This window comes from Bacillus sp. EA-CB0995, assembly GCF_055814245.1.
Genome location: NZ_CP169269.1, coordinates 1978338 through 2036008 on the forward strand (window position 1 = coordinate 1978338; position 57671 = coordinate 2036008).

Below are 57671 nucleotides of genomic sequence, written 5' to 3' on the forward strand. Positions count from 1 at the left end.
TATAAAATTTCATTGGCTGTTCTAATTGTAGTTTTTATTTTTTTATCTGTGACGTTGTTTCATGCCGAATCAGAGCAATTATTGTTAATCATTCTTATTTTCTCTAGGCTATGGCCGCGATTTACAAGCATTCAGTCCAATTTAGAACAACTTGCTGCGAGTATTCCAGCTTTTAAATCCTTAATAGAATTGCAGGAGGAATGCAAGGAAGCAGCGGAATTGCAAGATATAGAACAACGTTATAAACATGTAAAACCAATGTCTATAGAAAAAGGGATTGAATGCCGGAACGTATATTTCCGTTACAATCAAAAAGAATCCTTATATGCTCTTCAAAATGTTAACTTACAAATTCCATCTAAATGTATGACAGCTATTGTCGGACGTTCGGGTGCTGGAAAAAGTACATTGATTGATATTTTAATGGGACTCATGCAGCCGGAAAAAGGACAAGTATTAATAGATAGTACTCCTCTCACAAGTGATAATTTATTGTCATTAAGAAGGTCCATTAGTTATGTACCACAGGATCCATTTCTATTTAATGCAAGTATAAGAGAAAATTTGTTAATGATTGAACCGGATGCAAGCGAAGAACAAATTTGGGAGGCGCTGGAATTTTCAGCAGCAGCTGAATTTGTAAGGAGGCTTCCGCAAGGGCTTGATACATTCATTGGAGACCGCGGAGTCCGACTTTCTGGAGGGGAACGACAGCGACTCGTACTAGCTAGGGCTATTTTACGAAAACCTTCAATTCTCGTTTTGGATGAGGCAACGAGTGCGTTAGATACGGAAAATGAAGCGAAAATTCAAGCTGCACTAGAAAGGTTAAAGGGAACAATGACCATTATCGTTATTGCTCACCGTTTATCAACGATTCGAAATGCCGATCAGGTGATTGTATTAGATGGGGGAGAAATCGTTCAAAAAGGAGCCTTTATCCAATTGGCAAAAGAAAAAAGAGGTATGTTTAGTAAACTGTTAGGAACTCAGACAGAAATTAGTGTCTAAAGATAGGAAGAAGTGAAGGTGATTTATTAGCAGCAGGTCTTGACGGAATTAAAAATAAACTAGCGGTACCACCTGCAGTAGATCGTGACACTTATGTGATGACACTAAAAGAACGTAAAAAAGCAGGCATCATTGACTTACTGGCTACATTAGCACAAGCACAAAATGAATTAAAATCAAATGAAATCATTTGCGGTGCGTTAGGTAATCATTTACTTGAGCATTTCATCGAAGCAAAAGAAATTGAGTGGGATATGTTCAGAACACAAGTTCACCAATGGGAACGCGATCAATATATGACTCTTTATTAAGAGTTTCAACCCCTTGATACATAAGGTATTAGGGGTTTTTGGTTGCAAAAAATGGTGTGCTGAAGGCTGAAAAAATTTCTTGGTGAATTGATGTTTTATCATATCTGGCGAGAAGACCCCCACCTCAAGCGCGAAGCGGTAGGTGGGGGTAGTTCAATTACTATTGGTGCATTTCTAGGTATTTGGACAGATTATAAGACAAGCCTTGTATATGATGCGAGAAGAGTGGATGATCCTTTTTTTATGTTCTTTATTATAGTAGAAGAAAAGATAGTTTCATTTCTGTATATAGCAGAAATTAGTATTATAGAGTTAGTAAGTATAATGATAGGGGAATGAACTAACAAATATTTTACAAGCTTGTTAGTTTTATGAAAGTAAATAGAGTTTAATCATTTAAATTTTACTTTTATCATTTACTTCAATAGATATCAATTTTCTCGTAATGGGGGGTACCTGTTTTCATTAGGTTGATGAACATGTGGCGAAACTCCTAAAAGCGATTCGCGATAACTTACGATAAATTATATTTTTTAGACACCTGAAAGAGTGTTTTTCTACGTGAGTTTATACTGTATTATAAGAATGAAAAGATTTAGTTAGGATCCTCATTTGCCGTTGATACTTCCTCATAACTTTAACAAGTTTCACATAATGTACACAAATTGACTATATGCACTATGATAATATAGAAATTGTAAGCAGTTGGTAAATAATGTGTTATTATGCCCTATTTTTATATGTCTATCGGCTGATCCAAAATATGAGTTATGTAATAATATTATTTTAGAATGTAACGGAGATGATACAATATGACGACCTGGTTTATAATTTCGTTGATTCTTTTTTTGCTATTAAATTAATAGTGACGAGTCTTCCAACCTCTGTTGTGGAATCGTTTGTCAGCAAATTTGAATTGCATCCAAAACTTAATGAAGCTGCTGTCACCGTAACCATCGACGGAAAACGCTTAGAAGGTGAAGATAAAATTCAAGTTATTAATCATTTTAACGAAGCGTTATTTTTAGAGAAATATTATTTTCCTCCACAGAGCAGCGGGACTCCATTGGTCATTGATGCTAAGAGGGGCAAAAAAGACGTTAGGTTTTCTATATACAGTTACAACGATCACGTTGATGTGTTCAAACAGAACAAGAAGAAAGTAGTTGCGTATAGCCTTCGTTCCGATAGCCTTCAAAAAAGTCCTATGTTAGTAACGGGAGATGTAGTTTAAAAGGATCGTCAAAGACGGTCCTTTTTAAATAGAAATTTTATTTTCTTTGTTTTGAAGTATTAAACATTTTTGGAAGAGTTACAAAGCGTGCGCCTTTAGATGTAAGGTCAGGAATAAATCGGTCAAGGGCATTTACAGAACCTTGTAGTTTCCCACCTGGTGCAGAGTGTTGCAAGAGAATACTTCCAGGGAAAGTATTCCCTAATACTTTGTTGGTAATTTCCTCAGCGTCTAACCCTTTCCAATCTAATGTATCGACACTCCATTGAATAATCATAAAGTTTTGTTCAGTAGCCCACTTAACTTGATCTTCATTTATAATGCCATAAGGCGGACGGATTAGTTTCGGAGAATATCCTATTAGTTTTTGTAATATGTTTTCTGTTTTTAAAATTTGTTCATGATATTGCTCATCACTTATTTTTGCCAAGTTAGGGTGGTTATAAGTATGATTCCCCACGATGTGTCCCTCGTTAACGATTCGTTTTACAACTTCAGGATATCTTTCGGCATTTTCACCTAGCAAAAAAAATGTAGCTTTTACACTATGTTTTTTTAATTTGTCTAACACTTGTGGAGTATATAAGAGATCGGGACCGTCATCAAACGTGAGAGCCACTTCGGATTTATTATAAGGTCCTGAAAAAGCGTATGCATATTTTTCAACCCAAGGAAAAGGAGTCCATGATCCTCTCGTTGCTTCTTCCTTGGATTGAATCTGAAAAGGAAACGGGGCTTGTGATGAAACAGGAACTGATTTCATATAATCTAAAGGATAAAATGGGTTATGAATTGATGAATATGAAACCATTGAAGGAAGAACACAAGGCGAAATATGATTGTAGGGAGTGCCCTGAAAGGGAAATACCACTTTGGGGGGATAAAAAGAATACATGATTGAAATACCTCCTTAGAAAAGATAGAAATCTCTCTAAAACTTTTATATGCCAATGATTACAGTTTGGTTAGGGAAGAAAAAAGTGTGAGTAGTTTGTTTTTCACCCGTATTAATGGGTGATAAGATTTATATCCCAATGGGGCGGGAGAGATACAGAACCCCTCATCTACCTAATTTTTACTTTATTTTATAAAAATTGGAATAGTACCTTGTAATATTCAGTACTGAATGGTATATTATGGTTAATCAAGTACCTTGTATTGAATAGTACTGAATTGGGAAGGAGGATTGCCTTTGAACGTTCAATTTAAAAAAGGTGTATTGGAGCTTTGCGTTCTTGCGCTTGTAAGGAAACGAGATTGCTATGGCTATGAATTAGTTCAGCAAATTTCAAATAAGTTTTTAATATCAGAAGGATCAGTGTATCCATTGTTACGTCGTCTAACGAAAGAAGGGTACTTTCAGACATATTTAAAAGAATCATCGGAAGGGCCTCCGCGGAAATATTATCAGTTAACAAATCAAGGTGCAGAGCAACTCTATGCGCTTGTGACAGAATGGCGTGAGTTTGCAAGGGGAGTACAAGAAATTATTGAAGAGGTGTAGCAAATGACTAAAGACCAATTTCTTCATGAATTATCAGAACACCTTAGAAAGCTGCCAGAAGAAGAACGGAACGATATTTTATATGATTACGAGGAACATTTTCAATTTGGAATAGAAGAAGGGAAAACAGAAGCGGAAATTATAAAAGCTCTTGGTTCGCCTAAAACAATTGCTAAGGAAACGTTAGCGTCTCATCGCTTAGAGCAGGTGAAGCATAATCCAACTTTTTCTAATGTAGCAAGAGCGATTGTGGCAATCATTGGACTCAGTTTTTTAAATTTAGTTGTTGTATTAGCCCCGTTATTAACAATCGGAAGTCTTATTTTAACACTTTGGACAGTTAGTGCTGTATTTGTTTTATCACCTTTACTTGTGTTAACAAAAATTATTTTTGCTCAAATTTTTATTTTATCTGATGTATTCATTTCTATTTTACTCTTAGGTATTGGTTTACTTTTAGGGATTGGTGCTTATTATTGTACAGTTTGGTTTAAAACGCTTTTTGTCAAATACGCCAATTGGAATTTAAAAGTAATTAAAGGGGAGTAGATAAAATGAGGAAAATTGTATTCATAGCACTTGTTTGTATTGTGATTGGAGGAATTGGTTTATTTTTTGCAGGATCAGCTTTTTTTATGAAATCTGTGAATGGGTCAGTGGAAACAAAGAAATTGGAACAGAAACAATTTAAAAATGATCAAATTAAAAATATCAACGTTGACACAGATGTAGGAGATGTTGTGATTGAAAAAGGAAAGACTGATTCATTTGAAGTTCGGTATAATGGTGATCAGGAAAAACGAAAGTTAGACGTAAATGAGAAGGGCGAAACGCTACAAGTGGAAGTGAAAACAAAAAAGAAACATATATTTGATTTTTCTTTTTTTCATTTGGTTTCAAAGGTGAAAGTTTAATAGTCGTTGTACCTGAACGCGTATACAATCAAATTGAAATAGAGACAGAGGCGGGAAATATTCAAGTGCGAGACATTCAAAGTGAAAATGTATCCGCACATACAGCAGCAGGTGAAGTAGAAATGAAGCAAATAAAATCGAATAACGTGAATACTTCATCTAGCGCGGGGGATATTGTTTTGCATAAAGTAGAAGGGAAAGTACTTGCAGAAGCAACAGCAGGAAATATAGAGGTAACGCAGCATAACCCGCAATATAGTATTGAAGCGGAGTCAGCAGCAGGAGATGTCAATATTCAGCTACAGGAAGTACCGAAAGATGCCGTTGTAAAGGGCTCTTCTCATGCAGGAGATGTAAAGATTTTCGGGAAAGAAAATAAAGAAATTACATTAGGGAACGGAAAGGTACAGATTAGCGGGGAAACAGCAGCAGGAGATGTGAAAATCAAGACGAACTAAAAAACAGACCAGCTCAGCTGGTCTGTTTTTAGTGTAAATGACGATATACACCAATTACTTTTCCGATAACAGAAACGTTATCTAAAATAATAGGTTCTAAAGAAGAGTTTTCTGGCTGCAAACGGAAATGATCTTTTTCTTTGTAAAAACGTTTTACCGTAGCTTCATTGTCCTCTGTTAAAGCGACAACGATCTCACCATTGTAAGCAGATTGTTGTTGGCGAACAACAACTAAGTCTCCGTCAAAAATACCGGCTTCAATCATACTATCTCCGGAAATGCGTAACATAAATACTTGATCTGAGCCTGAAACGAGGTTTGCCGGAAGTGGGAAATGTTCTTCTACACTTTCAACTGCTGTAATTGGTGAACCAGCTGTAACTTTCCCGACAATCGGTACGTGAACGACTGGTTGTGTATCCGTTTCGATGTTATCGTTTCCTAAAATTTCAATGGCTCTCGGTTTTGTTGGATCGCGGCGAATGTATCCTTTTTCCTCTAAGCGAGATAAATGTCCGTGCACAGTAGAGCTAGAAGCAAGACCGACTGCTTGACCGATTTCACGTACGGAAGGCGGATAACCTTTTTCTTGTACTTTTTGTTTAATGAAGTCGAGAATGTCTTGCTGTCGTTTCGTTAACTTCTCCATGTTTTTTACACCTCGTTTTCTTTAAATTTTCTTACTTGTATTATAACATGTGAAAAAATATTCTACAAACATAAGTTCGAACAAATACTTAGTTTGTGATACACTATGATGTGAAAAGTGAGATAGAGAAGAGGGTATGAAATGAATGCGATTATTTATGCACGTGTGAGCACGACGAAAGAAGCGCAGGAAACATCATTAACACGCCAAAAGGATGAATTATTGCATTTAGCTAAACAGTATCAAATGAATATTGTAAGAGTAGTAGAAGAGAAAGCGAGTGGATATAACATAGAACGAGATGGTATTTTAGAAGTGTTAGATACCATTCGTGATGAACATGTTGACGTGCTTCTCATTCAAGATGAAACACGTCTGGGGAGAGGGAATGCGAAAATCGCCTTAATGCATTGTTTACACAAAGAAGGAGTAAAAGTATATACACATGCACATAATGGCGAATTACAGCTTTCTGACGCAGATTCAATGGTACTTGATATTATTGGTATAGTAGAAGAATACCAGAGAAAGATTCATAATTTAAAGATTAAACGTGGAATGAAGCGAGCTGTAGAAAATGGATTTCGTCCAGAGAAAAATTTAAAGAATCGTCATTTAAGCACAGGTCGGGAGAAAAAGAAGTGCCTATCGAAGAGATTGTTCGTCTGCGCCGCAACGAATTAACATTTGAAGAAATTGCAGCAACGCTTCGTGGTTTTGGTCATGAAGTATCAAAAGCGACTGTACATCGCCGGTATGTAGAGTATACGAAGCAATTGCTTGATAAACAAGAGTAACTATTGTATGATAATAATCAGTTTTTAGTAGAAAGGGGATTCGAGATGCTAAGTCACGAACTCATTGAACGCATTAATTTCTTAGCGAAAAAAGCAAAAGCAGAAGGTTTAACGGAAGAAGAGCAACGTGAGCGTCAATCGCTCCGTGAACAATATTTAAAAGGTTTTCGTCAAAACATGTTAAACGAATTGAAATCAATCAAAGTTGTTAACGAAGACGGTAAAGACGTTACGCCGAAAAAGTTAAAAGAATTAAAAAAACAAAATAAAGCAAAGTTAAATTAAAAGATGGGCGCAGTCCATCTTTTTTAAGTTTGATAGGAAAATTCATTATTTAACAACTTTCCAATTATGATTAGTCATCGCTTCGATTGTTTTTCGTTCTAATATGTAATTTGCAATGAGCTCAGACATATCAATTGGTATATCTTTTATAATGGGCTTATTTTGATACATTACGTAATTTCCGCCACCACTTGCACGATAATTGTTCATGACAACGTCATACTCTTGATGCAAGTGAAGAGGAGACCCTTCATATTGTAGGGAAACGACTCTTTCCCCAACTGGTTTTGAAATGTTTAATATGTATGAAATTCCTTCCCACATATCGTAATTATAATGCTGCGGTTTTGGTTTGATATATGAAGGGTTTACAATGATATTTCCATCTGTATCTAACGAGAAATATTTGGCAGATAGCTCAAGGGCCTCTTTTATATCTTTTCCTGTAACACGAATGACCTTTAGAGTATTGGGATAAATATAATTCGAAACAATATCTCTCATTGTAATGCGGTTTGGAAAGCCGGAAGATTCATTATGAAACAAGCTTGTACAAGAAATATTCACTCCAGCTACATCCATCTGTACTTTATTTATAAATTCGATGAAGGGATGATCTTGCAAACGAGTTTGCATCGCATCGCGAATCAGCATATCACCAATAATAGTACCAATGGGTTGATCTAACCAACGCTGAGTTTGGTTTTCGTATGCAGATGCCAGTGAAAGTACCATTTCGTCTGCTGGAACATTTTCCGCAGATAACAATTCAGAATAACATTCCTTAACAATCCACTCGGTATTATCCTTTTTTAAGGAGACGTGTACTTTTCCTAATGATTTCCCATTGCTGCCCGCCTGTAAGACGGTTACTCCATTTATTTTTGTATGAGCAATATAGCGATGTTGGTGTCCTGTTAACAATACATCGATTCCTTCTACTTCTTGACATATTGCATATCCTTGATTTTCCCCAGTTAAAACTTCTGTTGGCTCTCCAGTTTGCAAATCTCGTTCAAACCCTCCGTGATATGACACAATAAGTAGATGAGGTTGTTCCTGTTTACGAATATAAGAAATCCACTTTTTTGTTGATTTTAATGCATCTTCAAAAGTTAAATTTTCAATATGTTGTGGTTGTTCCCAGTTTGGGATGTAGTGAGTTGTAACCCCTAGTATCGCAACTTTTATATCAGGATGTATATGTTTAATGATATAGGGTTTTCCAAAGTAGGGCTCCATTGTTTTTTTATCTAAAATATTAGCGGCTAGGTAGGGCATCTTTGCATTTGTAATTGCTTTGTTTAATATGTCCATTCCATAGTTGAATTCATGATTGCCAATAATCGCTGCATCATAGCCGATATGATTGGCGATGATGGACATGGGGTGTTTTTCATGTTGCATATATTTGGCGTAGTAATAAGTAAACGGAGTTCCTTGTATGAAATCACCGTTTTCAATCAAGATTACATGTTCATTTTGAGTACGTTCTTGCGCAATACGTGTTGCAAGTTTTGCTAATCCGAATTCTGCTTTTTCGTTATTTTGATAGTGAATAGGGTAAACCGTACCATGTACATCACTTGTTAGTAAGATAGTTATATTTACTACATGATTCAGATTCAACAGTATCAACCTTCTTTATTGTTAACTTATGATAAATCATAACAAATAATTTTAATAAAATATTTATGGTTATTATTATTGATTTCATTCTTCATTCAATTCGCAAATAGATTGTATAAATAATTTGTATCCTACTTGAAAAACGTCTTCTATTTTGGGGTTCTAACAATAGAAGGTGTTTTTTATATTTTTTATCTTTTTGTGTTGACTCTAACGTTACGTCATACTTTATTGTATGTACTAAGGGAGGGCAAAATGATGACAATGAAAGTGAAAGAAGTATCGAATTTAGTTGGTATTAGTGTGCGCACACTGCATCATTATGATGAAATTGGGTTATTAACCCCGAAGGAGACGACCGAATCTGGTTATCGCCTTTATTCCAACGATAATTTGGAGACATTGCAACAAATCCTGTTTTTTAAAGAACTTGGCTTCCCTTTAAAGAAAATTAAAGAAATTATCAATGATCCTTCATTTAATCGAGAAGAGGCACTCGTTTTGCATCGTAAAATGCTGCTTGAGAAGCGCTTTAGACTCGATAAAGTGATTGCAACGATTGATAAGACGATTCAACATACGAGAGGAGAAATTCAAATGACGAACAAAGAAAAATTTGAGGGCTTTGATTTTAGTCAAAACCCATATGAGCAAGAAGCACGTGAACGCTGGGGGAATGAAGCGGTTGACAAGGCAAATAAAACAGCGGCAAACATGACGAGAGAAAAACAAGAAGAATATAATGCAATCTATAGGAAACTTGCGGCACTTCGTAATGACTCACCTGAATCAGAGCAGGCCCAAAAAGCAATTAAAGAATGGTATGATTATTTGCAGAACTTTGGTCATTATTCATTGGAGGCATTTAAAGGTCTAGGGCAAATGTATGTAGATGATGAACGTTTTACAAAAAATATTGACCAATTCGGTGAAGGTTTGGCTGAGTTTATGCGTGATGCGATGGCAGTGTATGCAGATCGTAATAAGAAGTAAAATGTATGTATACAATTTTAAAGGTCCTATTCTCCATTTGGGAGAATAGGACCTTTTGTTTATGAGATAAGAAAAAGTTGGTTTTTATATTAGGAAATGTAGTGTGGTTATCAATTGTAATCAAAATACGATATTTTAAATCGTAAATAAAAAATGCGGGGGAAAATATGTGTATCATTTTGGATGCAATGTTTAAAGATAATGAGGGGTTGTATGTAATTATTGATTAGTGGCAAGCAATAAAGAATCCAAGGGTTTAAGAAAGGTCTGGACATAAGAGTATAGCAAATATGCATTGTGAATTTTAGTACGTTTTTTGAACAAATCCGAAAAAACATCAACATATTTGTCCGTACATGTTGTATCAAAAATGCAAAGCCAAAAACCTTGTAAATAAAGGGTTTGGCTTTGCGTTTTTGAATATTTGCTCATATTTTGCCCACATTGAGTCTAATTTGTTTTTCGAAATGCTTTTTCGAATCGATCAGATGATTCCTTTTGCATGTCTAAAGTAACGTGGGAGTATGTATTCATGGTCATCTCAATCGAAGAATGCCCCAATCGTTCAGAAACAATTTTTGGATGTTCCCCAAGATGTAACATAAGTGTTGCATGAGTATGTCGTAGATCGTGGAAGCGAATCTTTTTCAAGCCAACCTTTTCAATTGCTCTTGTAAAATGAATATATATACCATTTGGATTTAAAGGTTGGCCAGTTTCTTTTGTTACAACATAGCTATCATCCGAAAAAATTATGCCAAGTTGCAGTCCAGATTCTTTTTGAGAAATGCGATATTTTTTTAGTTCTTCAATTACAAAATTTGAAATAGAAATGGCTCGGGAAGATTGCTCATTTTTTGTTGATTGCACATAGATACCTTCATTTGGAGTGTAATACAATGTTCGCTTAATATTAATCTTTTCTGTCTCGAAGTTGATATCTCCCCAACGAAGACCTAAAATTTCACCGCGGCGCATACCAGTATATATAGCTAGCATGTATAAAATATAATAATATTGTTTATCTTTCTTCATGTAATCAAGAAACTTTCGTGCTTCCTCAAAGGACCATGTTTGCATTTCCTTTTTTTGTTTTCTAGGCTTGGTCACTTTTGTAAGTATATTAGAGTGCACATATTCCCATTTAACCGCAGTATTTAGAGATGTTTTTAAAATGGAATGAAGAAGTCCTACATAGTCTTCTGTTACACCTTCATTAAGGAACTTATTATACATTGCTGTTATCATTGGAGCTTTTAGCTCATGTATATTTCTATGTCCTATTACTGTGACAATTTTTTTAACAGCTGTTTTGTATGCAGCGAAAGTAGAGGGTTTTACATTATGTTTTGCCACAGTTTCAAGCCAAAGTGTCATAAATTCTTGTACAGTAACTTTTTCTCTTCAAAATAGTCACCGCACTCTACTTGTGTAATAAGTGCCGCAGCAGCTTTTTGAGCTTCTTTTTTTGTTTTGAAACCAGATTTGCTTTTTTGTTTTCGTTTCCCTGTTTCTGGATCGATACCAATATCAACTGTAAAAGACCACTTGTCACCGCGTTTTCTAAAATATCCTTTCATTGGACTAAGACCTCCTAATAATTATTTAAACAGCATAATATACTCGTAAAACGTCTTGTATGCGACTTGCAAGCATTTGCTCTTCGTAATGTATTAAACGCCTGTTAGCGAGCTCTACGGTGACGTTAAACGTATTAAGTCGATTTAGTAAGAATCAAAGAGAAATAATTGTAAAGCGCTATTTAGAAGATGAAGATGTCTTTGATTATATGGTTTATAACGAGATTGGTATGAGTGAACGCACATATAGACGCAATAAAGCGAATGCTTTCTATAAGCTTGCATTTGCACTTAGACTAGAAGTTTATGAACAGAAAGATGGTGAACAAGAATGAATTTTGTTCAACCTATTCGTGATCCAGAGCAGATACAGCAAATAAAAGAGTATTTAAAAGAAAAGAGCGAACGTAATTATATCTTGTTTGTAATGGGAATTAACACAGGCTTACGTATAAGTGATATTTTAAAGTTGAAAGTTAGAGATTTAAAAGGTAGTCACATTTCCATGAGAGAGAAGAAAACAGGAAAACAGAAGCGTATTCAACTGACTCCAGCGTTAAAGAGAGAGTTACGATGGTATATTGAAGAAAGAGATGATCATGATTATTTGATTAAGAGTCGAGAAGGAACGAATAAACCGATTGGACGCAGCATGGCATATAAAATACTTAGAAATACAGCAGCAGAGTTTGGATTAGATGAAATAGGAACTCATACACTACGTAAGACATTTGGATATCACATGTACATGCAGACAAAGAACATAGCGTTGCTTATGGAGATATTTAATCATTCATCAGAAAGAGTAACACTTAGATATATAGGGGTAAACCAAGATGCAATGGATAGAGCGATGACTAAGTTTAAGATTTAGTAATTCGCTTTTTATTTATGTAGATGGGCAGGTACAACATAAAAAATATCGAATAAATACATTCAATAGTATTGTTTGCTTTGGATATGAATATTAGTTAAAGGTACGTTAATTACATTCCAGTCAGTAACCAAAAAGACGATTAAATAACAGAGGGAGCAAATTACATGGAAAATATATTAAAAGTATCATCAAAATCAAATCCCAATTCAGTTGCAGGCGCAATTGCAGGCGTATTAAGAGAAAGCGGTAAAGCAGAAATTCAGGCGATTGGAGCTGGCGCTATAAATCAAGCAATTAAAGCCATTGCTATTGCAAGAGGATTCGTAGCTCCTAGTGGTATTGACTTGGTCCTTATTCCAGCGTTTCAAGAGATTTCAATCGATAATCAAGAAAGAACAGCAATCAAATTAATTGTAGGTCCTAGAAAATCTAGGTCTTAGAAGAGACCAACAATATAAGAATATTTGAAAAGACCGATAGAAGTCGGTCTTTTTCTTTTTTACTTATAGTTAACCATTTTTATTGTGTTGTGTAACTCAAAAAAGAAAGTGTTATAAAGTTAATAATAGCAATGGGTTCAGCGTTCGGGACAGTTACACAAAATATAAGATATGGAATACCCAATTGAACTTTTAGCAGAATTTCAGAATTCTGAGATACGACAGGCAATTAAATATTCAGAGGAAAATAACATTAAGTTATTTATTTACGATGAAACTGTGCCTTTCTCAGACTTAATAAATTTCATTACTAGGTAAAGTTTCATATTAGAGGTGACTAACGCTATGCTACATAATTTGAAAATAAACAAAGAATTTTTTTCACCTGTTTTAGAACAAATTAAGACTTTTGAAATTAGAAAAAATGACCGAGATTTTCATATAGGTGATAAAGTTGTTCTCAATGAATGGGATGATGAAAAGAAGCAACATACAGGGCGAAAGGTTAATGTAGAAATCACCTACATTACAGATTACGAACAAAAAGATAATTATGTAGTTTTTAGTTTTAAATTAATACAGTAATCTTTTTAGAATAAATTGTTATGACAACTCATAGGGGTTGTCTTTTTTTAGACGTTTTTGTTTGAATAAATATATCATGTGTAATCTTCACACATAAAATCATCATCAAAATAAAACTTGTCCATTAAGTTATTTACAATACCGTTGAAATATGCAAACTTACCTTTAGATATTTTCGTATGTAAAAAGATTTATGTGTATATCATAGGGAGTTAAATCAGTTTAATTCTCTATCCTGTCTGTATATAATAGTAGAAATTAAAAAAACAAATATCTTTGTTATTACCATGTTGGTGTAAACTTGATGAGTCTTATGTAAATTGGCTTAGATAACTAACAAAAAGCCCTGATGCCCAATTTAATAGAGCGTCAGGGCTTTTTTGTTGTGTGACAAGATGACAGTTTCGTAATTAAACATTTTAATTCTAGGGTTATGACATTACAAATACAAAAGTTTGTTAGAAACTTTTGTATTTGATTATATCAGTATATTGTGATTATAAATATGTATTTTTGCATAACTTCAGTTATTTTTGCATATTTTTCACTTGCTAGTCATTTTGGTATAGGAGATGGCGATAAAAAGCTACTCCTATTTTTTTATACACATATATACTTATTAATAGAAGAAAACAAAGTAGCATAGGATAAAGTCTAGTAGGGAATGAGATTTTATCTGCAATTTGTAAGTTAAAGTTTGCGACGCGAAGGCACTTAATGCTTGTACATGATATGGGTGGCATTAGAAATGCAAATCGAATACTAAAAGAATTAGAACGATACGTAGATGTAACGGTTGTATTGTAATTGTCCAGATATTTGGTATATTGAAAAGCCTATAGAATTTCGGTGTGATGGAGAAAAAATTTGTATTATTCCAGGTGTAATGTTTAAAGATAATAATGGCTTACATGTAAGGATTATTTGCAGTAAAACATGATTTGTTTGTTAGAGTTTTTGTTATGCAGGACATATTTTAATTTGACCACATTTTTGACCACATTCTTTTTGAAAAAGTGTGAAAACCTAAAAAAGTATAGCAGATTGAAATCCTATACATTGTGAATTTTAGTACGTTTTTTGAACAAATCCGAAAAAACATCAACTTATTTGTCCGTACATGTTGTATAATCTTGCAAGGAAAGATATCATATAGATGTGTAAAACGAAAACGTTTACTACTATAAACGAAGGGAAGAATAGCATGTCACATTCAATCGAACAACTTTCTATCAACACGATTCGCACATTATCCATTGATGCGATTGAAAAAGCAAACTCTGGTCACCCAGGAATGCCAATGGGTGCAGCACCAATGGCTTATACAGTATGGACGCAATTTATGAAACATAATCCAAATAACCCAACGTGGTTTAACCGTGATCGTTTCGTATTATCTGCAGGTCATGGTTCAATGTTATTATACAGCTTACTTCATCTATCTGGTTATGATGTAACAATGGATGATTTAAAAAATTTCCGCCAATGGGGAAGTAAAACACCAGGTCATCCTGAGTTCGGTCACACACCAGGTGTAGATGCAACAACAGGTCCACTTGGACAAGGTATCGCAACAGCTGTTGGTATGGCAATGGCTGAAAGACATTTAGCAGCGAAGTACAATCGTGATGAGTATAACGTTGTTGACCATAATACATACGCAATTTGCGGTGATGGAGACTTAATGGAAGGCGTTTCTGCTGAAGCATCTTCATTAGCGGCTCATTTAGGATTAGGCCGTCTTGTTGTGTTATATGATTCTAACGATATTTCATTAGATGGCGATTTAAATCGTTCTTTCTCTGAAAGCGTAGAGGATCGCTATAAAGCATACGGCTGGCAAGTAATCCGTGTTGAAGATGGGAACGATATCGGAGCAATTGCGAAAGCGCTTGAAGAAGCAAAAGCTGACGAAAAACGTCCAACATTAATCGAAGTAAGAACAACAATCGGATTCGGTTCACCAAACAAAGCTGGAAAATCAGCTTCACACGGTTCTCCACTAGGCGTAGAAGAAACGAAATTAACAAAAGAAGCATATACTTGGGCATTTGAACAAGGCTTCCATGTACCAGAAGAAGTGTATGAAAACTTCCGTAAAACAGTACAAGATGCTGGCCAAACAGCAGAAGCTGAGTGGAACGCAATGCTTGATGGTTATGCAAAAGCATATCCAGAATTAGCAGCTGAACTGCAAACAGCAATGAAAGGTCTTCTTCCAGAAGGTTGGGATAAGAACTTACCAACATACGAACTTGGTTCAAAAACGGCAACTCGTTCATCTTCAGGACAAATTATTAATGCAATTGCTGAATCTGTACCATCATTCTTTGGTGGATCTGCAGACCTTGCTGGTTCTAACAAAACATACATGAACAAAGAAAAAGACTTCACAAGAGAAGACTACAGCGGTAAAAATATTTGGTACGGTGTACGTGAATTTGCAATGGGTGCAGCAATGAACGGTATTGCACTTCATGGCGGTTTAAAAACTTACGGTGGTACGTTCTTCGTATTCTCTGACTACTTACGTCCAGCAATTCGTCTTGCTGCGTTAATGCAACTGCCAGTAACATATGTGTTCACACATGATAGTATCGCAGTTGGAGAAGATGGACCAACGCATGAGCCAGTTGAACAGCTTGCAGCTCTTCGTGCAATGCCAAACGTATCTGTTATTCGTCCTGCTGATGGTAACGAATCTGTTGCAGCTTGGAAGTTAGCGTTAGAATCTACAAAAACACCAACAGCATTAATCTTAACTCGTCAAGATCTTCCAACATTAGAAGGTGCTAAAGACGATACGTATGAAAAAGTTGCGAAAGGTGCATACGTAGTTTCTGCAAGCAAGAAAGAAACTGCTGATGTAATCTTACTTGCAACTGGATCTGAAGTAAGCTTAGCAATTGAAGCGCAAACAGCATTAGCACAAGACGGTGTTGACGCAGCTGTTGTCAGCATGCCGTCTATGGACCGCTTTGATGCACAATCTGCTGAATATAAAGAATCTGTATTACCAAAAGCAGTAACAAAACGTTTTGCAATTGAAATGGGTGCTACATTCGGATGGCATCGTTACGTTGGTCTTGAAGGAGATGTACTAGGTATCGATACATTCGGTGCTTCTGCTCCTGGTGAAAAGATTATGGAAGAATACGGATTCACTGTAGAAAACGTTGTTCGCAAAGTAAAAGAAATGCTTTAATGATTTTGGAAAAATCTCTCCGGCATGGAGGGATTTTTCTATGTAAAAAGATTTATACCGCTACTTTGGGGGCAGTAAGACCTTGATTAGGGAGAGTTTTCCATAAGTAGGGGATGAAGAAAATCTCTTACTGATCGACGTTTCAATTTATTCGACAGAAAAAGTTTTTTCTTTCTCCGCAGTCAGACAATCATTGCATATTTGTTTCTATATAATGAAGAGAAATAAAGTTGTCCAATGCGGGAGGGAAAACATGAGAACGTATGAACTGTACTTAATTCAAGAAGATGTTACGAAGTCGTATTTCGGTCGTGAGTTTTTATTGTTTGATTTGTTTGCTCGTTTTGCACAGTCTCGTTCCCTTTCAGAAAAGAAAGTGTTGTATAAACAAATGAAGTATATTACATTGCCCTTACAAGTAATGAAATTACATCATAAAATGGAACAGGCACTGCGAACATACGGGAAATATGAAAGAAATGAGCATACGCATATTATATCTAATGGAAATGTATATGGGGAAGTGAGTATTAAGCCGCAGTATATTCGAATGCATACTTCTGAAAATGTTGAAATGGAAACAGCTATTTTTGAAGTGCTTAGAAAATGTGAATTAACATTTCTTGCGATGGATTATGAGAGTAAACAATACGGATGGTTAAATCCTCTCAAACAAGTGCGTACTTATATATAAAAAATGTCGAATACAATCTTGTCTTATTGAAAAGGTTTTAGTACACTGTAAGGTAGACAACATGAAGGAGGAAAATATATGTCAATTTGGGTAGTTGTTCTAGTGGGCGTATTAGCACTAGTAGCAGGCGTTGCGTTAGGATTTTTCATCGCACGCAAATATATGATGAACTATTTACAAAAAAATCCACCAATTAATGAACAAATGTTAAAAATGATGATGATGCAAATGGGACAAAAACCATCCCAAAAGAAAATCAATCAAATGATGAGCGCAATGAATAAACAACAACTGAAATAAGCGCTATAAAAGGCACTCGAATAGGAGTGCCTTTTTATTTTGTTTTTTAAAGTTGTTTTAAACTTTAAAAAATTCAGTAATTTTGATAAACTGAAAACATCGCTCATTTGGGATAGGAGGTATATAATGAAAGTTTTTTTAGACTTGGCATGGTTTTTTAAACAAGAGAAACGAGCGTACATAACTGGTATTTTTTTATTGTTTGGCGTTGCTCTTCTTGAGCTTGTGCCACCAAAAGTGATCGGCATCGTTGTTGATGAAATTAGCAATCATTCATTAACAGCTGAGAAGCTATTACAATGGGCAGGAATTTTAATTGGTGCTGGGGTGACGATGTATATTTTGCGTTATGTGTGGCGCATAATGATTTTCGGTTCTTCTTTAAAGTTAGCCCGTCAATTACGTCAAAAACTGTATAAGCACTTTACTAATATGAGCCCATCATTCTACCAAAAGCATCGTACTGGTGATTTAATGGCACACGCAACAAATGATATTCAAGCAGTTCAGCAAACAGCTGGTTCGGGGGTGTTAACGTTTGTAGACTCATTAGCGGTGGGTGGATGTGTTCTTGCTGCGATGGGGTTTACGATTAGTTGGAAGTTAACATTACTCAGTTTAATTCCAATGCCAATCGTAGCGATTGCGACAAACTATTATGGAACGTTGTTACATCGTCGTTTTCATAAAGCGCAGCAGGCTTTTTCAGAGATTAATGATAAAGTTCAGGAAAGCATGAGTGGAATGAAGGTAATTCGTTCACTTGGTCAAGAAAAAGAAGATTTACAAGCATTTCGCGATAAATCGGAAGATGTAGTACAGAAAAATATTCTTGTTGCCCGTATTGATTCATTATTTGACCCAACAATTTCTTTAATTGTAGGTTTTTCTTTCTTAATTGCAGTGTGTTATGGCTCTGTATTGGTTGTTCGCGGTGAGCTTACGATAGGAGAACTTATTACGTTTACTTCTTATTTAGGAACGCTCGTGTGGCCAATGTTAGCGTTTGGTTGGCTATTTAATATTATGGAGCGTGGGCGTGCTTCTTATGATCGTATTCAAAAATTATTCATGCAAGTATCAGATGTTGTGAATAGAGAAGAGGCAAGCGAAGAAGTAGCAAGTGGTAATATCGAGTTTGATATTGATGCATTCTCGTACAAGAAAAATGAAGTGATAAATCTACAAGGGATTCATTTTTCTTTACAAAAAGGAGAAACTTTAGGGATTGTAGGACGTACTGGAGCAGGAAAAACAACATTATTAAAGTGTTTAATTCGAGAATATGATCATTTTGATGGAGCGGTACGAGTTGGAGAAACCGATATTCGAGATATGACGTTACATGCTATTCGTTCCGCTATTTCGTATGTACCACAAGATCATTTCTTATTTTCTGCAAATATAGGAGAAAATATCGCATTTGGAAAACCGGATGCTACCTATAAAGATATTGCACATGCAGCTACTATTGCATGTATTCATGAGGATATTACGAAATTTCCAGAAGGGTATGAAACAGTGGTTGGTGAACGCGGCGTTTCTTTATCAGGTGGCCAAAAACAGCGTATTTCGATTGCGCGTGCATTATTAACAAATGCTGAAATTTTAATTTTAGATGACTGTTTATCAGCAGTAGATGCAAAAACAGAAGAAACGATTTTAGCGGCGTTAAAGCGTGAACGTGAAAATAAAACGACTATTATTACAGCGCACCGCCTAAGTGCTATTCAGCATGCAAATTTAATTCTCGTTATTGACGATGGGAAGATTGTACAGCGTGGAACGCACGAAAGTTTGATGCAACAAGACGGCTGGTATAAAGACATGTATGAAAGTCAACAATTAGAAGCACTAGTTGAGAAAGGAGGGGTATAATGAACGAGAAAAAACGAAGCGATCTATGGCGTCTATTATCCTATATGAAGCCATATAAAAAACTGCTGACACTAGCGTTTTTATTTTTAGTTGGTGCAACTGTAGCGGAAATGATGGGCCCTTTTTTAATTAAGGAATTTATTGATGAACATTTAGTTCCGAGGAATTTTGAGCAAAATGTATTAGTGACGTTATTTGTTGTGTATATAGTTTTTCATTTATTAAAAGTACTCTTTACGTATTTGAATTTATTATATTTCCAAAACATTGCCTTCAAAATTGTGCAAGATATGCGTGTAGAAGTATATGAACATGTTCAAAGTTTATCGCTTAGCTTCTTTGATCGTACACCAATTGGAACGCTCGTTTCTCGAATAACGAACGACACAGAAGCGATTAAAGATTTCTTTGTAAGTGTATTATCTACTTTTGTAAAAAATATTGTATTTTTAATCGGTATTTTAATATCTATGTTTCTACTTAACGTGAAGCTTGCCTTATTTTCATTACTTCTTATTCCAACTATGATTACGATTATGGCTTTTTATCGTCGCAAGAGTTCAGTCTTTTATTTAGAACTTCGCAATCAATTAAGTGTATTAAATGCAAAATTGAATGAATCTATTCAAGGTATGAACATTATTCAAGTATTCCGCCAAGAAAAACGGATGCGTAAAGAATTTGAAGAAGTAAATGAAAAACACTACGGAGCAGGCCGTCGCAATTTGAAATTAGATGCACTGCTTTTACGTCCGGCGACCGATCTTGTTCATATTTTGGCAATTGTATTGGTGTTGACGTTGTTTGGAATTGATGCAATGCATAGTCCTGTTGAAGTTGGTGTATTATATGCTTTTGTTAACTACATTCATCGTTTCTTTGATCCAATAAACGAAATGATGATGAAATTGTCTTTCTTTCAGCAAGCAGTTGTGTCATCGTCGCGTGTGTTTCATTTAATGGATGAAAAAGATTTAGCACCAGTACAACAAGGTAATGGAACTCCTTTCATGACGGAAGGGGAAATTGAGTTTAAAAATGTTACTTTCTCTTATGATGGAAAACGTGACGTACTGAAGAATGTATCTTTTCATGTAAAACCTGGGCAAACTGTTGCTTTTGTTGGGCATACAGGTAGTGGGAAAAGCACAATTATGAACTTATTGATGCGTTTTTATCATGTTAATCAAGGAGAAATTGTAATTGATGGGGTTCGGTTAGAGAACTTTCAAGAGATGGAAATACGAAAACGTATCGGTCTTGTATTACAAGATGCTTTCTTGTTTGCTGGAACAGTTAAACAAAACATTCGCATGTACGATGAAAATATTACAGATGAAGAAGTGGAAGAAGCTGCAAAATTTGTGCAAGCAAATACATTTATTGAACAGCTATCAGATCAATATGATACAGAGGTAGTTGAAAGAGGAGCGGCGTTTTCAAGCGGTCAAAGACAGCTTGTAGCATTTGCGAGAACTGTTGCTACAAATCCGAAAGTATTAGTGCTAGATGAGGCAACAGCAAACATCGATACAGAAACAGAAGAAGCAATTCAAACAGCATTGCAGCGTATGCGAAAAGGGAGAACAACCATTGCGATTGCACATCGTTTATCGACAATTCAAGATGCTGACCAAATCTTTGTGATGCATGATGGCCAAATTGTTGAGAGAGGAACACATCAAGAACTGTTGACGCAACAAGGGCTATACTACAATATGTATTTGTTGCAGAATAAAGGAAGCCTTCAGAAAGCCTTGTAAGAACAAGGTTTTGAAGGCTTTATTTTTGTTAAAATGAGCATATTGAATTTAATAAGGGGTTTCTAGAGAGTTTTCATCTTATGTTTAATAGAGTTCATTCATTACTTAACAAAAAAAGGATTGCATGAAATGAGGTAATTTGTATTTTAATCGAACGCATATTCTTTGGATGGGTTGAAATATGGTATAAGTAACTTAATTATAGGAGGAGGAGAACTTGACGATACATCGTTCACATATGCTATTATTTATTAGTTTTTGGATCGCTTTATTTATCTCAGGAATACAGCCGAAAGATTTGTTTACATGGCGGCTAGAAGTATTACCAGCTATTATTCTTGTATTGATTTTAGCAGCGACATATCATCGTTTTCAATTTACGACGTTTACATATGTTTGGATTTGGTTCCATATGCTTATATTACTTATTGGCGGACATTATACATACGCCGAAGTACCTCTCTTTAATTGGCTACGCGATACGTTTCATTTAGAAAGAAATTATTATGACCGCATAGGCCATTTTGCGCAAGGTTTCGTTCCTGCTCTTTTAACACGTGAAGTTCTCATCAGGGTGGTAGAAATTCAAAAAAGAGGATGGTTATCAATCCTTGTAATTGCTGTGTGCTTAGCATTTAGCGCGCTATATGAATTGCTGGAATTTTTAGTTGCAAAATTAACAGGAACGGCAGCAAATGCCTTTTTAGGTACGCAAGGAGATTCGTGGGATACACAGTGGGATATGACCTTCGCGCTAATAGGTGCAATTTTAGCTTTATTGTTGTTTAGGAATGTACAAGATAGAAAGATGGAATAAGAGATATTAATATGTATTACATATTAATTATATATGTAATACATATTTCCCATATAAAGAAGATTACTATACTATATTAGATGTAACATTCGAATGTTTGATGTATTACCGGTAATATCCCTATCCCTTTTCTAAAAATGCGAACTAGATTTACCCTTTTTCCGCATAATTTTTCATAGATTGTACGGAAATATTGTTCGATAACCATTATGGAACGTACATAATGGAAAAATCCCGATTTCTTAGAAGATGCCCCTAATCTTCATGTGATAATATGTACGGAAAAAACATGAATGTTTTCTCCGTTTACGATCGGAAAAAGGAAAGCTGGCCATTTTGGTCAGCTTTCTTTTTTCCTGCAATGATGTCCTCTTTTATAATCTCTGTTTTCAATAATAACGCTTTTCCAAAACGACGCTGACATTCTTCAGTTATTTTTTGAACTGCCAATGTGTTAGAAGAAGCAGCAACAGTTACTAATGTTTGTCGTGTTCCTCGATTTTCCTCACAAAACACACAATCCACAACATACTTAGAAACTTTCACAGAACCCTTCCTTCCTTTCTGTTTTTTAGGAATGCGCTGTCTTTGAAGTTGCTGAAAGTATTCGATAGATTACAAGTTTTTTCCTCTTTTTTCGAGGAGAAATTAGGTAAAAGACAGAATAATATGTATGGGAGGAATAGAGGATGAAGCGTTGGATTGGAGCGGCAGCAATTTGTATCAATGACAATAAAGAAGTATTAATGGTATTACAAGGAAAACGAAAAGAAGAAAAACGTTGGTCTGTACCCTCAGGTGGATTAGAAAAAGGAGAAACATTAGAAGAGTGTTGTATACGTGAAGTATGGGAGGAAACAGGGTATCATATTGAAGTTATTGAGAAAGTACATGAAAAAACAGGTGTTACATTCGATATTCCTGTACACGTACATTATTATGTTGTGAAAGTAGTAGGGGGAGAAAGAAAAATTCAAGATCCGGATGGATTGATTTATAAGATTGAGTGGAAAGCATTTCAAGAACTTAAAAATATTCCCCTTTCATTTCCGGAAGATTATGAGTTACTACAGAGGTATGTGAATATTTAGTGTATATGCTAGGAAATGATTGAGGCGAGAAGTACGAAAATGTATATGGAGAGATAATTGAATATTGAAGGGAATAAAAGAAAACGTATATTAGGATTCTCTTGTATGCGTTTTCTTTTATTTTTACGCATTTCGAAACGCGATAAGAGAACTGAACTTGTTTCTAATGTTAATAACATTGATAAGCTTACGATTTATTGGTAAAGGCTTGGAGATTTTACCGTGGGATTTTTTAAAAATATTTGTCTAATATATAATTCTTATGTTATTAATTTATTATATATATTAATAAAGAAGGGTGTTCTATATGGAATTACGGCATTTACAATACTTTATTGTTGTAGCAGAAGAGCTTCATTTTGGAAGAGCGGCAGCTCGCTTACAGATGACGCAGCCACCGCTTAGTCAACAAATTCAACAATTAGAACAAGAAATGGGAGTTACACTATTTTCAAGAACGAAACGAAGAGTAGAGTTAACAGAAGCAGGGGAATTGTTTTTAAAAGAAGTGAAAAAAGTTTTTATACAAATTGATAAGGCAGTCGAAGTTGCCCAACGAGCACAAAGAGGAGAAATTGGATCGCTGTCTATTGGGTTTGTTGGGTCAGCAATGTATGATATTTTGCCGCCAATCGTTCGAGAATATCGAAAAAAATTTCCGAATGTATCTGTTGTCCTGCATGAATTATCTACACCAGAACAAGTAGATGCACTTCATGATAATCGAATTGATGTCGGACTATTACGGCCACCTATTACAAGTCAGTTATTACAATTGGAGACAATTCAGCATCTTCCTTGTACACTTTGTTTACCGAAGGCGCATCCGCTTGCGAATAAACAAGCAATATATATTGAAGATTTGCAAAAAGAACCTTTTGTTTTTATTACACGAAATGTTTGGCCAACATTATATGATAATATTCTCTCTTTATGCCGTGATGCAGGGTTTAGTCCGCAAATTGTACAAGAGGCGACAGAGTATCAAACAGTGGTCGGACTTGTTGCTGCTGGAATTGGGATAACGGTAATACCAGTGTCTGCAAATAATTTATATCAATCAGAAGTTGTATACAAAGAAATATGTGATTCTAATTTTGTTGCGGAACTAGCAGTCGCGTATCGAAAAGCAAATATAAATCCAGAATTACAAGAGTTTTTGAAAATAGCGAAAGCAAGAGAAACGAACGAATTTACAAAATGACGAGAAAAATGACAAAACTGTAAGACTGTACTAAAGCATGTAAGGAAGTTCGATGTTTTCCTCATTCTTTTTTTATTATAGTAAAAGAGAAGAAAGAATAAGGAGATGTCATATTCATGATGATACATATGTTTATAAAAATAAAAAAACGTGGGAGGGAATGTAGATGACGTTTTCTCAACTCGCGTTTAAAAATGTTAGTCGAAATATGCGTGCATATGCTGCTTATTTTTTAGTAGTGCATTTTCCGTTATGATTTTCTTTTTATATGCTTTTTTTATTTATCATCCTAACATTGATGGAAGTGAAGGGATTCCAGGAGCGGTTCGGCAAGGAATGTTTGTTGCAGAATACATTATTTATTTTTTTCTTTTTTCTTTATTTTTTACTCTGTTAGTTCATTTTTAAAAGTTAGGAATAAAGAGTTTGGGATTTTTGTTATTCATGGTATTACAAAGCAGCAATTAATTCGGATGATTTTCTTTGAAAATATGATTGTTGGTATAAGTGCTCTCATAAGTGGTATTGCTTTAGGTCTTTTATTTGGGAAGTTATTTTTTATGTTAGCAAGTACTATGATGAACTTAAAAAGTTTGCCGTTTTATATGCCGTGGCAAGCAATGAAAATTACAGCTGTTGTATTTTTTTCATTGTTTTTCATTGTTGCTTTTGTGACAAGTTTATTTGTGCAAAGCAAAAAAGTGATTACGTTATTAAAAGGGAATAAGAAGCCAAAGCCTGAACCGAAAGCTTCTATTTTATTATCTATAGTAGCAGCAAGTTTGATCGCAATTGGATATATTTTATCTATGACAGCAACTCCTGGTACTATCATGTTTTTATTGTTACCTGTTACAATACTTGTCATCACTGGTACTTATTTTTTATATGGCCAGCTTAGTATATTTATCATAAGACTTTTAAAGAAATGGAAGAATATATATTGGAAGAAAACGAATTTATTATCATTTTCTATGCTAGCATACCGTATGAAAGATAATGCACGTATGTTCTTTATGGTGACGATTGTGTCGACCGTTGCTTTTTGTGCCATTGGAACGTTTGCTGCTTTTGTAACAACACAAAAGAATGAAACGATGAATAACATACCATTTGCTTTTAGTTTAATGACTTATAATGAACATCAAGCACAGAAAGAACAATACGAAAAAGAAATTGAAGTTACTTTTCAAAAGGAAAAGATTATCTATAAAAAGGTCAGTGCACAGTTGAGTTTTCAAGCAATTTCTAATCAGACGCAACCAGCCGTTATTATGAATCAGGATGATTATAATAAATTTGCAAAGCAGCTTGGTTATGAAACGGTGGCATTAACAGGGAATGAAATAGCTCGTGTTCCTTCTTTTGGGCAAAGTAATTTTATTGATACTTCTAAAGAATCAAATGTAACTTTGCAAGAAAGCGGAATACAACTTCATGTTTCTTATGTAGTGCAACATAATATTTTTTCAGGCGGTGTATTTCCAGGTCAAATCTTAGTTGTTTCTAACGAAATGAAACAATTGATTACAGAGGGAAAGAAAACAGTAAGTTATACAGCGTATGAAGTGAAGAACTGGGAAGGAACGACGCAAGTAGCAGCGCAATTAGAGAAACAAATAAACCAAAAAGGACAATATGAATTTTCATCACGCATTACAACTTATAATGAGATTAAACAAATGACAAGTATTATTTTATTTATCGGTTTGTTTGTCGGGGTGATATTTTATTTATCTGCTGTCAGCTTTTTATACTTTCGTTTATTTACTGATTTAGAAACGGATAAACAATATTATCAATCGCTTATGAAACTAGGGATGGGTGAAGATGAAATGAAACGAATTATGACCGTACAAATGGGAGCATTATTCTTTATTCCGATTCTCATAGCGGTTTTGCATACGAGTGTTGCTTTAATGACGTTGCAAAAATTATTCGTAACAGAGATTCTTCGTTCTTCACTTATTGTTATTGGGTTATTTTTATTTGTGCACACATGTTACTTTTTACTATTAAGAAGACGCTATTTTTTACAATTGAAAAAGCAAATTATGCGATGAAAGCAGCGATGTTACTTTGTAACATCGCTGCTTTTAATTTCAATACAATATGTATAAACGTGTTCATTTTCTTTGATGAGGCTTTGTATCGAACGATTATCTTCAATAGAAGTTGCAGATCCTTCTATTTTATTTGTGTTAAAAATCCATGCACCAAGGATAACCTTTTCGTTATACTTCATTGTTTTTCCTTCACGAATCGATGTGAAAGTAGATACATTTCTTTCTGGAAATATGTCCTCAAAGAATTTATACGAGCCTCCAGAAATATTCATAAACCACTGCTGAACTTCACGTGTTCCGTTCTCATATTGAAATATTTGCTGCCCGAAAGAGAGTTTTATTTTTTCTTTTTCAAAATGGGATGAAGAAAGTCCGCCGATTTCTTTTACTTTTGCTCCGTCTTTATAATACTCAATGGTTGTACGAATTTCGTCTTGTTTGTTTGGAAGGGTGGCTTCATAGATATATATGTTTCCTTGTTGAATGGGAGTTAAGTGTAATATTTGCGCTTCTTGTTTTGTTAATTTGTACGGCTTAACAAATGGATGCGTATGATTTGTACAACCGCCAAGGAGTATCAGCAGTATGGAAAGAAGAAAGAGCCCTTTTTTCATGTCATCACCTCAGCTTAATATATTATACGTACTGTGAAATATTTCCTTTAAATAGATAATAGAGGTGTTGCGATTATTAATACATATATCGAATAAATGTATGTATTTTTCAATCTAAGTCTTAAGGCTTAGATATAATTCCTATTGGAGGTCGATGCGAAGGCATATATCATTTTATATACTAATTTGTGGTATAGGAAGTTGTACGGAGGAGTTGTTATGTCGTTATTTCAATTAGTAAGGAAAAATATACAGGCACATGCGGCAGAACGGTTACAACATTTTGTTTTTATAGCCTGTAGTGTGATTATATATTTTCTCTTATTATCCATTCAATATAATGAAGCAGTTGTAGGGGCAATAAAGCATAAATTATTTTTATATTATGGATCAACAATAGCCTTCAGTTTTTCATGTCTTTTCATACGGTATGTACATGCTCGTTTTATGAAAAAGCGTCAAAAAGAATTACAATCGTATCGATTAACAGGCATGAGTCGAAAACGAATAGTACTTATATTATGTTATGAGCAACTTATAATTGGGGGAGGAGCACTTGTTTTTGGGCTTCTTCACGGTATGTTATTTTTAAAGTTATTTACTGTTATTATTATGAGATTAACGGGTAGTCATGGAATAAGTAGTGCACCGATTACAATATATGGCCTTTTGTATACAGCTATTTTATTTATTATTATGATTTCACTGACGGCGGGGCAATGTTATCGATGTGTGTATCAGTTGACTGTTGTAGATTCATATAATGTGAATGACAAAGTATGAATGTTTTATATGTAAAACATGACATAAAGTGAAACTTCCATCAGTGGTTTTTTTCATCCCTACTGATGGTTAGTTGAACCAATTGCTCTTACTGTCCGTTAATGCGGGATAAAATGAAAACCGGGCTTCCTAGAGAAGTCCGGTTTTTTATGCTGCCACTTTTTTATGTGTATGCTGCCTTGTGGATCGTCCACGTATTTTATATGCAATTTGAGGAATTGTAATTCCTACAAGGATAAGTGCAACACCAAGCCATTGTGAAGTCATTACAGCTTCTTTTAAGAAAAGCACCGACATAATGGTTGTAACTGGTAGTTCAGCGGCGCCTAAAATTGTCGCTAAACCAGAGCCGATTTTTGGAATTCCAATTGTAAATGTAATGGTGGGAATCACGATACTAAATGTCCCTAATGCTAACCCGTATTTCCATAATCCGTTTGTAAGTGCACCATTGTATATAAACGTTGGTGGGAAAGCAATCATTACTAATGTTAATGCGCCGGCCATAAGCAATACACCGCGAGGTAATGATGGAACTTCTACTGCCACTCTTCCGCTCACGAAAATATAAAAAGCAAATGCAATTGCTGATAATAATCCAAAGAAGATACCCTTCATATCAAAGCTTCCTGCTGATTGCTCGAGTAATCCGCTTGAAAGAAACGTTCCGGTTAGTAAGAAAAGTACAGAAATCAATTTCTCTCTAGAAGGAAATGTTTTTGTTGCAACTGCTTCAATGATAATCCCGATCCAAACGAATTGAAATAGTAAAACAATAGCGATAGAAGCTGGTACAGTTTGTAATGAACCGTAATAAAAAATACCTGTTAAGCTAGCTGATGTGCCTGCGATAAATAAAATAATCATTTGCTTTAATGGTACACGATGCCTAGAGATTAACAATGTAATCGCAAGTAAAATGAGCCATCCGAACAAATATTGACTTCCGATTACTTCTCCTAGTGTAAATCCTTCACTGTACGCAAATTTAACAAAGATTGCTAAAATACCGTAACTGCATGCTCCTAATAAAACGAGTAATGAATAACGAAGCACCCTATATTCCTCCAATCTATTTTATTAGTAACTATGTTCCAGAACGAACAAATATAGCTAGATGGAAGTATACAAAATTAAAAATGTAGGGTCAACTGAAAGAAAAGTGTGACATTTTATAGAATAATAATAAAAGTATGATATTTATGCATAATGATGAAAAAAGAGGGATATATTGCTTGAGAATATAAGAGGAATATGAATATAACTTTCATTACAAAAAAATATTTTATAATAATAAATGAAGTGAAATATATAAATCAAAATTAAGAAACGACATAAAAACCTCTTTCTTTTTAGGTGGGCAAGAGCATCTAATACATAGCAGCGACTTATATGTTGAAAAATCAAAATGGATTTATCCCGCATTAACGGGCAGTAAGCCCCCCACTGATGGAAGTTTCAATTTATATAAACAAAGTAAATATCAATATTACGAATAGAATTTTATGATATTAATAGTGATAATAGTAAGTTCATGAATTTTTCATGGTATTCGCTGTGAATTTTGCTACAATAAATGAGAAGAGAGGAGGCGTAATATGCAAGACATTAATATCTTTTTAGCGTTTGGGGCAGGTTTTTTATCATTTATTTCTCCATGTTGTTTACCGCTCTATCCAGCATTTTTATCGTACATAACAGGGATGTCTATTTCTGATTTAAAAGAGGAAAATGCCATGCTTCGTAAACGGAGTATGTTGCATACAGCATTTTTCTTAATTGGGTTTTCGATTATTTTTATTGCAATCGGTTTTGGAACAAGCTTTTTAGGGACATTTTTTGTAGATTATCAAAATCTAATTCGCCAATTAGGAGCTATTTTTATTGTTGTTTTCGGTCTTATTATAACAGGAGTGTTTAAACCAACATTCTTAATGCAAGATAAAAAAATTACATTTAAAAGTAGACCGAGTGGTTACTTTGGCTCTACTTTAATTGGAATCGCATTTGCTGCGGGATGGACACCTTGTACAGGACCGATTTTAGTGTCAGTTATTGCACTTGCAGCGACAAATCCACAATCAGCGATGTTATATATGATTGCTTACATACTTGGTTTTGCAATTCCATTCTTTATTTTGTCGTTCTTTATTACAAAAATGACTTGGATTAAAAAACATAGTGCATCGTTCGTTAAAATTGGCGGTTATATTATGATTGCAATGGGTGTATTACTTTATTTTAATGGCCTTACAAAAATCACTATATTCTTTTCGAATTTATTTGGTGGATTTAAAGGATTTTAGTTTTTTTATAGAAATGTTGGAAATACTAAAAGTAGAGCATATACTGAGACTATATTTTCGATATTTCCAAAACAAAGGGTGAGTACGAATGAATTTAGCTCTTTTATCAAGTATTATGGCGATTTGTATGGCTGTCGGAGTCATGTTTATTCGCTTAAAAGCAGCAAAAAAACCAGCAACATTGAAAAAATTGTACTTCCACCAATCTTTATGAGCACGGGAGCAATTATGTATCTTCTCCCAGAATTTCGCCTAACAGCGCAAGAAATATTAGAAGCAATTATTGTAGGGTTAATTTTTTCTATTTTTCTTATTAAAACGTCAAAATTTGAAATACGAGGACAAGAGATTTATTTAAAACGCTCTAAAGCGTTTATCTTTATTTTAATCGGTTTACTTGTTGTTCGCATTGCGTTTAAATCGTATTTAAGTGCGACGATCGATGTAGGACAATTAAGTGGAATGTTTTTCTTACTTGCGTTTGCAATGATTGTATCTTGGCGCATTGCAATGTATCGTTCGTTTACGAAACTGCAAAAGGAAATGGAAAAACAATCTGAGTTTTATAATGAAAAAGATATAAAATTAACATAAAAACCTCAAGAATTCTTGAGGTTTTTTATTTTGCTAATAACGATTGATAACGTGAGTAGTCAATTTGCTTTTCTTTTAATTTTTTTATTAAAAACTTATGATCCCGTTTTGGTGTTGCTAAAATATATCCTTTAATGATTAAATCTTCTGTTATTTGTGATGCTTGTTCTTCTAAAGCGAGTGCACCAATTTTACCAGCAATTTTAGACCGAGCGACGTCACGAAATAGTTCTGGAACAGGGCTGACAAGTTCTTCTAATAAAGCTTTTTGCTCAGCTTTCCATAAATGTCTCGTTTCATCGATATAATGTTGTTCCCAATCTAAAATGGACAGGCCATCTTCTTTTGGTAGTCGTTTTAAGAATTTTCGGAACATAAAATATCCACCAATGGACATGAGTCCTAGTAAAATAACTGTCCATATGACAATAAACCAACTGAACCATCCTTCAAGCAACATAATTCCCCCTTTATGTTATTAGAAACCGATTCTTTTCTTTTTATTATAAGCAGTGAGATTCATAGAAAGCAAGAAAGCTTGACCTATTGGCCAAGCTTTCTTATACAAAGTATAATTGTTCAATTCGGAATGTTTCTGTATCATCTTCGAAATATTCGATGATTAGCGTGCCAACTTTGCGATTTTTATCCTCTGTAGTGAAAATAGAATAAGAAGTAAAGCGTACTGTTGATAAGCCGCTAATATGTGTAGGAAGGGCGATATATTCGTTGTTTTGAAAGAAAGTCATAAGTTCAATGTCTTCAAACTGCTTGCGATTTTCAACCGCTGCTCCAGTATAACGCTTTTGTAATTGTTTCAATGTTTCGTTCCATGATCGTACCTTTGTGTCGTATACCATTGTTCAAGCTCCTTACTGTATGTAGTAAAAAGAACATATGTTCCTATATAGTATACTCCTTTTAAAAGAAAAGGAAAAGCAAAAAATAATGTAAGCTTGGTTTTTCAAGCTTACATAACGGAAAAATACGTTCAATTTAATCTCTGTTTTTTATTATAAGACAGATAGAAAAAGGAAACAAGGAGAGAAGTATCTTGCTTATAATTTTGAAAATTCCATATAATTAATGGAGAAGATTTTTTGTAGGGAGGGAAATTATGAAAACGATTGGGCTTATTGGTGGAATGAGCTGGGAATCAACTGTAGAGTATTATCGAGTTATTAACGAAGAAGTAAAAAACAAATTAGGAGGGTTACATTCAGCAAAGTGCCTTTTATATAGTGTTGACTTTGAAGAAATTGAACGTTATCAATCAGAGGGTGATTGGAAACAAGCTGGTGAAGTGTTGGGGGAAGCTGCATTTTCATTAGAAAAAGGTGGAGCTGATTTCATTGTTATATGCACAAATACGATGCACAAGGTTGTAGATGACGTAAAAGAAAAAATCAATATTCCTATTTTACATATTGCCGATGCTACAGCTAATCAAGTAAAAAAGAAAGGAATTAGCACGGTAGGTTTACTTGGGACAAAATATACAATGGAGCAAGATTTTTACAAATCACGATTAGAATCCAATGGTATAAAGGTTTTAGTACCAAATGAAAATGATAGAAAAATTGTAAATAAAGTGATTTATGAAGAATTGTGTTTAGGAAAAGTGTGTCAAAAATCAAGGGATTACTACAAAAAAGTAATTGAATGCTTAGTTTGTAACGGAGCTGAAGGAATTATATTGGGGTGTACAGAAATTGGATTATTAGTAAAACCAGAGGATTCTAGAGTTCCATTATTTGATACGGCTTTCATACATGCCATTGAAGCTGTTAATAAATCTTTAGAAGATTGAGTGAATCTAACTTTAATAAAAGAAGGCATTGGATTAATGATTGAACAAAAAGAGCATTGGAATAAAAAGGATGAAGGAAATGAGGAACATTATATCGTTACAAGGGCCTATGGCAAGCGGAAAAACAACATTAGCAAAAAGGTTAGAACAAAGAGGGATACGGATTGTATACGAAAATCCGTATCCAATTGTCGCGAAGAGAAAAGAAATGCGATTAGATATCGGCACAAAAGAAGGATTTATCGCAAATCAGAAGCTTTTTATTGAGGCGAAAATAGAAGAATTTCAGCAGCTACCTAATGGTATTACCATTTTTGATCGTGGACCAGAAGATATTGAGTTCTATACCTTATACTATCCAAAATTAATAGGAAAATATTGGGATATGGAAAAGGAAATGATAAATGAATTAAGGGAGTTACGGAAATGTCGTTCACAAGCCATTTTTTATTTAAGCGCTTCAAAGGAAGTATTGCAAAAAAGAAAAGAATCTGATGATATAAGACAACGAAGTACATTTGAAGAACAAATGAAATTAATAGAAATAGAGAAAAGTTGGTATGAACAATTTCCAGTCACGTATTTGAATGTGGATGCAAAGTTAGTAGAGGAAGTGGAGCACTATTTTATAAAATGGTTAGGAGAGCGTGGAGGGGTATAAAAGAAAGCTGTCTTTTTCTAGAAGAAACAGCTTTGCTAGTATAGTACTATTTTAATTATTTTCTACAGCGATAAACCGCTACAGCCTTCGGATCGCGCCATATGCCGTTATGATGTGATAAATCCTGTTCTATTTCAACTTGTAACCACTTTTTCATCTCTGTATGTAAGCTAAAATCATCTGGAATATTTAGTGATGGAAACATACTTGCTATATAATTTATAATTGGTGCAGATTCATGGAAAAGAAGAGAGTTGTGAATAACAGTTTCCTCAACAATAGGAAAAACTGCGCTCAATAGTTCTTTACCGTTTTCTAAACAAAATGGACTAGCCGTAGGTGACTTTTCAGGTAACTCAAATGCGAGTAACATTCGATTACACATGTCTTCTATGCGTGGTAATGATGCATAGGAATTTGTTGTAGCTAGAAAACCACCATCTGGACGGATAATATTTTTAAACCCTCGAATAGTCTTTTCGACATCGGGTACATGATACAACATGTGACGTGCAATAACCCAATCGTAAAAATTATAGGGAAAAGGGAGTTTCGTCGCGTCTCCAATTACCCATTCAATAGTTTTTTTACTGTTACTATTATTTTTTGCTTCTTGAATCATAGTGGGGGATTGATCTAACCCTGTAAGCTGACCTTGGTGACCAAGTTTTTGTAATGTTATAAGAAATTTTCCAGTTGCACAGCCAATATCTAATATTTTTTCTTGTCCTGTTAATTGCAATTGAGATATTACTATTTTATCTAAATCTACTTGTTTTTCTTCATATTTTAGATGTGTATCGATTCGTACTTGCAGATGGTCATTCACTGTATATTGACGTTTTACATCATTTAACTTTTGTGATTCCACTTGTATGCAAAAATTTCGAATGGCATGAGTTAATACTTCTGTTTTGTTAAGACCTTCATATGTCAAAGCTGCATCAAATCTTTCTAACAATTCTTCACAGATTCTAAAGTGAATATCTTTTCTTTTTACCATAGGAACCCTCCTGTAATCAGCTAAGGAGAATATAACATGCGTCAAATTTTGCTGTAAATAAATTGTGTACACAATTGTAGAATGCTTTTGTAAAAATTTGTGTGATGAATAATTTTTACTAAAATTCTCACAGTAACCCATTGACGATTTAAACGTTTTCATATATTCTTAAATTAAGAAATATTTAAACAATTCAAAAGAAAAGAGAGAGTCACATGCTTCTTCATGGAACACAACGAATTGGTCGCATGGCGATGCTACTTGCACTTGCGGAGGAACACGAGAGTCCGATTTTATCTCTTCCGAAAGGTTGGAAATATTGTACGGGCAAAGTCGGTTCAATGAATTCGCAAAAAGTTGTTGCAGCAATGGAAACAGCTGCACGTAGTAACCATGTTATTGAAACAGACGTTTACAGAGAAACACATGCGCTTTATCATGCAATTATGGAAGCGTTGTACGGAGTAACGAGAGGACAGATTCAGTTAGCAGACGTTCTTCGTACAGTAGGGCTTCGATTTGCGATTGTGCGCGGCACACCATACGACGGTGAAAAAGAAGGCGAATGGGTTGCTGTTGCACTATATGGTACGATAGGTGCGCCTGTGAAAGGATCAGAGCATGAGGCGATTGGATTAGGTATTAATCACATATAAAAAAACTGCCCATAGTTAATTAGTTAAGAGGGGGCCTTACTTTTTAGGACATTAGTCTGTCTTAAAAAGCTAAGGTCCCCTTTTGCTTTTTTTAAAAGGAGGAAAATCATGATTACATTAACTGGACATTCATTAACATTGCAGGAAATGAAACGAATATTGTTTGAAGGAGAGCAGGTAACTGCTTGTCCAAATAGTATGCAAAAAGTTACAGAGTGCCGACAAGCTGTAGAGCAAATTGTTGAAGAGGGTAAAGTCGTTTACGGCATTACAACAGGCTTTGGAAAATTTAGTGATGTACTGATTCAAAAAGAAGATGTGAAAGCACTTCAACATAATTTAATTCAATCTCATGCATGTGGTGTTGGGGAACCTTTCTCTGAAGAAGTGTCACGCGCTATGCTTGTGTTACGCGCAAATACAATGTTGAAGGGGATTTCTGGTGTTAGACCACTTGTTGTAAATATGCTTCTTGAACTTGTGAATCGTCAAATTCATCCCGTTGTTCCGCAGCAAGGTTCACTTGGAGCGAGCGGAGATTTAGCACCGCTTTCTCATCTTGCTCTTGCTTTATTAGGAGAAGGGGAAGTGTTTTATAAAGGTGAGCGTGTTCATACGATGATCGCTTTAACAAAAGAAGGATTAGAACCAATCACATTAGAAGCAAAAGAAGGTTTAGCGCTTATTAACGGAACACAAGCAATGACTGCACAAGGAATTGTAGCGTATTTAGAAGCAGAAGCAATCGCTTATCAAGCAGAATTAATTGCTTCGATGACAATTGAAGGATTACAAGGCATTATTGATGCCTTTGATGAAGATGTTCATCTTGCACGTGGATATAAAGAGCAAGTAGAAGTTGCAAGTCGTATTCGTAATGTGCTTCATGATAGCAAACTTGTTACGAAGCAAGGGGAACTTCGTGTACAAGATGCATACTCACTTCGTTGTATTCCACAAGTGCACGGAGCATCTTGGCAAGTGTTGAATTATGTGAAAGAAAAGTTAGAAATTGAAATGAATGCTGCAACAGACAATCCGCTTATTTTTGACGGTGGTCAAAAAGTAATTTCTGGTGGTAACTTCCACGGACAGCCAATTGCGTTTGCAATGGACTTCTTAAAGGTAGGAATGGCAGAGCTTGCAAATATTTCTGAACGTCGTATTGAGAGACTTGTTAATCCGCAGTTAAACGATTTACCACCGTTTTTAAGTCCAGAACCAGGTCTTCAATCCGGTGCGATGATTATGCAATATGCAGCAGCAGCACTTGTTTCAGAAAATAAAACATTAGCTCATCCAGCGAGTGTAGATTCTATTCCATCATCAGCAAATCAAGAAGATCACGTAAGTATGGGAACAATTGCGTCGCGTCATGCACATCAAATTATTCAAAATGTACGCCGCGTACTAGCAATTGAAACGATTTGTGCGATGCAAGCAGCTGAATACCGCGGTATTGAACAAATGAGCACGCAAACGAAAGCGTTTTATCACCAAGTTCGCCTAATTGTACCATCTATTAAAAACGATCGTATTTTTTCAACAGATATTGAAAACACGGCTCATTGGTTAAGAACAACAAATTGGACAATGGACCGCATTAATGTAGATACAGCACTATAATAAGGGAGAGATTATAATGGAAAATGTAAAACAAACAATTCGCGCGCCAAGAGGTACTGAATTAAATGCAAAAGGTTGGGTACAAGAAGCAGCACTTCGTATGCTTATGAATAACCTTGATCCAGAAGTAGCAGAAAAGCCAGAAGAACTTGTTGTATACGGTGGTATCGGCCGTGCTGCTCGTAACTGGGATAGCTATCATGCAATTGTAGAGTCTCTTAAAAATTTAGAGAGTGATGAAACGTTATTAGTTCAATCTGGGAAGCCAGTGGCAATTTTTAAATCTCATGAAGATGCACCGCGTGTTCTTCTAGCAAACTCAAACTTAGTCCCAAAATGGGCAACTTGGGAGCATTTCCGTGAACTTGATCAAAAAGGCTTAATGATGTATGGCCAAATGACAGCAGGTAGCTGGATTTATATTGGTACACAAGGAATTTTACAAGGGACTTACGAAACATTTGGTGAAGCTGCACGTCAACATTTTGGCGGTTCATTAAAGGGAACATTAACAATTACTGCTGGTCTTGGCGGTATGGGCGGAGCGCAGCCGCTTGCTGTTACGATGAACGACGGTGTTGTGATTGCAATTGATGTTGATAAACGCAGCATCGATCGCCGCATTGAAAAGAGATATTGTGATATGTATACAGAATCTCTTGAAGAAGCATTAGCTGTTGCGAAGGAATATAAAGAAAAGAAAGAGCCTATTTCCATTGGATTATTAGGTAATGCAGCTGAAATTTTACCAGAGCTTGTAAAACGCGGCATTACACCAGACTTAGTAACAGACCAAACATCTGCACATGATCCGTTAAATGGTTATGTTCCAGTTGGTTATTCATTAGAAGAAGCGGCAGTGCTTCGTCAAGAAGATCCAGAGCGCTACGTACAATTATCAAAGGAAAGTATGACAAAACATGTGGAAGCAATTCTTGATATGCAAAAGAACGGTGCAATTGCGTTTGATTATGGTAATAATATTCGTCAGGTTGCATATGATGAAGGCTTAAAAAATGCATTCGATTTCCCAGGATTCGTTCCAGCATTTATTCGTCCGTTATTCTGTGAAGGAAAAGGACCATTCCGCTGGGTAGCACTTTCTGGTGATCCAGAAGATATTTATAAAACAGATGAAGTTATTTTACGTGAATTTGCTGATAATGAGCATTTATGTAATTGGATTCGTATGGCACGTGATCAAGTGGAATTCCAAGGACTTCCATCCCGTATTTGTTGGTTAGGATATGGAGAGCGTGCGAAATTTGGCCGTATTATTAACGAAATGGTAGCAAACGGTGAATTATCTGCACCAATCGTTATCGGTCGTGATCATTTAGACTGCGGATCTGTTGCTTCGCCAAACCGTGAAACAGAAGCAATGAAAGATGGCAGTGATGCTGTAGCTGACTGGCCAATTTTAAATGCGTTAATTAACAGTGTAAACGGCGCAAGCTGGGTATCTGTTCACCATGGCGGCGGTGTTGGTATGGGATATTCTCTTCATGCGGGAATGGTTATTGTTGCGGATGGAACGGAAGCAGCAGCAAAACGAATTGAGCGCGTCTTAACTTCTGACCCTGGAATGGGTGTTGTTCGTCACGTTGATGCTGGATATGACCTTGCAGTGCAAACAGCAAAAGAAAAAGGCGTCAATATTCCGATGATGAAGTAAGGGGGAGAAACCATGCTAGACATTTTATTAACGAATATCGGTCAATTATTAACAATGGATCAAGAAGATGGATTACTACGGCGGGAAGCGATGAATACGCTTCCTGTCATTGAAAACGGTGCGGTAGGTATTGAAAATGGTATTATCACATTCGTAGGCACAATGGAAGAGGCGAAGGAATTACATGCAAAAGAAGTTGTGGATTGCGAAGGAAAAATGGTTTCACCCGGTCTTGTCGATCCGCATACACATCTTGTATTTGGCGGCTCTCGTGAAAATGAAATTGCTCTCAAACTACAAGGTGTACCATATTTAGAGATTTTAGAAAAAGGCGGCGGAATTCTTTCCACTGTAAATGCTACAAAACAAGCAACAAAAGAAGATCTTGTTGAAAAGGCAAAATTCCACTTAGATCGCATGTTATCTTTTGGTGTAACAACAATGGAAGCGAAGAGTGGTTATGGATTAGATGATGTAACAGAGTGGAAACAATTAGAGGCGGCAGCACAAGTGCAGAAGGAGCATCCAATTGATGTTGTGTCAACGTTCTTAGGGGCTCATGCAGTGCCGAAAGAATATAAGGGAAAATCGAAAGAATTTTTACAGTGGATGCTTGACTTGCTACCAGAAATTAAGGAAAAGCAATTAGCAGAGTTTGTTGATATTTTCTGTGAAACAGGAGTATTCTCTGTTGAAGAATCAAAAGAGTTTTTACGTAAGGCGAAAGAACTCGGTTTTGATGTGAAAATGCATGCGGACGAAATCGATCCGCTTGGCGGTGCGGAAGCGGCTGCTGAGATTGGTGCTGCATCAGCTGACCATTTAGTCGGAGCATCTGATAAAGGGATTGAGATGCTAGCAAATTCCAATACAGTTGCTGTACTGCTGCCAGGTACAACATTTTACTTGAATAAAGAAAGTTTTGCTAGAGGCCGTAAAATGATTGATGATGGTGTAGCAGTAGCTTTAGCGACTGATTTCAATCCTGGCAGCTGTCCGACAGAAAACATTCAACTCATCATGAGTATTGCGATGTTAAAGTTAAAATTGACACCAGAAGAAGTATGGAATGCTGTAACAGTAAACTCAGCGTATGCAATTAATCGCGGTGATGTAGCTGGAAAAATCCGTGTTGGACGTAAGGCGGACATCGTATTATGGGATGCATACAATTATGCGTACGTACCATACCATTACGGCGTTAGTCATGTAAATACAGTATGGAAGCAAGGAAATATTGCGTATACAAGAGGTGACAAGGTGTGGAGCAAGGCCACTATTTAAAGAAAAATGCAAAGTTTATTGACCGTGAAGTAACGAAATGGAGCGATATGATTAAGAGATGGGATGAAAGCGAAGAAATCTTCGGAGCAGCATTAATTGGTGCTCCGCTGTCAAAACCATCCATTAGTCATTCGGGCGCATGCTTTGCACCGAACACAATTCGAGCGATGTTAGATGCTTATAGTACGTATGCAATTACAGAAGAGCATGATATGAAAGATAGCGTTCTGTATGATTGCGGTGATATTACGATGCATGTCACGGATATAAAAGAAAGCCATGCTCGCATTACAAAAACGTTAGAAAGTCTTACAAAGTCGAATCCACAGATGGTACCGATTGTTCTTGGTGGAGATCATTCCATTAGCTTTCCAAGTATAAGTGGTTTTGCAAGTAGTAAAGGGAAAGTTGGGATTATTCAATTTGATGCTCATCATGATTTACGTAACTTAGAAGATGGCGGACCTTCAAATGGGACACCGTTTCGTAGTTTATTAGAGAATGATGTTATTACAGGGAAGCAACTCGTGCAAATAGGGATTCGAAACTTTTCTAATGCCCGTACGTACCATGAATATGCAAAAGAACATGGAGTAACAGTATATACAATGCAACATGTTAGAGAGCGTCATATAAAAGATATTATTACAGAAAGTATTGAATTACTACGCTATCAAGGTGTTACATCTATTTATATTTCTGTTGATATGGACGTATTAGATCAAGCATTTGCACCAGGGTGTCCAGCAATTGGGCCGGGTGGTATGGATAGTACCACGTTACTTGATGCAATGACAGTACTTGGGCAAGAACCTCTTGTGGCAGGTATGGATATTGTGGAAATCGATCCAACACTTGATTTTCGCGATATGACAAGCCGCGTGGCAGCACAGGTGATTATGAGCTTTTTATTGGCTCGCGAAACGGTGCGTAAACAAATAAATATATGAGAAAAGAGAGCTAACTCAAAGTTTCGTTTTAACGGAATTTTGACCGTTAGCTCTTTTTTCTTTTGGATTACATTTTAATCGTATTGGGACATAGTACATAGTTCTTTGTTATCTAGAAATACTAAGAATAATATTTAAAGTGAAATGGAAGGAGATGCTCTTATGGACTACAAAATATTTAGAGCTATTAACCAGTTAGTTGGGCGTTATCCATCTGTAGATACCATTATGATAATGATTTCTCAAAAAGCGCGCTATATGTATGCTCTTTTATTAATCCTAATGTGGTTTCGTAACAGGTTTTATAAAAAAATTACGATACAGGCATCAATCTCTGCATGTATAACGTTACTTATTAATTTTTTTATAAAACGATCCTATTTTAGAGCTCGTCCTTTTTTGAATCATAATGCGCATCTATTACCTCCAGTTCCACCAAGAATGAATTCTTCATTTCCGAGCAAACATACGATGCTCTCATTTGCCGTTGCAACGTCTATCCTCTTTTATAAACGTATGCTTGGATGCTTTATGTGGTTGTTAGCATTTTTAACAGGATTCTCACGTATTTGGAGTGGGCAGCATTATCCATCTGATATTATAGGAAGCGCCTTAATAGGGAGTCTAACTAGTATTGTTGTTAACGTTATTTTATGGTTATGGAATTCTTTTGTTTTATGTATTATGCATAGCTACAATCGTCTTTGTACGTTCGTAAGATTGCGTTAATCATGAATGGAATATGAAATGCGTATTATCTTGTTAGAGTAGATTCTAATTATTAGGAAGTTAGTGGAGTATGAATAATTGAAATATAAAAAAATGATAAAGCATTGCTTACTAAAAGAAGAGCAAATAGGAAAGTAACTTTTCTGTTTGCTCTCCTTATTTATCTCCCTATTCGTGGGCAGTAAGATCCCCCACCTCAAGATGTAGAGAAAAGTGAAGAAGATAGGGGGGATGAAGAAAACCTCCACTGATGGAAGTTTCACTTTATTTGGCTTTTATTTTGGACATAATAGGTAACCGAATATATACAGTTGTCCCCTTATTTAATTCACTTGTAATGTGTAATTTTCCATTATGTTCTTCAATTATTTTATAACACATCATTAACCCTAATCCAGTTCCTTTTTCTTTCAAACTATAGAAGGGTTCCCCTAAACGTGAAATGCGATCTTGTGGAATTCCGCAGCCTTCATCTGTGATGCTGATTAATATAGAATGATTTTCTGCCTGCATAGTTTCAATGAAAATATTACCTCCGTGAGGCATTGCTTCTATGGCGTTTTTCAAGATATTGATAAATACTTGTTTGAGTTGATTTCCATCACATTGAATTGTTGGCAAAATGGATGCGTGATTCATGATAATATGTACATTTTGCATCATTGCAGTTGGTAAAATGAACGTTACCACTTCTTCAATTAATTTTTGAATTTGGCAAGATTGTATAGATACAGTTTGTGGTTTAGACATTGCCATAAATTGATTCGTAATCGATTCCATTTGAGCAATCTCACTTAACATGACATCAACATACCATTTGCTGTTTTCACTAATATCAGGTTCTAGCAATTTTAAAAAACCTTTTAAAGAGGTTAATGGGTTTCGGATTTCATGAGCAATTCCAGCAGTTAGCTGTCCAACAACTGCTAGTTTCTCAGATTTTCTCAATAATTGTTCTGTTCTCTTTAAATCTGTAACATCTTGTCCCATAATGACGATTCCTTTTCGGGACCCATCAGGATGAAAAAGAGGTACTTTTATAATATCGAGAATAAGAGGAGTGGAACTAGAGTGCATAATAATTTCTTCACCACGTATGCTCTCTTTTTTCTCCCATGCAAATTCATCAGATTTTTCACAGTATAAGAAGGAGTTACGATATAGTTTATTATATTGGATTAACTCACTATCTTTTTTGCCGCGATATGGCACATTTTCAAAATTTAAACTAGAAATGGCATAATCATTTGCTTCAAGCCATCTTCCTTCTTCATCTTTCAAAAGGATAAACGCTGGCATCGCATTTATAAGAGTCCGTAAACGTTTTTCATTCTCTTTTAATGCGTGTTCCATTTTTTTACGCTCTGTAATATCCCTTAAACTACTTACAAACGCTACTACTTCTCCGTATGTATTTACAATAGGAGAGATAAAATTACTTACATTAATTAAATTCCCGTTTTTGTGCTTTCTAAGTGTTTCTTGTGATGTGAAAAGTTTGTTATTAGCAAGTTCTTGATAGATTTTGTTGTATTTCTCTTTTGAAAAGTCTGGGATAGTGGGTATTGTTTCTCCGAGCATTTCTTGTTCAGTCCAGCCAAATAGAGTTTCAAAAGCTTTATTGGCTTTAATTACCCGAAGTTTTAAATCAAGAACAACAATGGCATCTACTGTATTTTTTAGAAGCGAGTCTAGTTGTTGTTTTGTTAATGTAGCATCTTCTTTTATTGGTTTTATTTTCATGATATCTTTCATTATTACATATGTGCCGACTATCTTATGATCTGCAAAAATTGGTGAGCTTTTCAAAATTATTTCTACGGGGTGACCGTTTTTATGTATCATAGATAATTTATATTCTTGCTGTTTTTTATTCATTATATTTTTTAAGGATTGTAAATTTTGTTCTGTATGTTGCGAAGTAATGAAAGAGTAGAGTGTCATCTTTTCAAATTCTTTAGCTGTATATCCGAGCATTCTTTCTGCTGCAGGATTGGCACATAATATATTACCTTGTAAATCGACAGATAAGATACCATCGGGATTATGTTTGAAAAGAGATGTGCAATGCTCTGTTGCAATTATACATTCTGTCATTTTATTTTTTGTAATAATAGAGCGTCTTTTTGGATGTATACTTTTTTTAAAAGACGTAAACCGTTTCCATCGCATTCATTATTCCCCCGGATAAATATTCTGTATATGTGATGATTTTAGATAGCTGATTTACTGTTTTATATGTTTTATTTTAAATATTTAATATTTCTAATGTTATATCCTTTAAGAGTATAGACATGCTAAGTATGAATAGTCAATTTCAATTGTATATTTCTAAATTATAAGTTTTATTTTCTGAAAACGGTTAGTAAGTCTTTCTCTTTAAGATTCTGAGAAAACAAAGAAGATAGGTAAGGAATAATTACCTGTAATCGTTCTATTGATAGGAATTTTTCATTAATTTGGATGAAAAAACAATCTGATAAAAGGTTCACTTTATAACTGAAAATATTAGATGTTCTTTCGTTTTTCTTATACATCTTCATAATAAGTATGTAAGTTATTTATAAAACCCCTTTGGTATAATAAGGATAGGAAAGGGGAGGGAATATTATGACGTTTAAGATTCAAGGGATTGATCATGTACAATTAGCGGCACCAACAGGATGCGAAGAAAAAGCAAGAGCATTTTATGGAGAAATACTCGGATTAGAAGAGCTTCCAAAACCAGAAGAACTAAAAAAGCGAGGAGGCTGTTGGTTTCTTTGTGGAAATCAAGAGATTCACATAGGTGTAGAACAAAATTTTTCTCCTGCAAAAAAAGCCCATCCTGCTTTTTATGTTCAGCATATTGAACATTTTCAAGATGATTTAACGCAAAAAGGGGTTTCTGTTATAGTCGATACAGCACGTCCTGATGTTACAAGATTTTATGTATCAGATCCATTTGGAAACCGCATTGAATTTATGGAGCGGAAAGAAGCATAAATAAAGTGAAACTTCCATCAGTGGGGTTCTTACTGTCCGTTAATACGAGGTAAATTTATTGTGAAAAAGCGAGATGGATAATATTCCATCTCGCTTTTAACCTCTTCTAAATAACCCTAATACTTCCACTGTTTCTGTAATGTTTACAAACGCTTGCGGATCAACTTCAGAAATTATAGATTTCATTCCAGCTAGTTCTTCTCGAGAAATTACAGTCATTAATACATGTTTTTTCTCATTTGAGTACGCACCTTCTCCGTCGAGTAAGGTAATCCCGCGCACAAGACTGGAAAGAAGCTTTTCTTTCATCTTTTCTGCGTGACTTGTTACAATCATTAGAGTAATTTTTCGATGTTTTGTGTGAACCGCATCAAGTACTTTTCCTGTAACAAAAATAGATAATAAGCTGTTTAAGGCAGTATCCCAATCGAAGAAAAATCCAGAAATAATGATTACAATAGTATTAAGTACGATTAAGATTCCGCCAAGCTGAATATCTTTTTTACGTGAAAGTAACATACCGATAATATCAAATCCACCTGTTGAACCAGCGCAGTTGAAAACAAGTCCAATACCTGCACCGGCAATTACACCACCAAATAACGAAGAAAGTAGCGCATCGGTTGCCACTGCATGCACAGGAATAACGTATAATGCTGCCGAAAGTGTGATAACTGATACGATTGTGTAACCGATAAATCGTTTGCCAAGTCCAATATACCCTAAAATAAGAATAGGTAAGTTTAATAAAAAGTTTACTATTCCAGTATTAAATGGGGTTAAGATTCCAATGATAATTGCAATTCCACTAATCCCACTGCTTAAAATCTTGTGGGGGATAAGGAAAAGATTAAAAGAAAGTGCTACAACTAAAGACCCTAAAATCACTCCAAGTAATCGATACATATCTTTCCCGTCCTTCACTAAAAATGCTCTATATACAAACTCACATTAATTCAAAATTATATATGAGTTTGTAATATTTGAGGGAAAACAGTTTATTTAGGGAAATTAGATTAGTTTGAAAAATGGAAGCGATTTCTGTTCTTGGAAAGGGGAGAGGGTAAATATGAAAATTCAAGTGTTTCAGCAAAAGAGTCCGTTGAAAAGAGAATGTGAAGATGCACTGATTTGTAATGAAGGTTTAAAGCTATATGGTGTGTGTGATGGGGCAACGCCGCTTATTGAGTTTCAAGATGAGAATGGGCATAACGGAGCATATTTAGCTTCGCATTTGTTTCAGCAACACTTTGAATCTATTTCAGATGTGGATTTCTTGCAAAATGAAGTTGCTAAAGCAAATCAGTTGTTGCAAGAAAAAATGCAATCCTATCATATTGATACAACAAAAAAAGATCAACTTTGGTGTACGTGTATTGCCGCTATTTATATAACAGATAAAACGATAGAATATGCGCAGCTTGGAGATTGTATGATTGTTGCTAAGTTTTTTGATGGAACAGTTCAAGTACTTACGGAAGACACTGTGAAAGGGATTAGTAAACGGGCAAAGCAAAAGCGTGAAGAAGATCGTCAAAAAGGACTTTCTGTTCCGAGTGAAGCAATATTTGATGATAGAAAGGAGCAATTAAGCTACAATCGTTATATGGCAAATATTCCAAACGGATATTCTGTTGCAAATGGGATGAGTGAAGTAGTCTTGTTTATTCAGCAAGGGAAACTATTACGACAAGAAATTACAGATTTATTTATTTGTTCAGATGGCTTGTTTCACCCAGAGTGGCAGCTAGAAAAAAGTGCACAATTTGTGTGGGAACATGGTATTACACAATACGTACAAATAATAGAGGAATTAGAAGCGAAACAGTTTGTTCGTCCAGATGATAAAACAGCAATTATCATTCGTCTGTAAAGGGTGAGACTATGCATATTCAAAAAGCAAATCTATCTTTTCGTGATCCGCTGCAACCATTGCAAGCTGTTAAACAAATTATTATTCATCATACAGCGGAAAATGGATGGGATATATATAAAACGCATGATTTTCATCAAAATAATCAAGGTTGGAGCGGAATTGGCTACAATTATTTTCTTGAAGAAGATGGTACTATTTATGAAGGTCGAGGACTGTATATAGGAGCTCATGCGAAAGGATATAATACTGAGAGTATAGGGATTTGCATGTCTGGCAATTTTGACGACTATGATCCAACACCAGTACAAATGCTTTCTTTGCATTGGCTATGTAAACAGTTAATGCGTGAGTTTTCTTTGTATAGTGACCAGGTTCTTGGTCATTGCGAGTTAGATGGGGTAACAAAGACGTGTCCTGGAACACGTTTTTCAATGACAGAATTGCGCAGCATTCTATCCCGCATTAACGGGCAGTAAGTCAGAGAGATGCGAGGAAGATAGATAGGGGATAACTGCCTATAAAAGCCTGATTGGTTCAACTAACCATCAGTGGGGGATGAAAAACCCCGCTGATGGAAGTTTCACTTTATCTAATAATGAAAAAGGAGATTTATAGCATGATATTTATGAAATTACCAAATGAGAAAAAGAAGCACTTGTAGAACATATTCAACAGTTTTTTGAAGAGGAAGGGCTAGAAGAGATTGGTCGTTTTCAAGCGGAACGTTTAATTGAAGAAATGATAAAAGAACTAGGGCCGCATATATATAATCAGGCGATAGGAGACGCTAGAAAGCTTGTCGCAGATAAACTTACAAATTTAGAAGAAGATTTATATGTATTAGAAAAGCCAGTTAAGTAGCCAGCTGAATATATTTAATTTCGCGATTCACTCGGTCAAGCATCCGGGTTTCAATTTTATCAATATCGAATAATTGAATTCGCGCTTGATTATAAAACACCACATGTAAGTTTACACAAAGGAAAGAGGCTAACTCACATTTTAGTGAGTTAGCCTCTTTTTGTCCAAATTGCCTTTGTATAAGCAATTTTCATTCCAGTTCGTTCCATATTATTTTGGCTAATGCTTCCGAAGCGTGCTTGCCCAACGACTAATTCGCAACCTAATTGTTTGGCTGCATTCATTCGATGTTTAAGTAAAGTGGTTTGACAGCCGTTTCCTTGTAAATGAGGTAAAGTAGCTGAAGCTGCTAGGGAAGCAATGCCTTTATTAGTATATAAAACACCAATTGCAGCTGGGGTGTTTTCAATAAGAGCTAAATAAAAATGCCAGCCCTCTTGCCCAAATAACACTTTGTTATTTTGACTAACACCGTCTATGGTGAAAGTAGGCATGCCAAAGCTTTTTACATAAATATCTCCGAAGATGTGAAACTCATATCCTTCTAAATCTCGAACGATGAGTTTATTTGAAATAGTATTTTCCGTTACGTCTCCATAAAGAGTGGTATGAAAGTCTGTTTGATAAAACCCTTTTTTAGACAAATACTCAAATAGTTCAGGAGTTGAATGAGCAGGAGTTATTTCAAAGCGACAAGGAACGTCTTGTTTTTTGTAATAATCGATTATCTCATCTATTTCCTTTTTATCAGTAAATGTTACACCTTTTACAGTATTGAAAGAAGGGCCTGGGATTCCTTTTGCTGAAAAGGCCATTGCACTTCCAAAAGTTTGGATATCGATGCCCATTGGGTTATTTTCTTGTTCTTGAATGGTTTTCAATCTCGAATACATCATGTCTATTTCAGATTGTTCTAATCGTTTTGCTAACTCTACATTCATAACATGTTTCATATTTTTATTTATTCACCTTTCCTGATTATTAGAGATTTTGTTCACTATGTACCTAATACGCCATATTTTTTTTGCTTCCTTTTTAATTGTGTGGATTGTGAATAAAGTTTGATTAAAATCCTATAATTTAAACAGGATTTCTCTTTTTATGTTCTTGTCGATGATGTAAAACTCCAGTTTGTTACTCTACTATAGGCCCTTTGTTGAATAAGAGTTGTTCTAGTAGGGGTAAATGTAGCATCTGCAAATTGTGCCACCATATGTCCAATAATGAATATAGCCCACAGGTAAACTGGTCCGTATATTCGGCTAAAAAAAGGTTTTCATAAATTAAGTTTTTTTGTCACAATTGAAACCCTCTATCCGTCTTGATTAATGAAAAGAATAGGAGGGATTTAAATGAATAAATTTGATGTCGCCATTATTGGTGGTGGGTTTGCTGGATTAACAGCTGCTCTTTTTCTAGCAAAGGAAGGTAAGAAGGTAGTGGTGCTTGAGAAATCAGACCGATACGGAGGACGGTCGATGACCATTAATAAAAATGGCGTTCTCATGAACCTAGGTGCACATGCCCTTTATAAAGGCGGTGAAGCAATGAAGATATTTGATGAACTCGGGATTACAATCAAGGGAAATGAACCGTCTACGGGTGCACATGTTATTTGGAAAAATGAGGTTTATCAAGTACCGATGGGTTTACGTTCCTTATTTTCGAAGCAATTTCTTAATGGTTTAGGGAAGGTCCGTCTTGCAAAGCTTATGTTTCATCTCAGTAAAATGGATGTGAATTCGGTTTCAAATGAAAGCGTGCAAGCTTGGGCAGAAAGGGAAATCATTGATCCAATGGTACGCCACTTCTTTTATGCATTATGTAGATTAACCACTCTAACATATGCTCCAAGTATACAGCTAGCTCGTCCAGTTTTGAGACAGATCCAGAAGGGTATGAAAGAAGGGGTTCTCTATGTCGACCATGGTTGGGAATCTATTGTAACCGAATTAAGGTCTAAAGCTGTTAGTTTCGGTGTTAAACTTCTTGAATCTATGAATGTGAATAGTATTGACCACAATGGCCAAGTTGAACGAGTGAGTTGTACGAATGGAGAATCGTTTGATGTAGAAAGTGTGATTATTGCAACACCTCCTAACGAAGCATGTCGCCTTGTACCCCATGTTGAAAAAACCTCCCTGTATCGTTGGAAGGAGGAAGCAATTCCTGTAACCGCATCCTGCTACGATTTAGGATTAAAAACGTTGCCTAATATAAATCATCAATTTGTGCTGGGGCTTGACCAACCAGTCGCCTTTACAAATCAATCTAGGGCCGCGAAGCTGAGTAATGACGGAACATCCGTAGTTTCCTTGGTTAAATATCATGATTTGAATAGAAGTTCAATAGATTCTCGAACAGATAAACAGCAATTGGAACATACAATGGATTTGCTTCATCCAGGCTGGCAAAAAGAAGTGGTCGAACAGCAATATTTACCTAAAATAACCGTTGTGCATAATTTTCCTCATACCGGTAGAACGGAAAAACCAGGTCCAGCTGTTCCGGAAATAAAGGGCCTTTATATAGTAGGAGATTGGGCAGGAGACGAGGAATTATTGGTCGATGCAGCTGTTGCAAGTGCGAAACGTGCAGCATTACACATATTGAAAAAAGATTGGGTGTTAGTATGAGTCAAGAGAAAAAGAAGATGGAATTAGAACAAATTTATCAAGATTACAAGCCACTGCTTTTTCTCTAGCATATCGAATGCTAGGAAGTGTGATGGATGCAGAAGATATTGTTCATGAATCATTCGTTACTTTTGCAAAACTTAAAGATTCCAAGTCCATTACAAGCGTAAAAGCCTATTTGTGTAAAATTACGACCAATTGTTGTATTGATCACTTAAGGTCTGCTGCCCACAAGAGAGAAACTTATGTGGGCACATGGCTTCCTGAACCGATTGTGGAAGATTACTTTGATGATCCGGCTAATTCATATTTTATGAAGGAATCTTTATCCACCGCCTATATAATGTTGTTGCAACAGTTATCTGAAGTTGAAAGAGCAGTGTTTCTTTTACGAGAAGTCTTTCAATACGAATATGATGAGATCGCCTCTATGGTGGATAAAAGCAGCACAAACTGTCGGCAAATATTTCATAGAGCAAAGAAAGGCCTTGTATATGAACCGAATGTTTACCAACAAGATTATCAGCATTTTAGTAACTATGTAGAAAGGTTCACTGCGGCATTGCAAAACGGTGAAATTTCAGAAATGATTCAAATGCTGCAGAAAGACGCAATCTTTTATGCAGATGGTGGCGGGAAAGTTACAACTACACTTAAACCTATTTATACTGCGGATCGAATTACACGCCTATTCTTGAGTATAATTAAAAAGTTACCAGAAGGTGCAGTGTTCAAATTTAAAAAGGTTAATGGTGGTCCAGGAATTGTTGTTATGATTAACGGTTACCTGGCCTACGTATTTTCATTTGAGTTTAAAGAAGGGAAAATCAATTCCATTTACATGGTGGCGAATCCTGATAAGCTTAGCCGTTTAAACAAAAATATCTAAGGAGTTATCCAAAACATCAATAAAAAATGATGTTGGGTCAACCTTGTAGTCTACTTATTTCATGATTTCGGGAGACCTAATAGCTACTATCAGATGCAACACATGTTCAAAACATTATAGTGTACCAAATCCAGCGATATTGGCATTAACAGTAAGATCCTTATTCAAAAAGGGCACTTTAATGGAATAAGGATTACAGAAATGATCAAACTTTTTTATAAAAGAATGATTCAATTGAAGATAGAAAAAGCGTGTTTTGATCAATCTTTTTTCAAAATATGCTTTTTCTATCTGCTCTTTTATCAAGGTTTATATGGCTAATTTAATCAAACTTTATTTCAAGGCCACAAATTGTTAGACCTTTTTAGTTGTGTTTGAATATATAAATGTTATGTTGTTCTCGATTAAGCTATATGAGTATGGTGTTTTAAGAGTAAGCAGTAATGATTTAACACGGCCTTGATTACTTATAATGAAGGGGTTTCATTGTACTTTAACGAATGTAAATCTAGATGCATAGAAAAGAATGGGAGAGTACATATGATAAAATATCCGTTTTTACAAAAAGGGACAACGATTGGTGTAACAGCACCTTCGTCTGGCGTAGATGAAGCGTTACATAATATGTTTAAACAATCTTGTGAAAGTATGGAAAGAAAAGGTTATACAGTCGTTTGCGGAGAAACGGTTTGGACAGAAGAGAAAGCTAAATCCTCTAGTGCGAAAAAAGAGAGCGAATGAATTTATTGAAATGATGCAAGATGAAAACATTGATATGATCATTCCTCCTTGGGGCGGTGAACTATTAATTGAAATACTAGAAGAAATTGATTTTGAAAAGATAAACAAGAAATGGGTACTAGGGTACTCGGATACAAGTACCTTATTATTAGCAATAACTTTAAACACAGGAATAGCGACTGCTCACGGAACAAATTTAGTAGATTTAAGAGGTGAATACTCCGATGATACAACAGCGATGTGGCAAACTGTTTTATCAACGGAAACAGGTTCTTCAATTATCCAATACTCCTCAGAGAAATATCAAAAGAAATGGGAGCATAATAATCCATCTCCGTGTGTTTTTCATTTAACGGAAGATACAAATTGGAAAACAATTTCAAATAAAAATGTGAAAATTGCAGGTCGATTGTTAGGTGGGTGTATCGATGTTATTAGACATCTCATTGGCACTCAGTTTGGTAGAGTACAAGATTTTAGGCAGAAACACTTTAATGAAGATCCCTTCATTTGGTATTTTGAAAACTGCGAGTTAACTACTACTGATTTGCGACGTTCATTGGTTCAAATGAAATTAGCAGGTTGGTTTGATAATTGTTCAGGTATCTTATTTGGTCGGAGTGCTGCAAACCATCCAGTCAATGGTTATACTGCCAAAGATGTATATGAAGAACTTACTGATGAGCTTCAAATTCCAATTATTTATGATATAGACTGTGGTCATATGCCTCCGCAAATTACATTTATAAATGGAGCATTTGCAGAAATTGAAGTGGAAGCTGGTAAAGGAGTAATTATTCAGCACTTTAGGTAGCAATGTGGAAAGGAAATAATATGAATGGAATATAAAAATATTACGGAAAAATATCCAACACTCTCTACTGAGCGATTACGTTTAAGACCGTTAACAATACAAGATGCTCCAGATATATTTGAATATGCTTCAGATCCAGAAATTGCGACGTATACAGTTTGGTATCCGCATGAAATATTACAGGACTCACAAATATTCGTACAGTCAATCCTAGATCAATATGAAAAAGGAGAAATGGCGGCTTACGGAATAGAACTGAAAAACGAAAAAAAGATCATAGGGACGTGCGGTTTTATCGAATATGACGAGAATCACCATAAGGCCGAACTGGCGTATGCATTATCACCAAACTATTGGGGGCAAGGCATTGCGACGGAAGCAGCAAAAGCATGTATCCGTTATGGCTTTGAAACATTACAGTTAAACCGTATTGAAGCAAGGTGTCATGCTAGTAATGTACAATCAGAACGAGTGATGAAACGTTTAGGAATGCAATATGAGGGAACGTTGCGAAAAGATATGTTTGTGAAGGGAGCATATCGAGATACGAAAATATATGCGATTTCGCGAGAGGAATATGATATATAAAAGGGAGAGTAATAGAGTAATTTACTCTTCTTTTTGTTTTTCAAAAACAACTTATTATATATAAAATGTAAGTGAATAAGTTAGGGGGAGTGAAGAGGAATGATAAGAGGTATTACATTTCAGATTCCAAACGACTATGGACAGCATCTTGCAGATATATTAAAACCCGTTGAGATTACTACTTTAAAATGGCTTGTTGAATCTGAAGAATCATATTTAGTTTCTAAAAACCAACTAGATATTCCTTTTTTTCCTGATGAGCAAGAGGTTATTGATGGTTCAACAATGCATAATTTGATAAATAGTGAAAGTTATTACTTAATATTTGTAGACGTAAAGGGGTTTCCAAAAGAGAAAAATGTATCTGAAATAACGACGTATGAAGAATTTGTGAATAGTGATTGCGAACTAATTGTATTGATAGCTGATTGTTCTTATACAACGATATATTGTAAGGATAAAGAAGATACTAGAAAATTATATAAAAACGCACTAGAGATGGGATATGAGAACGTTGAATATATAACAGATGAAAATGATGGTAGAACACGAATGAGTGTATGGTAAGTGTAAAAAAATGGGGGGATAGATTTCTAAAGTAAATAGAAGAACCATGAATTGGTTCTTTTATTTTTGAGTCAATATCAACATTAACGTTTTATAGTGCCTAAAAGTGTATAAATATTTATCTAAATTTTCTAAAAATATTGACAAAAACACTTTCAATTTTTATACTTATGGCAGCTTGTATGAATGTATTGAACTGTCAATAAGTCTTTTTGTAATACTTAATAATGAAAGCGCTTTTATAAGGGGGAAAGAAACATGATGATGGATGTACCGTTAACAATTAGCTCGATGCTGGAAAGGGCAGAGAAGTTATTTGCAAAGAAAGAAATTATTTCTCGTACACATAGTACAATTACACGGTTAACGTATAAAGAGCTAGGTGAGCGAACGAGACGCTTGTCTAGTGCATTGCGAAAGCTAGGTGTGAAGCAAGGGGAACGAGTGGGCACACTCGCGTGGAATCATCATCGTCATGTAGAATCATATTTTGCGATTCCGGGTATTGGTGCTGTACTGCACACAATTAACATTCGCTTATCTTCTCAACATATTTCTTATATTATTCAACATGCAGAAGATCGTATTTTGCTTATTGATGAAGATATTGTACCGCTTGTTGAGAGTATTCAAGAGGAATTATCAACCGTACAAGCTTATATCATCATGACCGATAAAAAAGAGCTTCCAGAAACTTCACTTCAACCTGTATACCACTATGAACAACTTCTTGAAGAAGGAAATCCTAATTTTCCGTTTTTAAAAGATATCGATGAAAATATGCCAGCTGGTATGTGCTATACATCAGCTACAACAGGCAATCCGAAAGGCGTCGTTTATACACATCGCAGTACTGTTTTGCATAGTATGTCGCTTGGACTTGCAGATACAACGGCACTTTCTGAAAGTGATGCTGCTATGCCGGTTGTTCCTATGTTTCATGTAAACGCTTGGGGATTACCGTTTGCAGCAACATGGTTTGGATCAAAGCAAGTTCTTCCTGGACCGATGTTTACACCGAAGATTTTATTAGAAATGATGCAGGAAGAAAAAGTAACAATAGCAGCTGGTGTCCCAACAATTTGGCTTGGTGTTCTGCAAGAATTAGAAAAGAATCGTTATGATCTATCAAATATAAAACGAATTTTATGCGGCGGTGCAGCTGCACCGAAAAGTGTCATTGCTGCATTTGAACAAAAATATAATGTCCCATTTGTGCATGCGTATGGGATGACAGAAACAAGTCCACTAGTCACACTTGCGCGTTTGAAAAGTTATGAATGTGAATTGCCATATGAGGAACAACTTACGATTCGTGCTAAGCAAGGCTATTTAGTACCTGGTGTTGAAATGAAAGTTATTGGAGAAAACGGGGATGTAGCATGGGACGGACAAGAAATGGGTGAGCTATGCCTGCGTGCTCCGTGGATTGCGGCAAGTTATTATAAAGATGAACGAACAGTAGAGGGATTTCGAGATGGGTGGTTATATACAGGAGATGTCGTTACGGTTGATGAAGAAGGATGTATTAAAATTGTGGATCGAACGAAAGATGTGATTAAAAGCGGGGGAGAATGGATTTCATCTGTTGACTTAGAAAATGCTTTGATGGCGCATGAAGCAATATTTGAAGCAGCTGTTGTTGCAGTACCGCATAAACAGTGGCAAGAACGTCCTGTTGCATGCGTTGTTGTAAAACAAGATCAATCTGTTACAAAAGAAGAATTATATGACTTTTTAAAACCACAATTTGCAAAATGGTGGCTACCAGATGAGATTGTCTTTATGAAAGAAATTCCGAAAACTTCAGTCGGAAAGTTTTTAAAGCAAGCACTTCGAAAAGAATTGAAGCAATATTATATAGAAGATTGAAAGTGAATGTTAACTATAATTATATTTTAGTTGACAATATAAAAAGAGCGGGGTAACATATCACATATGATATGTTACCTTATTTTGATTTATAGTTTACAAACAGGAGAAAACATAATATGAATACAAGAAATTTAGTTTTTGTAGCTTTATTTAGTGCCATTATGGCAGTTTTAGGATTTATACCACCAATTGCTTTATCATTTACACCTGTACCGATTACATTACAATCACTTGGTGTCATGCTTTCAGGCGGTTTGTTAGGATCTCGTCTAGGGGCTCTTAGCCAATTGGTATTTTTACTTGTTGTAGCAGCGGGTGCGCCGCTGTTAGCTGGAGGACGCGGTGGATTTTCAGTTTTTGTGGGACCAAGTGCCGGTTATTTAATGGGATATGTAATCGGAGCATTTGTTATTGGATATTTCGCAGAACGTCTTCGCAACGTATCATTTCTGAAAGTATTTTTAATTAATATTATTGGTGGTATTCTCGTTGTATATTTCTTTGGTGTTATCGTACAAGCCTTTGTGATGGATATAAGTGTAGTAAAAGCAGCAGAATTAAGTGTTGTGTTCTTACCGGGAGATATATTGAAAGCTGTATTTGCGGCAATTCTTGTTACGAGACTACAACGTTCATTGAAACGAACAATTTATAGTACAAATTATGAAACACGTTAAAACGTGTTTCTTTTTGTTATAGAAAAGGAAGTGGGATAGGTGGGAATTACAAAATCTTATGCAGCACATGCTCATTACCGTCCGAACAAAACTGCAATAAAAACAAAAGATAGAACCGTTACATATAAAGAATGGTATCGGTCTGTTTGCCAAGTTGCAAATTGGCTTCACGAGGAAGAATCAAGTAATAAAAAGATTGCGATTTTGCTTGATAATAGTGTGGAATTTTTACAAATTTTTGCTGGGTCTGCTATGGCAGGATGGATTTGTGTACCACTTGATCCAAAGTGGAATAGTTATGAACTTGAGGAACGACTACAAATCGTACAGCCTTCTATTATAGTTGTAGCGCAGCATAAACGTAACCAGTTGCCTCAAACAAATAGTAAAGTATTTTCTATCAGTACGTGGTCTGAAAGAATAACAAATGCTTCGATTACAGCAAATTGTGTAGAAAAGGTAGGAGAGTTACCTTTTTATATGGGATTCACATCAGGATCAACCGGAAAAGCAAAAGCGTTTCTTCGTTCACAACAATCATGGGTAGAAAGCTTTGCTTGTAATGTTCATGATTTTCATATGGAAAAAGAGGAGGCAGTATTGCTCGCAGGAACATTTGTTCATTCTCTTTTTTATACGGTGCAATGAGTGCTTTATTTTTAGGACAAACGATACACATGACAGAAAAGTTTATTCCAAACCGTGTTCTTTCAATATTAGAGAAGGAATCTATTTCTGTTATGTATACAGTTCCAACGATGCTAGAATCCCTATACAAAGAAAAAAGAGTTATAGAACGAGAGATAAAGATTATTTCATCAGGTGCAAAATGGGAAGCTGAAGCAAAGCAAAAAATAAAACAGATCTTTCCAAAGGCAAAGCGATATGAATTTTATGGGGCGTCTGAATTAAGCTTTGTTACAGCACTATCACATCATGATAATGAAAATAAACCATCTTCAGTTGGAAGACCATGTCATAATGTAAAGATTAGTATTCGTAATGGGGACGGACAAGAAGTAGGGCAAGGAATAGTCGGTACAATTTATGTGAAGAGTGAACAGTTTTTTATGGGGTATATAATAGATGATGCACCAGTTTGTCACGTAACGAGTGATGGATGGATGACAGTTCATGATGTCGGTTATGTTGATGAAGATGGATTTTTATATATTGTAGGACGAGAAAAAAATATGATTATTTATGGTGGAATTAACATCTTTCCTGAAGAAATTGAACGTGTATTGCAGATGCATCCAAATATTGATGAAGCAGTGGTGGTTGGTAAGAAAGATGTGTATTGGGGAGAAAAACCGGTAGTGCTGGTTAAAGGAGCGGTATCAAAACAAGAGCTGAAGCAACTTTGTTTAGGAAAGTTATCTTCTTATAAAATTCCGACAGAATGGTATTTTGTAGATGCAATTCCTCATACAAGCAGTGGAAAAGTTGCACGGGCAGAAGCGAAAGAAATCGTTGAAAAGCAGGAGTTTATGTATGAATAGAGCAGTAATTGTTGAAGCAAAACGCACTCCGATTGGAAAGGTAAATGGGATATTTAAAGATTATTCTGTTGAAAAATTAGCGGCCCCTTTACTTACATATATAAGTAAAGGTATCGAAAAAGAAATCGATGATGTTATATTCGGAAATGTTGTCGGGCCTGGTGGAAATGTGGCTCGGTTGTCAGCGTTGGAGGCGGGCCTTCCATATATAGTATCAGGCGTGACGATTGATCGTCAGTGCGGAGCTGGACTGGAAGCAATTCGTATAGCATGCTATCTGATTCAGGGCGGAGCTGGAACTTGTTACATTGCAGGTGGAGCCGAAAGTGTAAGCACTTCACTATTCGAGAAAAGAGCACGCTTCTCACCTGAACATATTGGTGATCCTGATATGGGAGTTGCTGCAGAGTATGTAGCAAAGCGTTACGGAATTACAAGGGAGATGCAAGATGCGTATGCGTGTTTGAGCTATAAACGAACGTTAGGGGCATTAGAAAAAGGGTATTTACAAGAAGAAATTGTACCAGTTTCTCACATTACAGTAGATGAAACGATTAAACATGGTATGAATTATGAAAGGATTATAAAACGAACACGCCCTGCCTTTTTACAAGAGGGGACAGTGACGGCAGGTAATTCATGTGGAGTGAACGACGGAGCGTGTGCACTTCTTATTATGAATGA

52 protein-coding genes and 11 pseudogenes (2 of these 63 cut by a window edge) are annotated in these 57671 nt (G+C 35.5%); 48 read left to right on the plus strand and 15 right to left on the minus strand.

The window, feature by feature from the left end:
* From ACEWFJ_RS10325 to ACEWFJ_RS10335, 3 pseudogenes are all read left to right on the plus strand, one after another.
* Positions 1-1011 (plus strand): annotated as a pseudogene (locus ACEWFJ_RS10325) (ABC transporter ATP-binding protein); it begins 791 nt to the left of the window's first position.
* Between the two features lie 23 nt (positions 1012-1034).
* A pseudogene (locus ACEWFJ_RS10330) lies at positions 1035-1322 on the plus strand (type I glutamate--ammonia ligase); the annotation flags it as partial.
* Positions 1323-2134: 812 nt separating this feature from the next.
* A pseudogene (locus ACEWFJ_RS10335) lies at positions 2135-2556 on the plus strand (YfmQ family protein).
* Positions 2557-2593: 37 nt separating this feature from the next.
* Here the strand turns inward: ACEWFJ_RS10335 and ACEWFJ_RS10340 are convergent.
* Positions 2594-3451, minus strand: coding sequence for a peptidoglycan-N-acetylglucosamine deacetylase (locus tag ACEWFJ_RS10340; RefSeq protein WP_473691998.1), 858 nt, complete (start codon positions 3449-3451; stop codon positions 2594-2596).
* Positions 3452-3748: 297 nt separating this feature from the next.
* Here ACEWFJ_RS10340 and ACEWFJ_RS10345 point away from each other — a divergent pair, with 297 nt between their 5' ends.
* From ACEWFJ_RS10345 to ACEWFJ_RS10360, 4 genes are read left to right on the plus strand one after another with little or no spacing between them, the layout of a single operon-like run.
* On the plus strand, positions 3749-4060 hold the full coding sequence (locus ACEWFJ_RS10345) for a PadR family transcriptional regulator (protein ID WP_473692000.1): 312 nt from the start codon (positions 3749-3751) through the stop codon (positions 4058-4060).
* Positions 4061-4063: 3 nt separating this feature from the next.
* The gene (locus ACEWFJ_RS10350; protein ID WP_473692002.1) at positions 4064-4609 is read left to right on the plus strand and encodes an HAAS signaling domain-containing protein; all 546 of its coding nucleotides are present in this window, start codon (positions 4064-4066) and stop codon (positions 4607-4609) included.
* 5 nt (positions 4610-4614) lie between these two features.
* Positions 4615-4974: a DUF4097 family beta strand repeat-containing protein gene (locus ACEWFJ_RS10355; protein WP_473692004.1), complete on the plus strand. Its 360-nt coding sequence runs from the start codon at positions 4615-4617 to the stop codon at positions 4972-4974.
* A complete protein-coding gene (locus tag ACEWFJ_RS10360; RefSeq protein ID WP_473692432.1) occupies positions 4974-5432 on the plus strand; it encodes a DUF4097 family beta strand repeat-containing protein in 459 nt (152 codons plus the stop codon). The genes ACEWFJ_RS10355 and ACEWFJ_RS10360 overlap by 1 nt, the downstream gene beginning before the upstream one ends.
* Before the next feature lie 28 nt (positions 5433-5460).
* On the opposite strand, the gene lexA is transcribed toward ACEWFJ_RS10360, so the two are convergent.
* On the minus strand, positions 5461-6081 hold the full coding sequence (gene lexA, locus ACEWFJ_RS10365) for a transcriptional repressor LexA (protein WP_098311100.1): 621 nt from the start codon (positions 6079-6081) through the stop codon (positions 5461-5463).
* A gap of 141 nt (positions 6082-6222) precedes the next feature.
* On the opposite strand from lexA, the pseudogene ACEWFJ_RS10370 reads away from it, so the two are divergent.
* Positions 6223-6878, plus strand: a pseudogene (locus tag ACEWFJ_RS10370) (YneB family resolvase-like protein).
* Between the two features lie 45 nt (positions 6879-6923).
* Complete coding sequence (locus ACEWFJ_RS10375; RefSeq protein ID WP_098311098.1) at positions 6924-7163, plus strand: DUF896 domain-containing protein; 240 nt, start codon at positions 6924-6926, stop codon at positions 7161-7163.
* Between the two features lie 45 nt (positions 7164-7208).
* On the opposite strand, the gene ACEWFJ_RS10380 is transcribed toward ACEWFJ_RS10375, so the two are convergent.
* The gene (locus ACEWFJ_RS10380; protein WP_473692434.1) at positions 7209-8795 is read right to left on the minus strand and encodes a bifunctional metallophosphatase/5'-nucleotidase; all 1587 of its coding nucleotides are present in this window, start codon (positions 8793-8795) and stop codon (positions 7209-7211) included.
* A 255-nt stretch (positions 8796-9050) separates the two neighbouring features.
* On the opposite strand from ACEWFJ_RS10380, the gene ACEWFJ_RS10385 reads away from it, so the two are divergent.
* The gene (locus ACEWFJ_RS10385) at positions 9051-9785 is read left to right on the plus strand and encodes a MerR family transcriptional regulator (RefSeq protein ID WP_429713982.1); all 735 of its coding nucleotides are present in this window, start codon (positions 9051-9053) and stop codon (positions 9783-9785) included.
* 450 nt (positions 9786-10235) lie between these two features.
* On the opposite strand, the gene ACEWFJ_RS10390 is transcribed toward ACEWFJ_RS10385, so the two are convergent.
* Positions 10236-11162: a tyrosine-type recombinase/integrase gene (locus ACEWFJ_RS10390; protein ID WP_473692006.1), complete on the minus strand. Its 927-nt coding sequence runs from the start codon at positions 11160-11162 to the stop codon at positions 10236-10238.
* Positions 11159-11365, minus strand: a complete 207-nt coding sequence (locus ACEWFJ_RS10395) for an Arm DNA-binding domain-containing protein (protein ID WP_473692008.1) — start codon at positions 11363-11365, stop codon at positions 11159-11161. The genes ACEWFJ_RS10390 and ACEWFJ_RS10395 overlap by 4 nt, the downstream gene beginning before the upstream one ends.
* A gap of 134 nt (positions 11366-11499) precedes the next feature.
* Here ACEWFJ_RS10395 and ACEWFJ_RS10400 point away from each other — a divergent pair.
* The 4 genes and pseudogenes from ACEWFJ_RS10400 to ACEWFJ_RS10415 all read left to right on the plus strand — a co-directional run.
* Positions 11500-11700 (plus strand): annotated as a pseudogene (locus ACEWFJ_RS10400) (ArpU family phage packaging/lysis transcriptional regulator); the annotation flags it as partial.
* Positions 11697-12239 (plus strand): site-specific integrase, encoded by a 543-nt coding sequence (locus tag ACEWFJ_RS10405; protein ID WP_429713961.1) that lies wholly within the window; start codon positions 11697-11699, stop codon positions 12237-12239. The pseudogene ACEWFJ_RS10400 and the gene ACEWFJ_RS10405, both read left to right, overlap by 4 nt.
* 167 nt (positions 12240-12406) lie before the next feature.
* Positions 12407-12682 carry a stage V sporulation protein S gene (locus ACEWFJ_RS10410; protein ID WP_429713960.1) on the plus strand — a complete coding sequence of 92 codons (276 nt, stop codon included), beginning with the start codon at positions 12407-12409 and terminating at the stop codon, positions 12680-12682.
* 345 nt (positions 12683-13027) lie between these two features.
* Positions 13028-13267, plus strand: coding sequence for a DUF3850 domain-containing protein (locus tag ACEWFJ_RS10415; RefSeq protein ID WP_429713959.1), 240 nt, complete (start codon positions 13028-13030; stop codon positions 13265-13267).
* A 74-nt stretch (positions 13268-13341) separates the two neighbouring features.
* Here the strand turns inward: ACEWFJ_RS10415 and ACEWFJ_RS10420 are convergent.
* Positions 13342-13446, minus strand: a pseudogene (locus ACEWFJ_RS10420) (helix-turn-helix domain-containing protein); the annotation flags it as partial.
* 1025 nt (positions 13447-14471) lie between these two features.
* Between ACEWFJ_RS10420 and tkt the strand changes: the two are divergent.
* From tkt to ACEWFJ_RS10450, 6 genes are all read left to right on the plus strand, one after another.
* Positions 14472-16472, plus strand: a complete 2001-nt coding sequence (gene tkt / locus ACEWFJ_RS10425) for a transketolase (RefSeq protein WP_473692011.1) — start codon at positions 14472-14474, stop codon at positions 16470-16472.
* A 253-nt stretch (positions 16473-16725) separates the two neighbouring features.
* Complete coding sequence (gene sirA / locus ACEWFJ_RS10430) at positions 16726-17166, plus strand: sporulation inhibitor of replication protein SirA (RefSeq protein WP_440603813.1); 441 nt, start codon at positions 16726-16728, stop codon at positions 17164-17166.
* A 78-nt stretch (positions 17167-17244) separates the two neighbouring features.
* The gene (locus tag ACEWFJ_RS10435) at positions 17245-17466 is read left to right on the plus strand and encodes a YneF family protein (protein WP_098309636.1); all 222 of its coding nucleotides are present in this window, start codon (positions 17245-17247) and stop codon (positions 17464-17466) included.
* Between the two features lie 126 nt (positions 17467-17592).
* On the plus strand, positions 17593-19344 hold the full coding sequence (locus ACEWFJ_RS10440; protein ID WP_473692013.1) for an ABC transporter transmembrane domain-containing protein: 1752 nt from the start codon (positions 17593-17595) through the stop codon (positions 19342-19344).
* Positions 19344-21107 carry an ABC transporter ATP-binding protein gene (locus ACEWFJ_RS10445; protein ID WP_253630034.1) on the plus strand — a complete coding sequence of 588 codons (1764 nt, stop codon included), beginning with the start codon at positions 19344-19346 and terminating at the stop codon, positions 21105-21107. The genes ACEWFJ_RS10440 and ACEWFJ_RS10445 overlap by 1 nt, the downstream gene beginning before the upstream one ends.
* A gap of 238 nt (positions 21108-21345) precedes the next feature.
* Positions 21346-21924 carry a DUF2238 domain-containing protein gene (locus tag ACEWFJ_RS10450; RefSeq protein WP_429720420.1) on the plus strand — a complete coding sequence of 193 codons (579 nt, stop codon included), beginning with the start codon at positions 21346-21348 and terminating at the stop codon, positions 21922-21924.
* Positions 21925-22230: 306 nt separating this feature from the next.
* Here the strand turns inward: ACEWFJ_RS10450 and ACEWFJ_RS10455 are convergent, their stop codons facing one another.
* Positions 22231-22470 (minus strand): DUF3903 domain-containing protein, encoded by a 240-nt coding sequence (locus ACEWFJ_RS10455; protein WP_473692015.1) that lies wholly within the window; start codon positions 22468-22470, stop codon positions 22231-22233.
* A 143-nt stretch (positions 22471-22613) separates the two neighbouring features.
* Between ACEWFJ_RS10455 and ACEWFJ_RS10460 the strand changes: the two genes are divergently transcribed.
* The 3 genes from ACEWFJ_RS10460 (at position 22614) to ACEWFJ_RS10470 (ending at position 26282) form a co-directional block, all read left to right on the plus strand.
* Complete coding sequence (locus ACEWFJ_RS10460; protein ID WP_429720339.1) at positions 22614-23015, plus strand: NUDIX hydrolase; 402 nt, start codon at positions 22614-22616, stop codon at positions 23013-23015.
* Between the two features lie 307 nt (positions 23016-23322).
* Positions 23323-24219 (plus strand): acetoin biosynthesis transcriptional regulator AlsR, encoded by an 897-nt coding sequence (alsR, locus tag ACEWFJ_RS10465; protein WP_473692017.1) that lies wholly within the window; start codon positions 23323-23325, stop codon positions 24217-24219.
* Positions 24220-24569: 350 nt separating this feature from the next.
* A complete protein-coding gene (locus ACEWFJ_RS10470) occupies positions 24570-26282 on the plus strand; it encodes an FtsX-like permease family protein (protein ID WP_473692437.1) in 1713 nt (570 codons plus the stop codon).
* A gap of 11 nt (positions 26283-26293) precedes the next feature.
* Here the strand turns inward: ACEWFJ_RS10470 and ACEWFJ_RS10475 are convergent, their stop codons facing one another.
* Positions 26294-26899: a hypothetical protein gene (locus ACEWFJ_RS10475; protein ID WP_473692019.1), complete on the minus strand. Its 606-nt coding sequence runs from the start codon at positions 26897-26899 to the stop codon at positions 26294-26296.
* A 219-nt stretch (positions 26900-27118) separates the two neighbouring features.
* Between ACEWFJ_RS10475 and ACEWFJ_RS10480 the strand changes: the two genes are divergently transcribed.
* A complete protein-coding gene (locus ACEWFJ_RS10480) occupies positions 27119-27682 on the plus strand; it encodes an FtsX-like permease family protein (RefSeq protein ID WP_473692021.1) in 564 nt (187 codons plus the stop codon).
* A 147-nt stretch (positions 27683-27829) separates the two neighbouring features.
* Here the strand turns inward: ACEWFJ_RS10480 and ACEWFJ_RS10485 are convergent, their stop codons facing one another.
* Positions 27830-28738 carry an EamA family transporter gene (locus ACEWFJ_RS10485; RefSeq protein WP_440603822.1) on the minus strand — a complete coding sequence of 303 codons (909 nt, stop codon included), beginning with the start codon at positions 28736-28738 and terminating at the stop codon, positions 27830-27832.
* Positions 28739-29280: 542 nt separating this feature from the next.
* Here ACEWFJ_RS10485 and ACEWFJ_RS10490 point away from each other — a divergent pair.
* Both ACEWFJ_RS10490 and ACEWFJ_RS10495 read left to right on the plus strand, forming a co-directional pair.
* Complete coding sequence (locus tag ACEWFJ_RS10490; protein WP_473692023.1) at positions 29281-29988, plus strand: cytochrome c biogenesis CcdA family protein; 708 nt, start codon at positions 29281-29283, stop codon at positions 29986-29988.
* An 88-nt stretch (positions 29989-30076) separates the two neighbouring features.
* Positions 30077-30582 (plus strand): annotated as a pseudogene (locus tag ACEWFJ_RS10495) (CcdC family protein).
* 25 nt (positions 30583-30607) lie between these two features.
* Here ACEWFJ_RS10495 and ACEWFJ_RS10500 read toward each other — a convergent pair.
* Together ACEWFJ_RS10500 and ACEWFJ_RS10505 are read right to left on the minus strand one after the other, a co-directional pair.
* The gene (locus ACEWFJ_RS10500) at positions 30608-31039 is read right to left on the minus strand and encodes a DUF2621 domain-containing protein (RefSeq protein WP_253630023.1); all 432 of its coding nucleotides are present in this window, start codon (positions 31037-31039) and stop codon (positions 30608-30610) included.
* 103 nt (positions 31040-31142) lie between these two features.
* The gene (locus ACEWFJ_RS10505) at positions 31143-31442 is read right to left on the minus strand and encodes a hypothetical protein (protein ID WP_473692025.1); all 300 of its coding nucleotides are present in this window, start codon (positions 31440-31442) and stop codon (positions 31143-31145) included.
* A gap of 257 nt (positions 31443-31699) precedes the next feature.
* On the opposite strand from ACEWFJ_RS10505, the gene ACEWFJ_RS10510 reads away from it, so the two are divergent.
* Positions 31700-32392 (plus strand): aspartate/glutamate racemase family protein, encoded by a 693-nt coding sequence (locus ACEWFJ_RS10510; RefSeq protein ID WP_473692027.1) that lies wholly within the window; start codon positions 31700-31702, stop codon positions 32390-32392.
* 70 nt (positions 32393-32462) lie between these two features.
* Complete coding sequence (locus tag ACEWFJ_RS10515) at positions 32463-33053, plus strand: AAA family ATPase (RefSeq protein ID WP_473692029.1); 591 nt, start codon at positions 32463-32465, stop codon at positions 33051-33053.
* A 55-nt stretch (positions 33054-33108) separates the two neighbouring features.
* Here ACEWFJ_RS10515 and ACEWFJ_RS10520 read toward each other — a convergent pair whose 3' ends face one another.
* Positions 33109-34056 carry a class I SAM-dependent methyltransferase gene (locus tag ACEWFJ_RS10520; RefSeq protein WP_473692031.1) on the minus strand — a complete coding sequence of 316 codons (948 nt, stop codon included), beginning with the start codon at positions 34054-34056 and terminating at the stop codon, positions 33109-33111.
* A 215-nt stretch (positions 34057-34271) separates the two neighbouring features.
* Between ACEWFJ_RS10520 and hutP the strand changes: the two genes are divergently transcribed.
* From hutP to ACEWFJ_RS10550, 6 genes are all read left to right on the plus strand, one after another.
* Positions 34272-34712: a hut operon transcriptional regulator HutP gene (gene hutP / locus ACEWFJ_RS10525; protein ID WP_035437001.1), complete on the plus strand. Its 441-nt coding sequence runs from the start codon at positions 34272-34274 to the stop codon at positions 34710-34712.
* A 108-nt stretch (positions 34713-34820) separates the two neighbouring features.
* On the plus strand, positions 34821-36338 hold the full coding sequence (gene hutH / locus ACEWFJ_RS10530) for a histidine ammonia-lyase (protein WP_473692033.1): 1518 nt from the start codon (positions 34821-34823) through the stop codon (positions 36336-36338).
* A 16-nt stretch (positions 36339-36354) separates the two neighbouring features.
* A complete protein-coding gene (gene hutU / locus ACEWFJ_RS10535; RefSeq protein WP_429719605.1) occupies positions 36355-38013 on the plus strand; it encodes a urocanate hydratase in 1659 nt (552 codons plus the stop codon).
* 12 nt (positions 38014-38025) lie between these two features.
* Complete coding sequence (gene hutI, locus ACEWFJ_RS10540; protein ID WP_473692035.1) at positions 38026-39297, plus strand: imidazolonepropionase; 1272 nt, start codon at positions 38026-38028, stop codon at positions 39295-39297.
* Positions 39276-40247: a formimidoylglutamase gene (hutG, locus tag ACEWFJ_RS10545; protein ID WP_473692037.1), complete on the plus strand. Its 972-nt coding sequence runs from the start codon at positions 39276-39278 to the stop codon at positions 40245-40247. Before hutI ends, hutG begins: the two co-directional genes overlap by 22 nt.
* 162 nt (positions 40248-40409) lie before the next feature.
* Positions 40410-40976 carry an undecaprenyl-diphosphatase gene (locus ACEWFJ_RS10550; RefSeq protein ID WP_473692039.1) on the plus strand — a complete coding sequence of 189 codons (567 nt, stop codon included), beginning with the start codon at positions 40410-40412 and terminating at the stop codon, positions 40974-40976.
* Between the two features lie 264 nt (positions 40977-41240).
* Here the strand turns inward: ACEWFJ_RS10550 and ACEWFJ_RS10555 are convergent, their stop codons facing one another.
* Positions 41241-43148 (minus strand): PAS domain-containing sensor histidine kinase, encoded by a 1908-nt coding sequence (locus tag ACEWFJ_RS10555; protein WP_473692041.1) that lies wholly within the window; start codon positions 43146-43148, stop codon positions 41241-41243.
* A gap of 438 nt (positions 43149-43586) precedes the next feature.
* Here ACEWFJ_RS10555 and ACEWFJ_RS10560 point away from each other — a divergent pair, with 438 nt between their 5' ends.
* A complete protein-coding gene (locus ACEWFJ_RS10560; protein ID WP_473692043.1) occupies positions 43587-43961 on the plus strand; it encodes a VOC family protein in 375 nt (124 codons plus the stop codon).
* A gap of 96 nt (positions 43962-44057) precedes the next feature.
* On the opposite strand, the gene ACEWFJ_RS10565 is transcribed toward ACEWFJ_RS10560, so the two are convergent.
* A complete protein-coding gene (locus tag ACEWFJ_RS10565) occupies positions 44058-44867 on the minus strand; it encodes a YitT family protein (protein ID WP_473692045.1) in 810 nt (269 codons plus the stop codon).
* Positions 44868-45030: 163 nt separating this feature from the next.
* Between ACEWFJ_RS10565 and ACEWFJ_RS10570 the strand changes: the two genes are divergently transcribed.
* The 4 genes and pseudogenes from ACEWFJ_RS10570 to ACEWFJ_RS10585 all read left to right on the plus strand — a co-directional run.
* Positions 45031-45834, plus strand: coding sequence for a protein phosphatase 2C domain-containing protein (locus ACEWFJ_RS10570; RefSeq protein ID WP_473692047.1), 804 nt, complete (start codon positions 45031-45033; stop codon positions 45832-45834).
* An 11-nt stretch (positions 45835-45845) separates the two neighbouring features.
* Complete coding sequence (locus ACEWFJ_RS10575) at positions 45846-46313, plus strand: peptidoglycan recognition protein family protein (protein ID WP_473692049.1); 468 nt, start codon at positions 45846-45848, stop codon at positions 46311-46313.
* Positions 46314-46503: 190 nt separating this feature from the next.
* On the plus strand, positions 46504-46698 hold the full coding sequence (locus ACEWFJ_RS10580) for a DUF2164 domain-containing protein (protein ID WP_473692439.1): 195 nt from the start codon (positions 46504-46506) through the stop codon (positions 46696-46698).
* Positions 46699-46803 (plus strand): annotated as a pseudogene (locus ACEWFJ_RS10585) (tryptophan 2,3-dioxygenase); the annotation flags it as partial.
* 44 nt (positions 46804-46847) lie between these two features.
* Here the strand turns inward: ACEWFJ_RS10585 and ACEWFJ_RS10590 are convergent.
* Positions 46848-47651: a GNAT family N-acetyltransferase gene (locus ACEWFJ_RS10590; protein WP_473692051.1), complete on the minus strand. Its 804-nt coding sequence runs from the start codon at positions 47649-47651 to the stop codon at positions 46848-46850.
* Positions 47652-48050: 399 nt separating this feature from the next.
* On the opposite strand from ACEWFJ_RS10590, the gene ACEWFJ_RS10595 reads away from it, so the two are divergent.
* From ACEWFJ_RS10595 to ACEWFJ_RS10635, 9 genes and pseudogenes are all read left to right on the plus strand, one after another.
* Entirely contained in the window at positions 48051-49334 is a 1284-nt protein-coding gene (locus ACEWFJ_RS10595; protein ID WP_473692053.1) for a phytoene desaturase family protein, read from the plus strand.
* 17 nt (positions 49335-49351) lie between these two features.
* Positions 49352-50223, plus strand: a pseudogene (locus tag ACEWFJ_RS10600) (RNA polymerase sigma-70 factor).
* A gap of 540 nt (positions 50224-50763) precedes the next feature.
* Positions 50764-51778, plus strand: a pseudogene (locus tag ACEWFJ_RS10605) (S66 family peptidase).
* Positions 51779-51802: 24 nt separating this feature from the next.
* Complete coding sequence (locus ACEWFJ_RS10610; RefSeq protein ID WP_473692055.1) at positions 51803-52366, plus strand: GNAT family N-acetyltransferase; 564 nt, start codon at positions 51803-51805, stop codon at positions 52364-52366.
* Positions 52367-52465: 99 nt separating this feature from the next.
* Positions 52466-52933: a DUF2691 family protein gene (locus tag ACEWFJ_RS10615; protein WP_473692057.1), complete on the plus strand. Its 468-nt coding sequence runs from the start codon at positions 52466-52468 to the stop codon at positions 52931-52933.
* 258 nt (positions 52934-53191) lie between these two features.
* Positions 53192-54805 carry a long-chain fatty acid--CoA ligase gene (locus ACEWFJ_RS10620; protein ID WP_473692059.1) on the plus strand — a complete coding sequence of 538 codons (1614 nt, stop codon included), beginning with the start codon at positions 53192-53194 and terminating at the stop codon, positions 54803-54805.
* Positions 54806-54924: 119 nt separating this feature from the next.
* The gene (locus ACEWFJ_RS10625) at positions 54925-55485 is read left to right on the plus strand and encodes a biotin transporter BioY (RefSeq protein WP_473692061.1); all 561 of its coding nucleotides are present in this window, start codon (positions 54925-54927) and stop codon (positions 55483-55485) included.
* A 39-nt stretch (positions 55486-55524) separates the two neighbouring features.
* Positions 55525-56987 (plus strand): annotated as a pseudogene (locus ACEWFJ_RS10630) (acyl-CoA synthetase).
* Positions 56980-57671, plus strand: partial view of an acetyl-CoA C-acyltransferase gene (locus tag ACEWFJ_RS10635; RefSeq protein ID WP_473692063.1) — the 5' portion only. Its footprint extends 403 nt past the window's final position; only the first 692 of its 1095 coding nucleotides appear in the window; its start codon is at positions 56980-56982; the stop codon falls past the right edge of the window. The pseudogene ACEWFJ_RS10630 and the gene ACEWFJ_RS10635 overlap by 8 nt, the downstream one beginning before the upstream one ends.

Excerpts from the sequence above, each read along its gene's own strand:
- ACEWFJ_RS10340 (WP_473691998.1), bottom strand. The coding sequence starts at position 3,451 with ATGTATTCTTTTTATCCCCCCAAAGTGGTATTTCCCTTTCAGGGCACT.
- ACEWFJ_RS10350 (WP_473692002.1), top strand. The coding sequence starts at position 4,064 with ATGACTAAAGACCAATTTCTTCATGAATTATCAGAACACCTTAGAAAG.
- ACEWFJ_RS10355 (WP_473692004.1), top strand. The coding sequence starts at position 4,615 with ATGAGGAAAATTGTATTCATAGCACTTGTTTGTATTGTGATTGGAGGA.
- lexA (WP_098311100.1), bottom strand. The coding sequence starts at position 6,081 with ATGGAGAAGTTAACGAAACGACAGCAAGACATTCTCGACTTCATTAAA.
- ACEWFJ_RS10375 (WP_098311098.1), top strand. The coding sequence starts at position 6,924 with ATGCTAAGTCACGAACTCATTGAACGCATTAATTTCTTAGCGAAAAAA.
- ACEWFJ_RS10385 (WP_429713982.1), top strand. The coding sequence starts at position 9,051 with ATGACAATGAAAGTGAAAGAAGTATCGAATTTAGTTGGTATTAGTGTG.
- ACEWFJ_RS10390 (WP_473692006.1), bottom strand. The coding sequence starts at position 11,162 with ATGACACTTTGGCTTGAAACTGTGGCAAAACATAATGTAAAACCCTCT.
- ACEWFJ_RS10395 (WP_473692008.1), bottom strand. The coding sequence starts at position 11,365 with ATGAAAGGATATTTTAGAAAACGCGGTGACAAGTGGTCTTTTACAGTT.
- ACEWFJ_RS10405 (WP_429713961.1), top strand. The coding sequence starts at position 11,697 with ATGAATTTTGTTCAACCTATTCGTGATCCAGAGCAGATACAGCAAATA.
- ACEWFJ_RS10410 (WP_429713960.1), top strand. The coding sequence starts at position 12,407 with ATGGAAAATATATTAAAAGTATCATCAAAATCAAATCCCAATTCAGTT.
- ACEWFJ_RS10415 (WP_429713959.1), top strand. The coding sequence starts at position 13,028 with ATGCTACATAATTTGAAAATAAACAAAGAATTTTTTTCACCTGTTTTA.
- tkt (WP_473692011.1), top strand. The coding sequence starts at position 14,472 with ATGTCACATTCAATCGAACAACTTTCTATCAACACGATTCGCACATTA.
- sirA (WP_440603813.1), top strand. The coding sequence starts at position 16,726 with ATGAGAACGTATGAACTGTACTTAATTCAAGAAGATGTTACGAAGTCG.
- ACEWFJ_RS10435 (WP_098309636.1), top strand. The coding sequence starts at position 17,245 with ATGTCAATTTGGGTAGTTGTTCTAGTGGGCGTATTAGCACTAGTAGCA.
- ACEWFJ_RS10440 (WP_473692013.1), top strand. The coding sequence starts at position 17,593 with ATGAAAGTTTTTTTAGACTTGGCATGGTTTTTTAAACAAGAGAAACGA.
- ACEWFJ_RS10445 (WP_253630034.1), top strand. The coding sequence starts at position 19,344 with ATGAACGAGAAAAAACGAAGCGATCTATGGCGTCTATTATCCTATATG.
- ACEWFJ_RS10450 (WP_429720420.1), top strand. The coding sequence starts at position 21,346 with ATGCTATTATTTATTAGTTTTTGGATCGCTTTATTTATCTCAGGAATA.
- ACEWFJ_RS10460 (WP_429720339.1), top strand. The coding sequence starts at position 22,614 with ATGAAGCGTTGGATTGGAGCGGCAGCAATTTGTATCAATGACAATAAA.
- alsR (WP_473692017.1), top strand. The coding sequence starts at position 23,323 with ATGGAATTACGGCATTTACAATACTTTATTGTTGTAGCAGAAGAGCTT.
- ACEWFJ_RS10475 (WP_473692019.1), bottom strand. The coding sequence starts at position 26,899 with ATGAAAAAAGGGCTCTTTCTTCTTTCCATACTGCTGATACTCCTTGGC.
- ACEWFJ_RS10480 (WP_473692021.1), top strand. The coding sequence starts at position 27,119 with ATGTCGTTATTTCAATTAGTAAGGAAAAATATACAGGCACATGCGGCA.
- ACEWFJ_RS10490 (WP_473692023.1), top strand. The coding sequence starts at position 29,281 with ATGCAAGACATTAATATCTTTTTAGCGTTTGGGGCAGGTTTTTTATCA.
- ACEWFJ_RS10505 (WP_473692025.1), bottom strand. The coding sequence starts at position 31,442 with ATGGTATACGACACAAAGGTACGATCATGGAACGAAACATTGAAACAA.
- ACEWFJ_RS10510 (WP_473692027.1), top strand. The coding sequence starts at position 31,700 with ATGAAAACGATTGGGCTTATTGGTGGAATGAGCTGGGAATCAACTGTA.
- ACEWFJ_RS10515 (WP_473692029.1), top strand. The coding sequence starts at position 32,463 with ATGAAGGAAATGAGGAACATTATATCGTTACAAGGGCCTATGGCAAGC.
- ACEWFJ_RS10520 (WP_473692031.1), bottom strand. The coding sequence starts at position 34,056 with ATGGTAAAAAGAAAAGATATTCACTTTAGAATCTGTGAAGAATTGTTA.
- hutP (WP_035437001.1), top strand. The coding sequence starts at position 34,272 with ATGCTTCTTCATGGAACACAACGAATTGGTCGCATGGCGATGCTACTT.
- hutH (WP_473692033.1), top strand. The coding sequence starts at position 34,821 with ATGATTACATTAACTGGACATTCATTAACATTGCAGGAAATGAAACGA.
- hutU (WP_429719605.1), top strand. The coding sequence starts at position 36,355 with ATGGAAAATGTAAAACAAACAATTCGCGCGCCAAGAGGTACTGAATTA.
- hutI (WP_473692035.1), top strand. The coding sequence starts at position 38,026 with ATGCTAGACATTTTATTAACGAATATCGGTCAATTATTAACAATGGAT.
- ACEWFJ_RS10550 (WP_473692039.1), top strand. The coding sequence starts at position 40,410 with ATGGACTACAAAATATTTAGAGCTATTAACCAGTTAGTTGGGCGTTAT.
- ACEWFJ_RS10555 (WP_473692041.1), bottom strand. The coding sequence starts at position 43,148 with ATGCGATGGAAACGGTTTACGTCTTTTAAAAAAAGTATACATCCAAAA.
- ACEWFJ_RS10560 (WP_473692043.1), top strand. The coding sequence starts at position 43,587 with ATGACGTTTAAGATTCAAGGGATTGATCATGTACAATTAGCGGCACCA.
- ACEWFJ_RS10565 (WP_473692045.1), bottom strand. The coding sequence starts at position 44,867 with ATGTATCGATTACTTGGAGTGATTTTAGGGTCTTTAGTTGTAGCACTT.
- ACEWFJ_RS10570 (WP_473692047.1), top strand. The coding sequence starts at position 45,031 with ATGAAAATTCAAGTGTTTCAGCAAAAGAGTCCGTTGAAAAGAGAATGT.
- ACEWFJ_RS10575 (WP_473692049.1), top strand. The coding sequence starts at position 45,846 with ATGCATATTCAAAAAGCAAATCTATCTTTTCGTGATCCGCTGCAACCA.
- ACEWFJ_RS10590 (WP_473692051.1), bottom strand. The coding sequence starts at position 47,651 with ATGAAACATGTTATGAATGTAGAGTTAGCAAAACGATTAGAACAATCT.
- ACEWFJ_RS10595 (WP_473692053.1), top strand. The coding sequence starts at position 48,051 with ATGAATAAATTTGATGTCGCCATTATTGGTGGTGGGTTTGCTGGATTA.
- ACEWFJ_RS10610 (WP_473692055.1), top strand. The coding sequence starts at position 51,803 with ATGGAATATAAAAATATTACGGAAAAATATCCAACACTCTCTACTGAG.
- ACEWFJ_RS10615 (WP_473692057.1), top strand. The coding sequence starts at position 52,466 with ATGATAAGAGGTATTACATTTCAGATTCCAAACGACTATGGACAGCAT.
- ACEWFJ_RS10620 (WP_473692059.1), top strand. The coding sequence starts at position 53,192 with ATGATGATGGATGTACCGTTAACAATTAGCTCGATGCTGGAAAGGGCA.
- ACEWFJ_RS10625 (WP_473692061.1), top strand. The coding sequence starts at position 54,925 with ATGAATACAAGAAATTTAGTTTTTGTAGCTTTATTTAGTGCCATTATG.